Here is a 55,140-nt window from a genome sequence, read left to right as displayed (position 1 = left end):
CACCTACCGCGATGCCGTGGTCCATATCGACGGACAGCCGGCCGGGGTGGCGACGCTTTATCCGTGGTTGAACACCAATCTGAATCTGCGTTTCCCGCACAGTGTCGATGTCCCGGTTCCTACGGTGCAATCGATCAATCTGATGCCTTTCCGGGTGGATCTCACGCCGTTCGCTGCTCTGCTGAGTGATGGCAATCCGCACGTGATCTCTACCTCCTATGAACACCCGGATGAGTTTGAAGCCGGAGGGGCTTATGAAGTAGGTCAGTTGCTTTTTTATCTGGATCATGGCTCGCAACAGGTCACCGGAGCGGTAACCGTTAACACGTTGGCCACCGGAGTTCCCTGGACTGCGGCGGCGATTCAGGCGACTGAAGTCCGCAATGACTGGCGCCAGGAAGGCGACGTGCTGCACGGCGACGTGGAAAACCATTACCGGCGTCAGTACGAGATCGCCGGCTATATCAACACATCGCGGGGACGCATCGATAGCCGCGTCAAGCATGAGCACGTCCTGACCAATGTGCAGCTGGTGCGGGTGGAGGACATGTCCAATTTCGAGCATCACACCTATGCGCAGAACCTGGACTTCGTCAGCACGACAACGCGTAGCAGCTTGCGTCAGCAAGGTACCAAGGTATTGAGTCTGGACAAGGAGCGTTACCACTATCCGCTGAAGATCGATTACCAGGCTACTGGCGGGGCCACGGGTCTGAACAGCGATTCGTACATAGAGCGCGCCCGAGCCTCGGTAATACAAGGCCACCATCAGCAACGAGCGTTCTATCGTCCGGAGGGTACGTATGCCAACCGGTTGTATGCCAACTTCGCAGGCAGCCGTTCGTACAACGCGCTGACCGACACCAGCAGCAACTGGTATGGCGCGCGCAGCCATTATTTCAACGACAGTGCCGGCAGCTGCTTCCGCGAGCGCGTCACCTGGCTGAGCGCCACCCTCACCTCGCATACGCAAGGCGAAAGCTGTCCGAATGGCTATAACTATGTGCGCGGCTTCGCGCATCCGGATGGGTCGCCAGAGAGCCTCGGCTGGTTGCGCTGAAGTGCGCAAGTGCGATATCGGAGTGACTGAAATTTTGTAGCGGCGGTGCCGGCGTGTTGACATGCCGGCACCAGAGCGTCGCGATGTTGATGTGTCTGCTCGCGACTCGCTCCGGCCAATAAGTTGCAGTCCAAACAGAACAACAGCAGGAGATGCCGAGCTCTTCGGTATCTGGTTTACCCCGTGCGGCGCGGAGCGGTGAAGCCGGAAAACGGATGGGTTGGAAGCACTTAGTCGGAAGCGCCATTCTCGTACAGCGTTCCGATGCCGAGGCCCCAGGTCGGACCCAGCGACTGTGTGGTTGGGACAGTTCTTCGGCCATGGCCGGCGCGGAACAGGACATAGCGAACAATGCGCAGATCAAGCACGCTTTCTTCATGACGGACTACCTGTGGGGGAGAAGTGCACACAGTCTGTCCAGGCCTGACTTACATCCGGCTTACATCTCGAAAGCCGTTGCCCTCACGGAGAAGGCGCGGCGCTAAAGAAAGCGCGAGTCCTACCGCTAACCCGTGGGTGACTGCAGTGAATTGGTTCCCGCAACCACCATCTCGACCGACGTTTTGCCGATCAACCGGGTAAAACCCCGCTCTTGGCAGGCCAAGCCTGGCGAACGCGCTACCATTGCGGCGTACGTGAGTGTTGGAGGGGAGGGTAGGACGCTGACCCGTAATCGACATCCATCTGGAGTGGCGGCGCTTGCCACCGCCCCAATGTCCGCAGGGGGAGCGGCATGAATCCTATCTTGTACTGGGCAGCGATTGTTACCGTGGCAGCCGCCGTGCTGGTCAGCATTGTCTGGCTGCTGTCGTTGCCTGCCAGCAAGCGCCGCAAACAAGCCGCGATCGACCTCGAGAAGATCGACCCGCCGGCCCGCGCCGAAATCCTGTCCTTGATCGACCAGCACGCCCGGACCGGTGATTCCAGGGTGCTTTACCTACGCAGCGCCATCGCCACCACCCCTGTCCCGTTGGCGCATATCGGCGGCCAGCCATTGGCTCGGCCCGGCGAACCCTGGCCCATGGGCGATGACGGCGAGCCTGGAATGTTCCTGCTGCAATTGCCACTTCCAGCCGTGGCCGGCAAGCCCTGGGAAGGGCGTCTGATCGTGGTGCACTTGGTCCAGCAAGAACTGCTGGTCAGAAGCTATAGCGGCGCGCACCTTGATGAACTGGTCCCGCAAAACAGCCCCACAGCCATGATGCCGGAACCCATAGGCCTGCAAGCCATAGCGGTACCCGCCGCCGCCGATGACGGGCACGGCGCGGATCTCGGCCTGGCCGAGCAACTCATCAAGGTGGTCCCCGGTCTTGGATCCAGGTTGGCCGGACTGACCGCCTATCCAGCGCCGGTACTACTGCAACTGCTGGCTGGCCATGCCGAGGCCGAATATCCCCGTTTGGAAGATGTCGTCCTCATCGGCGACGCACCGGCACTCATCCAAGCCACCCATGACCCGATGTGCCTGATCTGCCAGCAACCCATGCGGTTCCTGTTCCAGCTCGCCGATGTCGCCAAGAGTTTTGGGCTGGGCGATTGCGGTGTGGGTTATGTCTACGGATGCGACGCGCATCCTGAGTTTTGCCAGGGGTTTGTTGATTGCGTTTGATGATGGCTGCGGGGACCGGCCGGTCATAGTCGACCCAGAGGGCTGGTTACGCAGTGCGATTAGCATCAGAGGAGCAATTGGCACTTAGGGTTCCCACCCATCGAACGGCCTTCTGGCTCACCTGGACCGACGGGTGATACGTTGCGTCCCAGCAGCTCGTTCAAACCGATCCACTTCGCGGCTCGCCTGGATTCACGCGGTTAGACTTCCCGGATAAGCCTATGTCCTGCTTGGGTGTTCATTTTGCACTGACAGATGACGACGTCAGGGAACTGCTGACGAGATCGAGCGATGCGGAGCGCTTGAAATTTCTACAAGAGGAGCTTGAGGTCCGCTATTTCGAGGAGCCACAAACCTTCATCGCCGAGAGCGACAAGGCTTGGGATGCGATGCATCGCGCATTGACCGACGGCCTGCTCAATTACGACGGTGGGGAATACCCCTTAAGCCATGTTGTTCTTGGCGGCCAATCCATCTATGGCGGCGACGACTACATCCTGAGTTTGAAGACTCCCGCGCAGGTGAAGGATATCGCTGCGGCAATATTGCAATACACGCAGGAACAGTTCCGCGCACGCTACGACTCCATCGACCCCGACCGCTACGGCCTTGCCTTGTCCGGCGAAGATTTTTCTTATACGTGGGAGTGGTTCCAAGGGGTCTGCCAGCTATATCAAATAGCGGCATCGGAAGGTCGCCATGTGCTCTTCAGCGCGGATCAGTAAGAGGTCCGGCAACTCATCCAAATCGAAGCCGCTCACGGCTTGTCTTCATTCCGGCGAATATCCCTATGGAGGAATACGATGATTACCTGTTACCTGCGATACATCATCGACCCGTTCAAGCTTGATGAGTTTGAGCGCTACGGCAGGATATGGATTCCGCTCGTCGAGAAGTTTGGCGGGAAGCACCACGGCTACTTCTTGCCGTCCGAGGGAGCAAACAATGTCGCGCTCGCAATGTTCACGTTCCCCAGCCTGGCGCTCTATGAGGAGTACCGCACCCAATCGCTTCAGGACCCAGAATGCCAAGCTGCCTTGAAGTATGCGGAAGAAACCCGCTGCATCGTCAGCTATGAGCGCAGCTTCTTCCGCCCAGTCTTTGAGTAAGATGGCTGGCCTTGCGTTCAAGCCGAAGCCAAGTTGCGGCTGGGTTTGACGGGTGTACCAACCTTCGCCGGCATTCTTTCGCGTGAACTTCAGGGGAATATCAACTCATGCTGCAGATTCTGTCTCATACCCCCGCTTGGGTTTTCGTTCTGTTCGCCGTGTTGCTGGGATTCGGGCTCATCCAGACTAGAAACCGTAGTGTGAAAAAGCAGGTGGCCTATGTGCTGCCCGCTGCTATGGTGGCGCTCTCTTTGTCCGGAGTTCAATCGAGCTTCGGGTTCAAGCTCTGGCCCGTCGCCGCCTGGGCCGCAGGTCTTCTGGTTGTCGCGTTCGTTTGCTACAAGGTTTTTCCGAACCGCGGCATGTCCTTTGATTCGGAGAGGAACGCGTTCTACATCCCGGGTAGCTGGGCCCCCCTTGCGGTGATCATGGCTATTTTCTTTACCAAGTACGCGCTCGCCGTGGTGCAAGGAAGAATGGGAGCCTCCGTCGGTCAAGGCGCCGCAGCAGCGATCAGCCTGGCGTACGGCTGCTTTAGCGGCTACTTCTGTGCGCGTGCAGCTAGCCTCATTGCGGCCGCAAGAAGGGCCAACGACTCGTCCAAGCCGATGCCGCTTCGCGACGCGACATAATCAGGCCATCAGGCCACTTAGGAGAAAGCCTTGATAGCCACGGTTCTGATGGTCATAAGTGCAGCCGTAATCTTTGCGCTTGGCGCGGCACATCTCATCTTCACGTTCGTCGGGCCCAAGCTCACACCGCGTGATCCTGCGTTGAAAATCCGCATGAGCGAGGTTTCTCCCGTCATTACGAAAGAAGCAACGATGTGGAGCTTCTGGATTGGCTTCAATATCAGCCACAGCATGGCTGCCATGCTTTTCGGCCTGATTTATGGCTTCCTGGCGATTGCCCATGGCGGGTTGCTGTTTTCCTCGCCATACCTGCTTATCGTTGGCTTGCTGACAGTTGGCGGGCTCTTCGTAGTGGGCAAGGTCTATTGGTTCAGTGGGCCCTTCATCGGCATCAGCATTTCGTTGGCGTGCTATATAGCCAGCGTCATCGTGGCAGTGGTTTAACGGGGCATTGCCGAGCCCACTTCGCAGGTCAGCTTAATTCAGCCCTAAATCCCCATGACACAAATTGTCGAAGACATGAACAACGAGGAGATCGCACGGGTCGAAGCTCAGCGATCATGGGTGCGCGGTCATTACGAACCACACGCTCAAGCCATGTACGAAACGCTTGATGGCAAACTTGCGTTGATCGACGCGATCTTGACCAACGGGTGGGTGCAGGCGTCTGAGATCGCCAAGCTTCAATCTCTCGGGATAACCTTTGGCGACGCGCTGGCGCAAAGGCTGGGTCTCTGCTGGGTTTCCGTAGAGGATGAGTATGGCCGTGATCCCGCGCTCAAACTTGAGGGCACCAGCGTCCTAACCTTTCCGCTGACCGCTATCTCAAAGCGGGTAGTACGTGGCGATCAGGTTGACGTGTACGCACTGTTTGAATCGGCATGCGCGGCCATACAACAAACCACGCAGGACAGCGCCTGACGAATGGAAGGGGCGCGCATACGGGGCTCTCGGCCACCCCCTTGGAGAACCCCAGGACATGACGCATTACACCGCTATGGACGATCTGCACATTGCCGAGATTGAATATCCATCGGGCGCCATTCGCTTTCGGTACTCGCGCTATCTGGCCGCAGATGGTTCGGGCTGGATACGGCATGGCCTGTTCCGGGCGTATCACGAGAATGGTTCTTTGGCGTCTGAAGGCAACTACGAGCATGGCCAGGAGCAGGGGCTATGGCGGGACTATCATCCCAATGGCCAGCTGGCCGCAGAGGGTGGTTACGCGCGCGGCACCGAGATCGGCACCTGGCAATATTGGTCAGCCGATGGCTCTGTTGAATAGTTTGGTGCGGCTTACTAGTTCTCCAGGCCGAGCCCGCTTTGGGATAGGTTCAAATCAGCATCACGACATGATCCGCACGATCGGTGAAGACGAGAGCGAACAGAAAGTCATCGACGACATCGCAGAGTATGGTTGTATGGTTGGCATCGCATCCATGTCATGGCCGAGGCTAGCGCATGATATTGAATGCTCGCTCGTATTGCCCTCAGTCACTTGATTGTGAAAGTGATTGATAAGACTTCAGGTGTGAGCTCTGGCTCGAAGCTGCATGCGGTTACTTTCAAGCAGGACATGACGGAGGCTCCCAATGAACGCTGACGATTCCGTAACCAATCCATAAGGTAGGCAATATGAAAAGAGCATTCATCGCCGTGTTCGCCGTCGCCGTCCTCCAAATTGCGTCCGCATTCGCTGCGCCACCGACCAGATCACCCTTGGTAGGTCATTGGACCCTGGACGTGGACACCTTGCCGATGCCGTCAGAAATGCGCCCCAAGCGCGTCGATCTTGAGTTCCGCGAGGAATCGGATGGGAGGTGGACCACCCGCGTCGAGATCATAGATAAGAATGATGGCAGGATGTTCACCGAGTCAACGCTGTCCCTTGACGGCACGCCCGGGCAAGCATCTGGGAACTATTGGGTCGATGTCCTGGCCGCCAAGATGCCCGCTCCCAACGTCCTGGTAATGCAGATTGTTTACGAGGGCATCCCCAGGTCTACCCGGGTTTTCTCGGTGGGCGAGGACAGCAAGGTCATGACCGAAACCGAAACCTACTTCAAGGAAGATGCAACGCCCATGCAGCGCACAGCTTTCTTCTCACGTGTGCCTGATGCGCGCTGACTCAACTCCAGTAACGCCGCATTGCAGCGTGATACGACTTAGACGTTGGAACCCATGAGACCTATTCGAACACGGCGAGAAATGATCGTGGACTGGACACCTGAGCTGTCCGCCAAGCTGGGGCGACCCGTGGATGCGATCCTGGACAAGGGACTGAGCGCTCTGGATTTTGGCGCAAGCTCATCCGTGGAGATCAGAGATCCCAGCGGCATGAGGACCCGCATCGAGTTCGCTTTCGCAGTGATACGCCCAGAGCAGAATCTCGCGGCCGTGTTCTCGGAGCATTGCGGGTACCTGGAATTCGATCTTAGGGAGGATTCGGTGGTGGCGGAGATCCATGAGCAGATCTATGTTCACCAGGGAGAGGGCTAGGCGCGGATGGCGAGCTCCTAGTCACGGACCAGCAGTCCGCCAGCCGGCCCGCTTGCGCTGACGCCGGATCGATTCCACGGCGGTTGGGCCAATCCACCCGACTCGTTGTATAAACCCGCTCCAGGAGCGCCACATGACCGCTGCAACTGCCCGTCTCATCCTGCGCCTGAATCCCACAGACCAGGCCCGTATTGCCCGTGCTGCCGACTTGCAAGGGGTGTCGCTGGCTGCTTTCGCGCGCGGTGCGGTGCTGCCGAACTGACGGTAAGTCTGTCCGACGTGATGCTCTGCGTCGGGAGGGCGGCTAATAGAAGACCCGAAAGGGGAATACGCCCGCCGGCTTTACGCGGTTTCGAGCCTCCCAACACCCCGTCTGCGCGCCGCAGGCGGGCGTACCCACGGACCGGAGTGCCGTCATGCTCGACGATGCCAATCATTCTTCCTCCCTCGGCTATTTGCTCCCGAAGAGGGCTACCAGCGCCTGCAACTGGCCCGCGATCATTTGTTGCTACTGTCGCGCCTGGCCGAGCCTCGCAGCTTTCATGAAGTCGCCGCAGATGCCACGCCTATTCCGCTGGGCGTCTGGTCGGTGTGTCTGGGTGAGTTGACCGAACTGATCACGCAGTCGCTGGACGATGCGCATTGGTGCCGAGGCAATTGATCGCCGTTCGCATGTGATCGGCCGGGCGAAAGAGACCCCGCGGGGGCGGGGACTCCTTATCGCGCTTGGGTCAACCGCCAAGAGCTATTCTTTCACCGGTGTTGAGTCGTTCGCTGATTTGACCAAGTCGATGCCGGCTTCACAGTCGGCTTTGTTGTTGTAGCCTTCGCCGCAGTCGGCGATCTTCTTGTGGTTGACGGCGTGCAGTGTCCAACGCCATTGATTATCTTTGTCCTTATAAAGCTTGAAGTACATGAGTCCACTCCCTTGCTAGGCGCCATATCCCTGACGCAGGTGTTGTTGGTGTCCCGTTACATCCAGGGGGACATAGGGGTATACCGGGAATGAAAGCGAAAACCGGCCATGGATCTTGATTCGAATGCGAGTCGATCGGATTTTTCTAGTAAATGCATTTACTAGGTTGCGACGTATTAGTCGCTGTGCGGGGCCATTGAAGTGTCGGGAGTCCTGCTGTTCTGGCTCGAAGTCCGTTGGGTCGTATGTAGTAGAGCAGCGCAGCAAGCTACGCTCTACGAGTAGCGGTGTGCCGGGGCCACCTATGTGATGTGGTCGCCAAGTCATACGTCATTGATTACGCTACGCGCCCAAGAGCGGACGGGATGTCGATTTCCGGTCCGCTCGTTCGACGTATGGGTAAGTCCGCTTGTGGACGCTAAAGGAGACGGCTATGGAAAAGATCACCATTGAGACGGTTGTAAACGCGGCGCTGGGCAAGGTCTGGGATGTTTGGAACAACCCGGAAGACATCAAGCAGTGGAACTCTCCGCACGAGTCCTGGCATACGACGCGCAGCGAGGTCGATTTGCGCGAGGGCGGCAAGTTCCTGTCGCGTATGGAGGCCAAAGACGGCAGTGCGGGTTTCGATTTCGAAGGCGTCTTCACCCGTGTCGAGCCGCAGAAGGCGATCGGGTACCGGATGGGCGATGGCCGGGAGGTCGAGGTGGAGTTCACTGAGCGCGCCGATGGTGTGCTGGTGAAGGAAACGTTCGATGCGGAGTCGGAGAATCCGGTCGAGTATCAGCGTGAGGGCTGGCAGTCGATCCTGGATAACTTCGCTCGGTATGTGGAAGCGAAGGGTTGATTAGTAGATAGCAGCGGCCCGGTAGCCGCTCGGCGTCCGCGATGAAGAACGCGCCGCAGCGTGGCTAGATGGCGAACAACCGCAGCGAGTAGATGCCACTATTCGGACGGGAAACGTCGAGTTTCCGTGTGGAGAGCCCTGGGTGCGCTTCGCTTACCCAGGCTACGGGCTCGGTATGTGGAAGCGAAGGATTGATTAGTAGCCCGGGTAAGGCCGCAGGCCGCACCCGGGGAACGCCCCAACGTTCGCCGTCTGGTCGCGCTGCGTTCTTGATCGCGGAACGCTGAGGGGCTATCGGGGCGCGGACTACGGATGTTTGGCGAGGATGATGAGCGGCGCGGAAATTATTTCGAAGCTTGAGGCGGTGATCCGGGCCAAGGGGGTCTTGTGGATCAATGGCGAATACCTGCGAGACGGCGAGGTGGTCCGCTGGGAGTGTTTCGTCAGATGGCGGGAAGCCGTGGTGCGCGTCGGGTTCGATGAGTACCTGGAAAAGTATGAGGATGCGGCCGATCTTTACGACGCGTATGTGCGGGAGGAATTTCCGGATATCCCATCGGCGTTGGTGTTTGTTTTGAAGTCATTTCCTCGGGTGGCTGAGGAAATGAGAAAGTAGCCAATAGCCCAGATAAGGCCGCAGGCCGCACTCGGGAAAGCATAGAGTTTCCGTGTAAGGCGTCCCGGGTGCGCTTCGCTTACCCGGGCTACGGCTGAGGAAATGAGCCGGGAAAAGCCAGGAAGCCGGAACTCGTCATGACCCGCCATTCGGCTGTTGACCAGCGTGAAAAACGCGCCGCAGCGCGAGCGGATGGCGAACAACCATAGCGAACAGATACCGTTATTCGCTCGGGTAACGTCGAGCTTCCGTGCAAAGAGCCCCGGATGCGCTGCGCTTATCCGGGCTACGGCTCGGTCCGCATCCGCAACGCATGCAGCCGCTCGTAATGCGGCCGGCATTCTTCCGCTACCTCGGCCGCGGCACCTGACAAGGTGATCTCCTTTTCCACCAGGGGTTCGAAGCCGGTCGATTCCCATACGTGCGCGTACCAGTGCGGCGCCCAGATGCCGTCGCTGTCGCGCGGGCCTTGCGGCCAGTGCAGCATGCGGCCGGTGTATGGGATGCCCAGCCAATCGCAGAGGACGCGCAGGTGTGCTTCGGGCGCGCGCAGGAAATCGCCGGCGTCGATGATAGGCGGCGATGCACCCGCTTGGCTGAGTTCCTCGTACAGCGCGACCTGTTGCGGCAGGCCGATATCGTCGGCGGTGACGGTGGCACGCGATTTGACGTAGGACGCCACCACCTGGCGCGGGTCGCGGATCAGCAGCACGTTGCGCAATTGCGCGATCCAGCCGTGATCGATATGCGGCAACAGGTGATGGGTCATGTGCTTCTGGTACCACACGGCCGCGCCATCTGGCACCGGTCCCAACAGTGACGCGACTACGCGCTGCCAGTCGGTTTCGCCGCTGGCGATAACTTCCTCGCGTGCGGGATGGTCCAGGCCAGTGTGATCCAGGTAGTGCGCGTACAGCGGTTCGTCGCTGACGGTGCAATCGCCGCGGTTTTCCCACGCGCGCATCATTGCAGTGGAAATATTGCGCGGCCCTGACCACATGGCCACGCGCAGCGGAGCAGGGTGCTGGTTCATGTCGGTCTCCGTCATGCCGGGCGCGTGCGATGGGCGACGTCGGCCGCCACCAGTTCGCGATACAGCGACTGCAGCCGTTGCACCATCGGTCCGCGCACATCGCCGCTACCGCTGGCATGCGCATCGTCACCCATGCGGCGGCTGTCGATGGTATGTACCGGCACGACACCACCGAAGGTGCCGGTGACGAAGGCTTCGTCGGCGCCATACACATCGGTCAGGCTGAAGGACTTTTCGAATACGGGGATGTCATTGTCGCGGCATAGTTTGATGACGTTGGCGCGGGTGATTCCGCCCAGGCAGTACTGGCCGGTGGACGTCCACACTTCGCCCTTGCGCACGATGAAGAAGTGGGTGGAATTGCAGGTGGCGACGAAACCATGCGGGTCCAGCATCAATGCCTCGTCGGCGCCGGCGCCGTAGGCCTGGATACAGGCGGTGATGCAGTTGAGCTTGCTATGCGAATTGAGCTTGGGGTCCTGCACATCAGGAAAGCCGCGACGCACGTGCACGGTGTACAGCGATACGCCACGCGCGGCGGTTTCAGGCGAGGCGGTCTTGTATTCGGGAATGATGACGATGGTCGCTGGGCCGACAGTGACGCGTGGGTCCTGATAGGGCGTGCGCTTGACGCCGCGGGTGACCATCAGCCGGATATGCACCCCGTCGCCGCGCATGCCGTTGGCTTCCAGCGTGGCGTATAGCGCACGCGTCAGCTGTTCGCGGCTCAGGCCGATGTCCAGCATGATGGCCTTGGCGCCTTCGTACAGGCGGTCAAGATGCGCCTCCAGGAATACGGGATGGCCCTGCGCCACGCGGAAGCCTTCCCACACGCCGTCGCCCAGCACGAAGCCGCTGTCGAACACCGACACCACCGCCTCGCTGCGATGCTTGAGCGCACCATTGATGGAAATCAGGATGTCGGCGTTGCGTGGATCTTCTGCCGAATGCTGGGTGCCCTGGGTCATGCGATGTCTCCTGGTGGAATGCGGCGTTCGGCCGATGTTAGCCGCCGCGCGCCGCTCCGTGAACCTTTTGCCCGGTTCCGCGACTACCTTAGCGACAAGCACTGGAGAGCCTGTGTGGAGCGAAACGAAGCCGACCATGGACATGCTGATCGAAAGCCGGCCGATCAGCTGCTGATCGACCAATTGCTGGTAGTGCGCTGTCAGCTGGGCGAACGCGCGGCGTTCGATGACCTGATACGGCGCTGGTCTGCTCCATTGCATCGGTACGCACTGAAGTTGACGAACGATCCGGCGCTGGCACTCGATCTGACCCAGGATATCTGGCTGCGTGTCATCCAGGGCTTCGGAAAGCTGCGCGATGCCGGCCAGTTCCGTGCTTGGCTGTTCGCCATTGCGCATCGCACGTTCATGGACCGCCTGCGGGTCCACTACGCCACGCCCATGGATACTGGCGTGGAGTTCGACGATTTTGCGGCGGAAGAAGACACGGCGCCTGATCCCCTGATGGAGCGGGCGCTAGCCACCGGCATGGGATCTTTGCCGATGATCGAGCGCGAAGTCTTGACGCTGTTCTATCTGGAAGAACTTTCGCTGGCCGAGATCGCGCAGGTGCTCCGCATTCCAACGGGCACTGTCAAGTCGCGGCTGTTTCGTGCAAGAACCCTTTTACGCAAATACATCCTGGAAGGAATACCGACATGAATCCCGCTATGAACTCATCGTCTTCATCACGTTCCCTTGATGCGGAGCTGCAGCATCTCACTGCACGCCTGCTTTCTCCATCTTCTCGCTACGGCCATGTGGCGCTGCTGCTGGCGGCGCTGATGATGTGTGTGTTGGTGGGTGCTTTGCTGGTTACCGAACCTGCATTGCCTGGCCGCACGCAAGTCGCGTTCGCCGTCATGCTGGGTATCGGTGCAAGTTGGATCGCTTATGCGGTTTGGGTGTTGCGGCAGCGCAGGCCGCTGCTGGGTCGTCACCGGATCGTAGCCGGCCGTATGGCAGTGATATTCACCGCGCTGTTTCTTGCGGGTACGGTGGCCGTAGCTGCCGTCACCACCACCGTCGCCTTCCAGGCGGCGGCCGTGCTTGGTACCGGAATGCTGATTGTCGCCGTGTCCGTGCTTGTCCAGGCGCATTGCCATGTCGCCCGTTTGCAGGTTCAGCGGCAGGAACTCGAACGGCGATTGGCCGAGCGGGAATAAGCGGAAGTGGACACCCTATCTTCGTCAAGACCCGCCCTACTGGGCGAGTGTTTTTTTTGGCATAGGACGGCCCTGGGCCCGCCATCGGACCATTGGCGATCCTTGGATTCGTAAGCCTGATTCCTACGAGCCGACGGATGCCTTCCCACGAGCTAGAGGCCATGTGACAGCCTCGTCATGCCGGTCTGCGCCGGAAGCGCTGGTCAACAGCCGAATGGCTGGTCATGACGGGCTGATCACTAGTTGATCTTGTAGGGCGCGCACTTGTCCAGCTCGCGTCCACCATCCCATCTTCACCCTCTTTTGCTCCGCAATTAACGCCCGCCGCGCCAAGGTCTATGCATCTCTCAGGAGCGCGTGATGAAGTACAAGCATCTCCCGTTCGGCGCAGGATTCCGTATGGCGTTCAACGTGCGGCAGGCGCAAGCCGCCGAAATGGTCATCGCGCCCGGCGACAGCGAAGGCGGCCCGGGCAACCGCCACCGGGGCGCGGACCAGTGGCTGTACGTAGTGTCGGGAACCGGTTTGGCGATCGTGAATGGTGCCGAGCAGAAACTACGCGCCGGCAGCCTGTTGGTCATCGAGAATGGCGAGACCCACGAAATTCGCAACACCGGCCGCGTTCTGTTGAAGACGCTGAATTTCTACTACCCGCCAGCGTTTGACGATGAAGGTGAGCCGTTGCCGGCTGGGGAGTCGTAGCGCCATGTTGGCGGTGTAGGCAAGAGATACCCAACGACTGGCACGGGTGCCGCGCGCGAGCCTGGGCTAACGTGCGCTGCCGGCGCCTGCCTGGCTTACTGGGATCGCGAATGAACGTATACCGTCGGGCTCTTGGAAAGTGCTGGACCCTGGCGGCCGCATGGCTGCTGGCGATCTCTCCGCTGCCGACGCTGGCCGCCACGCCATTGCATTCCTCATTCGACATGCAAGTGCCGGTTGCGCCCAGCTTGATCAACGTGGGTGGACAGCCTCAGTGGATCTATGAGGTGTATGTGACCAACACCAGCGACTACGTAATGGAGCTGTCGCGCGTACAGGTGTTGGACGGGCAAGGTGGTCCCATCGCCGACTTGCATGGCACCAGCCTGGAGCAGCGTCTGGGTGGCGCAGGCCGTACCGAGGAAGGCGCGCAACGGCGTACTTTGGCAGCCGGTGCGCAAGCGGTGCTTTACCTGGAGATCGAAGCGGGCAAGCACGCGTCGACGCAGGTGCTGAGCCATCGCATCGACTACCGCATCATGCGCAAACAGGGGCCGGTGGAAGCCACCGTCGATGGCGCGCGTACTGCAGTGAACACCGCGCCGCTGCCGGTATTGTCGCCGCCGCTACGGGGTGGTCCCTGGATAGCGATCCACGAGCCATCGTGGACACGCGGGCATCGCCGCATGGTGTATGCCGTCGCGGGCCGCGCCCATATTCCCGGCCGCTACGCCATCGATTGGGTCAAGCTGGATACAAAAGGTCGGATCACGGCGGGTGACGAAGATCGCCCTGCCGATCACTACGGTTACGGTGAAGACGTGCTGGCGGTGGCGGACGGCGTAGTCGTGGCAGCGCGCGACGATATGACCGAAAGCCCAAGCGTCGCCGCACATCCGCGGCATGCGCTGGTCGATGCCACCGGCAACTATGTGGCGCTGGAAATCGGCGACGGTCGCTACGCGTTCTACGAACACCTCAAGCCCGGCAGCCTGCGGGTAAAGGCCGGGCAGCGCGTGCGGCGGGGCGACGTGATCGGGTCGTTGGGGTTTACCGGCGATTCCTCCGGCCCGCACCTGCATTTCCATCTGGCAGACGCCAATTCGCCATTGAATGCCGACGGCATGCCATTTGTGTTGGCAGGCTTCACGGTGCTGGGTTCCTATCCGTCGCTGGATAACCTGGGCAAGCAACCGTGGCAACCGCTGGCGGCGCGCGAACAGGCAGGCCGCCAGCGTGAACGTCCGGCGCCTAATACGGTGGTGCAGCTCCCGTAACGCCGCGCCCTGCGATCGCGCAGGGTCAGTGGCGATGAGGCCGTCGCAACGGGCCAGTGAACGCGAATAGCCGCTGATGGTGGTTGTCGTAGAGCCGAGGCTTGCGTTGGAATTTGGTGGCGGAAAGTAGAACGTCCGTTCTCCACCTTCTCTTCGCACGGCCTGCGCTACAACACGCCATCACGGTGATGCGTCACCGGCTGGCTGCGACCGGCAGCGTCATGGGAAGGAAAAACATGAATCAGCGCGCACCACACGACCCACGCGAGAATCGCGAAAACACTTATCGGCACCGGCCCGGAGGCGAACCGCAGGGACGGCATGACACCGCGCTGCGGGGCATGGGGGGTAGTGGCTACAACTACCCCGATGCACGCCAACACGGCGGCTCCGGGCCTTCACGTCAAGGCGAACGAAACGACGATCCATCCGAAGGCAGAGGCGAATACTACGGCGATGCCCGATACGGCGGCACCCGCGACCCGCTCAGTACATCGTCAGTCGGTTGGGGAGGCGAAGGCGGCGGCTTTGCCGGATACACACCCAGCCGCGACCGCGACGCCACGCCGTTGGGGGGTGGCGTGCTGAGCGGCGACAGAATGCCGCGCGGCATACCGGATGAAGCCCGCACCGATGTTCGCAACGAAACTCGTGCGGATTATCGCGGACTGGGCCCGCGGAGTTACCGGCGTTCGGATGCGCGAATCTACGAAGACGTGAACGAACGTTTGGCAGCGGACCCCGAATTGGACGCCGATGACATCACCGTAGAAGTGAGCGATGGCTTGGTTACCTTGAGCGGCACCGTCCAGGAGCGGTGGATGAAACACCGCACCGAAGACTTGGTCGATAGCTGCCGCCATGTGCAGGACATCCGGAACGATATCCGCGTGGCACGCAGCGGGGCCGCCGCAACGGGAGGCGATAACGAATAGCCGCTTTGAATACCCGCAAGGTTGAGCCGGGCCGCATAGAGCAGCCGAGCAGGTTGCTTGGGCAGGTTCTGGTTTCCTCCAAAAGCCAAGCAAAGGCAGCGGAGCAAGCTCCGCTCTACGCAAGCAGGTAGCTTCACCGTTTACTAACGCACATTGCGGTTCGCTCAGCTATCGCCGCTGCCAGGAGGGTAGATGCATCTGTCTGATGCGGGTCGGGGACCGGGAACTCAGCAACGCATTCGGCGTGGGTATGCCGCGTGTGGCGAAAAAATGGGAATGCGCCTCATCACTGTGCACGCTGATTTTTTGGCGTTTGAATCCGGTGTTTACTCACTGCTAGATTGCGGACATCCGAACCAAGGCGCCTGTGATGGATATCAGCGCTCAGTCTGAAGGGAAAAGCGGCGCGCTGGGCTCGACCCGAATGATCGGCCTGCTGGGCTCGCTATTGGCGCTTGTACTGGCGGTGGGGCTGGTGCTTGTCATCGTCAACGATTACCGCAGCCGAATGGCGGCCGCGGAACGGCAAAGCCTTGCGTTGGTGACGGGCGCTGAACGCCTGGTCGAATTTGAGCTGCGCAATATCGACGGGGCGCTGGCGGGCTTCGCCGGTTACGCTGACCGCAGCAGTGGCCCTACGTCGGAAGATGTCGAGGCGCTGCGCCTGGCGCACGCCGGCGGCGTGATGGCAGGACATGCCGAACTGGAAAGTATCGCCTTGCTGTCGGCCGACGGCACGCCGATTTTCGGCACCCGCAGCGGTGCCTCCGGTATCGCTGAGTGGGGCAGGTCGCGCGACGCAAGCAAGCCCCAGGCGTTGCGCATGGGGCCACTGCGAAAGCTGGTCAACGGACAATGGGCCGTGCCTTTGGCAATGCCGCTGAAGGATGGAGGCTATGTACTGGCGCGCTTGAACGTGTCCGAACTCCAGACCATCGTTGGCAACCTGGATACCGGGCGGGAGGGCGTGGTCACGTTGTTCGATACCACCGGAACAATCCTGGCCCGTAGCCGCGATGCTTCAAAGCTGATCGGCACGCGCTGGCCACAAGCAGTGATAGAAAAAAATCGCGCAGGAGAAGAAGCCAGTGCCGTCGATGGCGTGGTCCGCGTGGGGGCATGGCGGATATTGTCGAATTATCCGCTGGTGCTGCATGCAGGACTTTCCAAGCAGGAGATTCTGCGGCCGTGGCGCTGGCTGGTGGCTGTGGGAAGCGGCCTGTATCTGCTTTACCTGGCGGGCTTCGCTTATTTGTTGCGCATGGTGACAAAATCAAACCGCCTGCAGCGCGCGTTGATTGGCCGGATACGCGAGAGCACGGAGAATCTGCGCTTGGCGCAGAAAGTGGGCGGCACCGGGTCATGGACGATCATCGCCGGCGAAGAAGAGCTCCAGTGGTCTGACAACGTCAGCAATATCTTCGGACTGCCGGAATCGCGGGTGTCCGCCAGCCGCGCGGAGTTCTACAGGATGGTGCATCCGGAAGACCGGGAACGGCTGTTTGCATTGTTCCGGGGAGCGTGGGAAAAGCGGGAATCATTCGCCGCCGAGTACCGCATCCAACGTCCGGATGGCGTCACGCGTTGGCTGTCCACGCAGGGCGCGGTGGTGCCGGGACGGGACAAACGACTGCGCATGACCGGCACGTTGGTCGACGTAACGGAGCGGATGGAAGCGCAGGCGCGCATCGCTGATGCCGAGCGACAGTTCCGCCTGATGTTCGAGCAGAACCCATTGCCGTTCTGGGTGTTCGACATCAAGACGTTGCGTTTCCTGGAGGTGAATCGCGCCGCTCTCAAGCAGTACGGGTATACGCGCGAAGAGTTCCTGGCAATGACCATTCTGGATATACGCCCGCCGGAGACCATCGAAGACGTATTGCTGGATGTCAGCGCGCCGCGTGAAAATTTCGGTCTTGCGAGGAGTTGGATTCATCAGCGTAAGGATGGCAGCCGCTTCGAGGTGAAGGTGTACGCGGCGAACATCGAGTTCATGGAAATGGAGGCGCGCTTGATACTGGCTGAGGACGTCAGCGAACGTGCCGCTTACGAGCGCCAACTCGCTTATCGCGCTTCGCACGACGCTACTACCGGGCTGTTGACCCTCGACGAGTTCTCGCAGCGTTTGAGCGACAGCGCTTCGGCGGATGAGATTTACCGCGTCGCCTACCTGGAGTTGCGCGGTCTGGATCTGATTACCGACACGCTCGGACGAGAAGCCAGCGAGGGAGTGCTGCGCATCATCGCCGCCCGTTTGCGCCTGCTGTGCGGCGACCACGGCATGGCCGCCCACGTCCCCTCCAACGCTTTCGCGCTGGCGCTGCCCGCGGCCGACACGACTGCCCACAGCAGACTGCATTCGTTGACGTCCGAGCCGGTGGAGTCGGCGGACGCATCGCATCATCTGGAAAGCTGGATAGGTTTCGCGGATTATCCCGGCGACGGCAGCAGCGCATCGGAGGTGGTGCGTAATGCCGCGCTGGCGGCGCATGAGGCACGTGCGACAAGCCTGCCATTCGCGCATTACCAGGCATCGCTCGCTGCGAAGGCGCGCGATCAACTGACGTTGGCCGGACGCGTTCGTCATGCGATCCGGGACAATGAGTTCGAGCTGCATTTCCAGATCATCCGCCATGCGGCCGATGGCGAACCCGCCTCGTTGGAAGCGCTGATCCGCTGGCCACAGCTCACGGGCGGTTTCATCCCGCCCGCGCAGTTCATCCCGCTGTGCGAGGACTCAGGCCTCATCGTTCCGCTGGGTCAATGGGTATTGCGCCGCGCCGCAGAGTCCCATCGCCTGTTGAGTGCAGCCGATTGGGGTAGTCTGCCCATTGCGGTGAACGTTTCCACCAATCAGTTCGTGGCTTCGGACCTGGTCAGCGACATCGCGGCGGTTGCAGACGAGTTTTCCTTGCGCAAAGGCGCGCTGCATATCGAGCTCACCGAGAGCGTGGTGATGAATCGCCCGGAACAGGCACTCGCCACCATGCACCGTTTGCAGAAGCAAGGGGTATGCATCTCCATCGATGATTTCGGCACCGGGTTCTCCAACATGTCCTACCTGCGCCATCTGCCACTGGACTCGCTGAAGATCGACCGCTCCTTCGTCACGGATGTTGATCATGATGCTCGGAATGCTTCCATCTGCCGTGCACTGCTGTCGCTGGGCCACAGCTTGGGATTGGAAGTGATCGCCGAAGGCGTGGAGCGTGTCGGCCAGTACGAATGGCTAAAAGAACACGGCTGCGATCAGGTGCAAGGATACTTGTTCGGAATGCCGATGCCGTTGGATAAAGTCATCGAAACCTTGAACGGTGCCGATCAGCGTTCGTGGCTGGGAACAGGGACGGTTGCTGGGCAACGGTCTGGTTACTGAGCTGATACTCGCTTCGGATTCTCGTAGAGCGGAGCTTGCCTCCGCTTTTTTTGGCACGCCCGGATCGAAGAGCAGCCGAGCAAGCTCGGCTCTACGAGAAGCGCCTCGCCTCATTCCTGCAAAAGTTGGTCACAGATTCTCCGCTTTGAACTGGCTACGACGGCTGAGCCGCCGGCCCGACACCATGAACTCACCATTGCCGCGATAGTGCAGTGTTTGCGGCAATCTTGGCGAAGAGGCGACGTGCGCCTTGACGACTTCCCAGATGAAAAGTCCATGCCGTGAAATCTGGCGCGCATCGGCCAGGCGGCATTCGAAGTTCGCGTAGCATTCGCCGATCAGTGGTGCGTCCACTTTCTCGCCGGGCACCGCGGTCAGTCCGAATTGCGCGAACTTATCGGTATCGGCACCGCTGCAGTTGCCGATGCCGACCACGGTGTTCACCAGATCGGTAGTAGGCAGGTTGATCACGCACTGCTTGCTTTTTCGGATCATCCCGAAGCTGTGGTTGCCTTCCCAGATATAGCAAGCGAACAAGGCGGGAGTGAAGCCCATCATCATGTGCCAGCCCATCGTCATGATGTTGGTTTCTTCTTTCCAGGCCGAGCTCACCAGCACGATGGGGCCGGGCTCCAGGAAGCGACGGATTTCGCCGAGTGGAAAATCGCGTTTGCGAAAGGACTTCATTGCGGCTCCTTGTTGCCATGAGGCTTCAACGGTGGGGCAACCTTAGCGACGCCGAGGATAAGAGCGTGTTGATATATGGTAATGATGGGCATCGCGAAAGCTGCCTCTCGTAGAGCGGAGCTTGCTCCGCTGCTCTTCAATCCGTGCTCGTCAACAAAGGCGGCGAAACAGGAGAAAAAAACAGCGGAGCAAGCTCCGCTCTACGATGGGCAAAAGAAAAAAGCCCCGCAGAGCGGGGCTTTTTTGATCCGCACAACCGTCGATCACATCACATTCGGTTCGCTGAACGCCTCGATCTCACCGGCGAACGCTTCGATCGGTACGCAGCTGCAGAACACGTTCTTGTCGCCGTAGACGTTATCCACACGTGCGACCGGCGGCCAGTATTTCTGCAGTTTCAGGCTGGGCAACGGGAAGGCGGCCAGTTCACGTGGATAAGCGTGAGCCCACTCGCTGCCAGCCACCATCGTTGCGGTGTGCGGTGCATTCTTCAGCGGGTTGTCTTCGGGATCGAGCTTGCCTTCCTCCACGGCACGGATCTCGTCGCGGATCTGGATCATCGCGTCGATGAAGCGGTCCAGTTCGTGCAGTGATTCGCTTTCGGTCGGTTCCACCATCAGCGTGCCGGCCACCGGGAAGCTCAAGGTGGGTGCGTGGAAGCCGAAATCGATCAGGCGCTTGGCGACGTCTTCGGCGCTGATGCCGGTGGCGTCCTTCAGCGGACGCAGGTCCAGGATGCACTCGTGCGCCACCAGCCCGTTACGGCCGGTGTATAGCGTCTCGTAGTGCGGTGCCAGGCGCTTGGCGATGTAGTTGGCGTTAAGCAGCGCCACCTGCGTGGCCTTGCGCAGGCCGCTGGTGCCCATCATGGTGATGTACATCCAGCTGATCGGCAGGATGCTGGCGCTGCCGAAGCTGGCGGCGCTGACCATGCCTACCGCGTTGCTTCCTTCGGTGCGGTCCTTGGCGGAAAACTTGCTGGGCAGGAACGGCGCCAGATGCGACTTCACCGCGCAGGGACCCACGCCAGGACCGCCGCCGCCGTGCGGTATGCAGAAGGTCTTGTGCAGGTTGAGGTGGGATACGTCCGAGCCCCACTTGCCCGGCCTGGCAACGCCCACCAACGCATTCATGTTGGCGCCGTCGGTATACACCTGGCCACCATGCGCATGCACGATGTCGCAGATGGCGACGACGTCTTCTTCGAACACGCCGTGCGTGGACGGGTAGGTCATCATGATGGCGGCCAGGCGGTCGCTGTATTTCTCGGCGGCGCGGCGGATGTCTTCCACGTCCACGTTGCCGTTGCTGTCGCACTTGGTGACCACTACCTGCATGCCGCACATCTGCGCCGAGGCGGGATTGGTGCCGTGCGCGGATTCCGGAATCAGGCAGATATCACGCTGAGTTTCACCACGCGAGCGGTGATAGGCACGGATTGCCAGCAGGCCGGCGTATTCGCCCTGTGCGCCGGAGTTGGGCTGCAGGCTGACCGCATCGTAGCCGGTGCATTCCACCAGCATGGCTTCCAGCTCATCGATCAGCTGTTGATAGCCAAGCGTCTGATCCGCCGGCGCCAGTGGATGCATGTTGGCGAATTCCGGCCACGTCACCGGGATCATCTCCGCGGTGGCGTTGAGCTTCATGGTGCATGAGCCGAGCGGAATCATGGTGCGATCCATGGCCAGGTCTTTATCCGCCAACGAACGCATGTAGCGCAGCAGTTCGTGTTCGCTGTGATGGGTGTTGAACACCGGATGGGCCAGGAATGCGCTGGTGCGGCGCAGTGTCTCCGGAATCAGCGAGGGCGCGCCGGCGTCGAGCGTGTCGATCGAAGGCAGGACGGCGCCGTCGCCGGCGAACACGCGCCATAGGTTTTCCACATCGGTGCGTGTGGTGGTTTCGTCCAGCGAAATACAGATGGAACCGTTGTTGCGCACGCGCAGGTTGATGCGTGCTTGCTTGGCGCGGGCGAGGATAGCGTCACCAGCGTCGCCCGGTTCCACACACAGCGTGTCGAAGGCGGTGGCGTGCAGTGCCGGATAACCCAGGCTGCGCAAGCCTTCGGCCAGGATGGCGGTGAGGCGAGCGACGCGGCTGGCGATACGCTCAAGGCCATCCGGACCGTGGTAGACCGCGTACATCGAAGCCATCACCGCCAACAGCACCTGCGCGGTGCAGATGTTGGACGTGGCCTTCTCGCGACGGATGTGCTGCTCGCGGGTCTGCAGGGTCAGACGGTAGGCCGGCTTGCCTTCGGCATCCACCGACACGCCGATCAGACGGCCGGGCATGGAACGCTTGAAGGCGTCGCGGCAGGCCATGAAGGCCGCATGCGGACCGCCGAAGCCGAACGGCACGCCAAAGCGCTGCGTGTTGCCGATCACGATATCCGCGCCCATTTCGCCTGGCGGCTTGAGCAGGGTCAGGGCAAGCAGATCGGTGGCAACGACAAACAGCGCCTGGTGGCCGTGGATGACCTCCGCGTCACGGCCCCATTCCTCGATCCACCCGCTGGAAGCGGGGTACTGCACCATCACGCCGAAGTAATCGCCCGCGGCCACCTTTTCGTGGAAGGCGCCGGTGGAACCGACCACATCGACGGTGATGCCCAGTGGCTCGGCGCGGGTGCGCAGGACTTCCAAAGTCTGCGGGTGGGTGTCTCCGGCTACCAGGAACACGGTGGACTTGGACTTCGCAGAACGCTTGGCCAAGGTCATGGCTTCGGCGGCAGCGGTGGCTTCGTCCAGCAGCGAGGCGTTGGCGATCTCCATGCCGGTCAGGTCCGCGACCATGGTCTGGAAGTTGATCAGCGCTTCCATGCGGCCCTGCGAGATTTCCGCCTGGTACGGCGTATAGGCGGTGTACCACGCCGGGTTCTCCAGGATGTTGCGCAGGATCACCTTGGGCGTGTGGGTGCCGTAATAACCTTGGCCAATGAAGTTTCTGTAGACCTGATTCCTGGTGGCGATGGCGCGCACCTTGGCCAGCGCTTCTTCTTCGGTGATCGCGTCGGGCAGGGACAGCGGCGCGGTGGACTTGATGGAGCCGGGCACGATGGCATCGGTCATGGCTTCCAGCGAGTCGTAACCGACTGCCTGCAGCATGTGCGCGATTTCGCTGTCGTTGGGGCCGATGTGGCGCTCGATGAAAGCGCTGTGATGCTCGAGGTCGCGCAGGGAAGGCGAAGGATTCTTGGGCATGGCAAGGGGCGTCCGTAATGGCGATGAAGCCTGACGTGCGAAGCCGCACGCGGGGCGCCCCTCTGTCCTTTTGCCTGAGAGTTTAAAAGCGCGGTTTGTGCCGCGCTTCGTGCCCCTTCGGCGCCGGTTTCGACCGGTCTCTCCAGAGTTGTCGAGCGTATCTACCCATCCCGGACAGGCCGCGTCTGGCGACCCTTCGGGACGGTACTGTCGGTCTGCATCGCTGCGTCATCGCTCGGTCGCGTATCGACATACGCTCCTTCGCTCTTCCTTGCGCTGCAAACCGGCAGTACCGTCGCAACCTATCTGGGACAGGTAGATACGCTCGCACATGTAGCGGTCTGGGGCCTGAGCGATTACGGGCGTTGCGCCTTCGGCAGCGGGGCATCCTGAGTCAGGCTGGCCCGCTTCTCCCACCACATGTTGCAGGCGGCATTATAGCCCACGTGCTGGTCCTTTCCGGGACATCGCCGTCATTTCCCACGCCCGGGATTCGCCCAAAATCCGGACAGCCTCTAACATGGGCATCCCCCGACGTCCCCGAGCGTGAACAAGCCGATGAACGCACCTCCGTTCCAGCTGCAGCGCATCGACCACGTGGTGTTGCGCGTACGCGACAGCGCCGCCATGGAAGCCTTCTATTGCAACGTCCTGGGCTGCCAAGTGGAACGCCGCCAGGAGAGTATCGGCCTGGTCCAGCTGCGGGCTGGCGCGTCGCTGATCGATCTGGTGGCGGTGAACGGCAAACTGGGCAGGATGGGGGGCGCGGCACCCTCGGCGGAAGGCCACAACATGGATCATCTGTGTCTTCGGGTGGAGCCGTTTGATCGCCAGGCCATCGTCGATCACCTGAGCGCGAACGGCGCGACCATCACCGACTTCGGTGATCGTTACGGCGCCGATGGCCTGGGGCCTTCGCAATACCTGCTGGACCCGGAAGGAAACACCGTCGAGTTGAAAGGGCCACCGGAGCCGCAAGGCGCTGAAGGGCAGGGAAGCTAGAGAGCCATGCAGCAGACTTCATCGATTTCATTCCCATCCACGGATTGGCGGCCTTACGTTCCCGGTGCGTCACGGCAAGGATTGCCCGGATGACCGTATCCACGGTGTCCAACCGCCGGCTGGCGATATTGCTGGGTGGCCTGGCGATGTTCGGGCCGTTTTCCATCGACACCATCTTCCCGGCATTTCCGCAGATGGGCGCGCAGCTGTCCGCCGACAAAGTGGCCATGCAGCAGACCATCAGCGTGTACCTGCTGACGTATGCGTTGATGAGCCTGGTGCATGGACCGCTGTCGGATGCGTTCGGGCGCAAGCGGGTGATCCTGGGAGGACTGGCGGTCTTCCTGCTGGCGTCCATCGGCTGCGCGCTTTCGCAGGACATGTCCACGCTGCTGATGTTCCGTGCATTGCAGGGTCTATCCGCCGGCGTGGGTTTCATCGTGGGGCGCGCGGTGATTCGCGACGTACATCAGGGCGACGATGCACAGCGCTTGATGAGTCAGGTGTCGATGATCTTCGGTATCGCGCCAGCCATCGCACCGATCATCGGCGGCTGGATACTGGGCTGGAGTGCCTGGCCGATGATCTTCTGGTTCCTGGCAGGTTTTTCGCTGCTGTTGCTGGTGACGACTAGCGCCTGGCTGCCGGAAACGCATCCCAGGGAAGTGCGGTTGCGGGTATCGCCGCGTCATCTGCTGCGGAATTATTTTGCCATCGTCGCCAACACGCGCTTCCAGCGATTGGCACTGGCAGGTTCGTTGAGCTTCGGTGGTTTGTTCCTGTACATCGCGTCGGCGCCCGCTTTCGTGATGGACTTGCTGCATCTGAGCGAGCAGCAGTTCGCCTGGTTGTTCCTGCCCACCATCGGCGGCATGACGCTGGGTGCTTTTCTCTCTGGCCGTGCTGCCGGACGCATGGGCGGTACTCGCTTGAGCGCCATCGGTTTCGGTTGCATGGGCGTGGCGGCGCTTTGCAATGTGTCCTACAACGCGGTGGTAGGGGACGCGATCACCGTGCCGTGGGCGGTGCTGCCAATGGCCCTGGCGGCGTTGGGCGTGGCATTGATCTTCCCCATATTGACCTTGTCCATCCTGGACATGTACCCGCGTCAGCGTGGCGCTGCATCGTCGTTGCAGGCGTTCAGCAATCTGATCGTCAATGCGATCATCGCCGGCGTGCTGTCGCCGCTGCTCAGCCAACATGGCCTGCACCTTGCCTTGGGCGGTGCGGCCTTCACGTTACTCGGCTGGATATTCTGGCGTTGGGAAATGCATGTCAGCCGCCGCGCGCCACGATGCCCCAGTGAAGGTGCTGGGATGGAACCCACCGAGCATTTGTAGCGCTTTCCATCTTCCACCCGAGATTCTTATGTCCATCAACTCAAAAGCCCGCCGTGAAGCCAAGAAACGCAAAGCGCTGAAGACCCGGCGCTTGTCAGGCGCAAGCAGCGGCATTGAACCTCATGCGGAGCTGCGCAACCCGCAAGGCGAATTGCTGGCCGGCATCGTGCGCCGCTCGGGCGTGTGGGTATTGGGCATGCATGGGCAGATTGCCGGAAGCTCCGACAGCGCGGCGGAAGTACTGGCCATGATCAAGCGCACCGCGGCACTGCATGAAGCACAGGGACAGCCGGTACGGCTGGTCTATTCGGACGAACTGAGGAACACCGCTGAGTTGGAAGCCGCGGCTCAGGGCATGAGCCTGGAAGCGTTCGAGAAGAAGTTGGAAGAAGAGATGCGGGCGAACAGTGCTGAAAGCGCAGAGGATGGCGACGGTGATAAGGACGACGATAGTTCGCTCCTGTAGGAGCGGCCTCCGGCTGCGAGCTCTCCCGTCAGGTCGCGATAGAGAGCAAAGAGCTCGCGCCGAGACGGCGCTCCTACGTCGTCATTCGTCTTGCAGGAGCGAGGTAAGTCGCGGTGAAGCTTTACCGGTGAAGCCCCATCGCGACTTACCTCGCTCCCACACGGTTAGCCGGCGCGAACGTCGCTCATGAGTCGCCGTATTCCCCTCAATATCACGCCACCGGCAAACGCGGGAGGAATGGTCTTGCTTCCCAGTCCGAGACCTAAGGCAATCGGAACGATGGCGTGGGTGAGTATCGTAGGCATGCAAACATGCTTGCAACACACTGTGAGGCAAAGATGAAGTCCAAGAAGATCCCGTAGGAGGGCCGTCCCGGCGCGAGCTCTTCTTGTCAGATCGTCGCCAGGCAGAAGCGAAGAGCTCACGCCTGGACCGCGCTCCTACATAAGTGCACTGCATGGAAAAAGCCGGCTTGCGCCGGCTTTTCCTTTTGTGAATATCGAATCGGAAAGATCCTGGCTCGCTATCAATCAACCCTGTTTCTCGGCGGATTCCACTGGTACCGATGCCGCGGTACTTGCCGGTGTCTGCCAGCCGCAGGTCTGGCCTTCGTTCTGCTGCTTCAACCAGTCCTGCAATGGTGCGAAGTACTCCAGTACCGGGCCGGCGTCCATCTTCTCGGTTCCCGTCAGTTCTTTAAGTGTGGCCTGCCAAGGCTGGCTTGAGCCTTTCTCCAACATTGCCCAGAACTTCTGCCCGGCCACCTTGTTGCCATAGAAAGTGCAGTTGTACAGCGGACCCTTGTAACCCGCGGCATCGCAAAGGCCTTTGTAGAACTGGAACTGCAGGACGTGCGACAGGAAGTAGCGCGTGTACGGCGTGTTGCCCGGCACGTGATATTTCGCGCCCGGGTCGAAGAACTCCTCGCCGCGCGCGGAGACCGGCGCCACGCCCTGGTACTTGGCCTTCAACTCCCACCATGCCTTGTTGTAGTCCGTCGGCTTGATGGAGCCGTCGAACACACCCCAACGCCAGCGATCGATCATCAGGCCGAACGGCATGAACGACACTTTCGCCAATGCCATGCGCATTTGCGCATTGATCAGCGACTCGTTGCTTTGTTGTTGCTCGCCTACCATGCCGATCGACTTCAGGTAGTCCGGCGTCATCGCCAGCACCATGGTGTCGCCGATGGCCTCGTGGAAGCCGTCGTGCGCGCCGGTCTGGAACAGCGGTGGCAGCTTGTTGTAAGCCAGGTAGTAATACACGTGGCCCAGCTCGTGGTAGATGGTGGTGAAGTCTTCCTCGTTGGGCTTGATGCACATCTTGGTGCGCACGTCGCCGGCCATGTTCATGTCCCAGGCACTGGCGTGGCAGACCACGTCGCGGTCCAGCGGCTTGATGAACTGGGTCTTGCCCCAATAGCTTTCCGGCAGCTTGGGCATGCCCAGCGAGGTATAGAAATCCTGCGCGCGTTCGGTCATCTGCTTGGCGACATCCAACTGCGCTGCCCGCTCGGCCTGGAACAGCTTTTCCGTCGTGGGATTGGCGCCGGCCTTGCTCAGCTGGCGGGCGTAGTCATCCTGGTACTGCTTTTCCAGTGCGCTGGTGATATCCAGACCGCCAACGCCTTTGTACGGCTCCAGCATGTCCCACAAGTTGCCCCAGTCCTGTTGCCACATATTGCCCATCAGATGCGCGGGCAGCAGGCCGTTGACCTGGCCTTTCTCAACGCCGTAAGTAGCTTGCAGTTTGGTGCGGGTGTAGCAGTGCAGCTGCTCATACAGCGGCTTGACCTGGCCCCACAGGCGGTCGGTTTCCGCGGCGATTTCCGCAGGCGTCATGTCGTAGCCGCTGCGCCACATCTCGCCGGTGTCGGCGAAGCCCATTTCCTTGGCGCCTTCGTTGACCAGCTCGGCGAAACGCGTGTAGTCCTTCCGCATCGGCTGGGCGACGGTGTGCCAGCCCTGCCAGGCATCGAGTTGCTGGTCGTAGTCGCGGCTGCTGCGCAACACGTCTTCCAGTTCGCCCAATTGGCGGCACTGCTTCGCGTCGCCTTCTCCAGTGCAGTAGGTGCCGGCCCCGTACATGCCTTCCATCTTGGTGGCGATCTGGGTCAGTTCGGCCAACTTGGCCGGATCCTTCGGCGCCGGCATGGCAGTGGCCAGCTTCAGCAGCTGGATGGCACGCGCGGTCTCCGGCGACATCTCCTGGCCTTCGAATTTCTTCGCCTGTTCGATCCAGGTGTTCAGCTGCGTCAGATAACGTTCGTTGGACTTGGCGGCCAGCAGTTGGCTGTCGTCGCCAATGTAGGTGCTGGACAGCCACTGCGCCGCGGTGAGCTCCGGATACATCGCGCGCATTTCCTTGTTCACCCGCGCAACGAAGTCGTCGGCCTTTTCGCCCTCGGGTGCGGCAGGGACGGTAGCGGTGTCGGCTGCTTCGTCCTTTTTACAGGCGGAAAGGGAAACCACGCAGGCGCCGATGGCGAGTGCGAGCAGGAGGTGGCGTTGCTTCACGGTCAATCCTTCACAAAGCGCAGCTGGCGCAGGAACCGGAAGGCTAGTGTGCGGGCGGGGGCGCTGCAAGTGGGGATGCGGTGGGAGAGGGCCATGGCCATATGGCGGTAGCGTGCCGTTCTTGACGGTAGGAGCGCCGTCTCGGCGCGAGCTCTCCGCTTTATCGCGACCTGACCGTAAGAGCTCACGGCGGGACGCCGCTCCTACAAGACTTACGGCGCGGGCAACAGACCGCGCTGCAGCAGCCAGCTGCGCGCATCTTCCGCATCCTGCTCGAACCACGCCTTGGTCGAGCCCAGACGGAATGAATAGCCCCAGGCATCCATGTCGGCCATCAGGCGATCGCGGCCGACACCGGGAATGGCATCAGCCAGCAGAATCTGCAAATAGCAGGTGGCGTCTTCCTCGGCATCCGAATCGGTAGCATCGGTATGCACCTCGGCGCGGCGTTCCGGCGGCAGTACGATCAGATGGCAGGCTTCATGCAGCATCGAATGAATAGGCGTGTCGCCGCGCACGTACACGTTGTGCGCAATCACGCCGGCTTCTGGTTCTCCCCAGAAACTGCCGGGGATCTTTTCCCCGTCGGCTACGTGATGCAGTTGCAGGTCATGCTGCGTGAGCAGGCCAGCCAAAACAGCGAACGGAAGATCGCGGACGCAAACGACATTCGCAACGGATTCGATGGAGGTGGCGGCGAGCATGTTCATGGCGACGTGCGGTGGGAGCTCAATCGCGGCGGTAGGAGAATCATCATGTCGTAGGAGCGCCGTCCTCGGCGCGAGCTCTTCGCTTCTGTCGCGATCTGACAGAAAAAGCTCGCGGCGGGACGCCGCTCCTACAAGGGCAGATTAGGTATTGCCTTCCGGCAACGCCACCGAGATATCCAGCACGTCGTGGTTGCCGTCCTTGATCAGGTCCACCTTGACCGCATCCACGTCCACGTTGACGTATTTCTTGATGACTTCCAGCAGTTCACGGCGCAACAAGGGCAGGTAGTCCGGTGCGCCGCGCGAGGTGCGTTCCTGCGCGATGATGATCTGCAGCCGGCTCTTGGCGGTCTCGGCGGTGTTCTTCTTCGCCTTGAGAAAATCGAATAGGCCCATGTTCAACCTCCGAACAACTTGCTGAAGAATCCTTTCTTCTCGAATGTCGTGAAGCGCAGGGGCCGATCTTCGCCCAGCAAACGGCCGACGGTGTCGTCGTAGGCTTGGCCGGCGGGCGATTCCAGGTCGAGGATGACCGGTTCGCCTTTGTTCGATGCATTGAGCACATCGCCCGATTCGGGGATCACGCCCAAGGTCTTGAGGCCCAGCACTTCTTCGACGTCGTTGATGCTGAGCATTTCGCCGCCTTGCACCCGTTCCGGGTTGTAGCGGGTCAGCAGCAGGTTGGCCTTCAGCGTCTCGCCGTTTTCGGCCTTGCGGGTCTTGGAATCCAGCAGGCCCAGGATGCGGTCGGAATCGCGCACGCTGGAAACTTCCGGATTGACCACCACGATGGCCTGGTCGGCGAAGTACATCGCCAGGAACGCGCCTTTCTCGATGCCGGCCGGGGAGTCGCAGACGACGTAGTCGAAACCGTCGTCGGACAGATCCTTCAACACTTTCTCCACGCCTTCCTTGGTCAGTGCGTCTTTGTCGCGGGTCTGCGAAGCGGCCAGGATATGCAGGCTGTCGAAGCGCTTATCCTTGATCAGTGCCTGCTTGAGCGTTGCCTCGCCCTGGGTGACATTGACGAAGTCGTACACCACGCGGCGCTCGCAGCCCATGATGAGGTCCAGGTTGCGCAGGCCGACGTCGAAGTCGATGACGGCGACTTTCTTGCCGCGGCGGGCCAAGCCGCAGGCGATGCTGGCGCTGGTGGTGGTCTTGCCGACCCCGCCCTTGCCGGACGTGACTACGATGATTTCAGCCAATGGTGTTCTCCTGGGTCATTCTTACTTATAAGGGAAGGCCGCCTCAGCTTTGGGCGGCGATCTTCAGTTGATCTTTGTCCAGCCATATCTGCACGGGCTTGCCGCGCAGTTCCTTGGGTACTTCTTCCATCACTTTGTAGTGGCCGGCGATGGCCACCAGTTCGGCATGGAATTCGCGGCAGAAAATCCGCGTATCGGTATCGCCCTGTGCGCCCGCCAGTGCGCGGCCGCGCAATGCACCGTAAATGTGGATGGAGCCGTCGGCGATCACCTCCGCGCCGGCACTGACGGTGCTCAGCACGGTGAGGTCGCGATTTTCCGCATATAACTGTTGCCCCGAACGTACCGGCGTTTTCTGCAGCATGCCGGATTTAGCGGGCGCTGCCCGCGCGGGGGCAGCCGCAGGCGTTGGTGCCGCGGCCCGGGCAGGAGCGGCTTCGGCCACGGTTTTTCCCCGTTGTGGGGCCGGAACCGAACCGCCGCCCACAGGTTCATATTGCGCGCGGAACTTGGCCAGCAGCGGCAAACCGAGTTGTTCGGCCAACTGCTCGATTTCGCGGGTGCCGTAGGCCAGCGCCACCGGAATCACCCCGGCCTCGCGCAATCCATCCAGCAGCGCTTGCGCGGTGGCGGTGTCGGGAGTCTTTGCCAATCCACCGAAGTCGATGATGACCGCGGCGCGGCCGAACAGCTTGGGTGCGCGTTCGACGCGCTCGCGCATTTCGCGCACCAGCTGCGGCACATTCAAGGTGCGGATGCGCAGGTTGGCAATGCCCACCTGGCCGATTTTCAGTTCGCCGGCTTGTTCGTAATCGATGTTCGCTGAGGTCACGCTCATGTTCCCGTCGGGCGCTCGGTGCGCGGCATGGCCTGTACGCGGGTACGCGCCCAAGGCAGGTCGGGCAGGGTGTCGCCGTAGGTTTCATGCACCCAGGGGTAGCTGCAAAGCTCTTTCATCAGCATGCTGGCGCGGACTTCCAGGCCGGGCATGATGTTCTGCCCCACTTCGCGAAAACCGAAGCTGCCATGGAACAGCAGCGCCGGGTCAGCGCCATGGTCCAGGAATACTTCGCAGGCCAGTTGCGGATACCGCAGTTCGGCATAGCTCTGCACGTCGGCGTAGAACGCACGGCCCACGCCACCGCCGCGGCGGCGGCTGGCCACCACGATGCGGTCGATGTAGAAGAACTGCGGATAACGCTCGCGGAACCAGGCGAAGTTGCTGCTGTCGTGATCGGAATCGGAGCCGAAGCCGACCAGGAAGCCAGCCAGGTTGCCGTCGCGTTCGGCGACGCGGAAGTATTCGGCCTGCTCGTAGAAGCGGTGCACCTTCGCGGTATCCAGCGGCAGGATCGCCAGTCCGGCGTTGTTGTTGAGGGCTAGGACGGAATCCAGCTCGTGCTCACGCACGTCGCGGATGACAATCGACATTACCTGACTCCGTACGGGGTCTTTGCGGGACGAGCTTGTTTTTTTGGGCCAGCGCGAAGCGGCCGACGGCGGATTATCGCATGGCGGCGAGGAGGGGAGTAAGCGGTTCGTGAACCGTGGCGGCCTGGCAACATGACTTTAGATGGGCGGCAGCGACTTGGTTTACGCCTAAGATGCGGGCATGTTGGGAAGACTCAGCCACACTCGCTTGCTGCGCGCCGCGGGCCTCTATACGTGGGGACTGGTCGGCATTCCCATTATTTTGAATGTGTGGTTCCTGCCGCCCTCCAGCGGCGCGGACGGGCAGGGCGTGAACCTGCCGATGACGGCGCTGGCCTATTTCACCTTCGGCGCCTGCTACTGGTTGGCGACGCGTTCGCTGGGCGGGCGGGGCGGGGTGGCTGCAACCGGCTGGAATATCCCATTGCTGCTGGCGCTGACCGCCACCGCGATCGGCGTCGGGTTCTACACCCAGACCGGCCTGGGCGCGGTGTTGCTGCTGATCATGGCCGGCGTGCTGCCGTGGCTGCTTGAGCTGCGGTTCGCGGTGGCCTGGCTGCTGGCGGCGCATTTCGCGCTGGTGCCATCGTTCATGGCGCGCGACGACTTCAACTTCTGGGAAGCGCTGTTCCAGTCGATGTTTTATGTGGGTTTCGCCGCCTTCATGCTGATCACCACCTTCGTGGCGCGTCAGCAAGCCCAGGCGCGCGAAGAGCAGCGCCGGTTGAATGCCGAGCTTCGCGCCACCCGCGTGCTGCTGGCGGAAAGCGCCCGGGTCAACGAACGCACCCGTATTTCCCGGGAATTGCATGATCTGTTGGGGCACCACCTGACCGCCCTGAGCCTGAACCTGGAAGTGGCGGGCCACATCACCGAAGGCCGCGCCCAGGAGCATGTCAAACAGGCCCACACCTTGGCGCGCCTGCTATTGACCGATGTGCGTGAAGCGGTCAGCCAGCTGCGCGATAGCGGCGCCATCGACTTGGGCGCGGCGCTGCTTCCGCTGGCGGAAAAGGTGCCAGCCTTGTCCATCCATATGGATATCGAGGAACCGCTGACCTTGGACGACCCGCACCGGGCCCACGTGCTGCTGCGTTGCGCTCAGGAAATCATCACCAACGCGGTACGCCACGCAGGCGCCCGCAACCTGTGGATCCACTGCCGGCGCGACGGCGGCCGTATCCTTATCGACGCCCGCGACGATGGCGCTGGCGCCGATCGCGTTGTCGCCGGTAACGGCCTGCGCGGCATGCGCGAGCGGTTGGCCCAGCACCGTGGCGAACTGACCATAGAAACCAGGCCTGGCAAGGGTTTCCAGCTGTATATCGATTTGCCCGTTTCGGACGCTGCGGTACCACCCGCGGATGCCGAATCCCTTTCCGAACCCTTATCCGAGCTCAATTCCGGAGGCTCCGCATGATCCGCGTCTGTCTGGTCGACGACCAAACCCTGGTACGCCAGGGCATCCGTTCCCTGCTGGCGCTGGACGAAGGCATCGAGGTGGTCGCCGAGGCCGCCGATGGCAAGCAAGCCGTCGATCTGATCCCACAGGTCAAGCCCGATGTGGTCCTGATGGATATGCGCATGCCCGTCATGTCCGGCCTGGAAGCCCTGCAGGCCCTGGCGAAAATGGGCGCCCTGCCGCCGGCCATCATCCTGACCACCTTCGACGACGATCAGCTGGTGCTGGCGGGCCTGAAGGCCGGTGCCAAGGGATATCTGCTGAAGGACGTCTCGCTGGAACAATTGGTGGGCGCCATCCGGACCGTGGCCGTCGGGGGATCGCTGGTGCAGCCCGCGGTGACCCAGCGGCTGCTGTCGGGGCTGGAGCACATGCGCAACGACTTCGTCAGTCTGGACCGCCCGGACCCGCTGACGGACCGGGAAACCGAAATCCTGCGATTGATGGCCAGTGGCTTTTCCAACAAGGAAATCGCCAATTCGCTGGGTGTGGCCGAAGGCACCATCAAAAACCATGTTTCCAACATTCTCTCCAAGCTGGGCGTGCGCGACCGTACCCGGGCGGTGCTGAAAGCGTTCGAGCTGCAATTGGTCTAGTCGGGAGTCGGGAAACGCCGCTGCTTTTACCTCCCCCTTTTTAAAGGGGGAGTGAGGGGATTTGCTTTAGCTTCTCTCCCCCGAAGAAAAACACCCGCTGGCCCGAGCGGCGGTGATGTTGTCGCCACGTGATGACGCCATTGCGGGCCAAATTGGCAACATCAACCGATGTCAGATGGGCTGACCGGACCCGGGTAAGCCTGTTAGGATGCGCGGTGCGTATTTTTCAACGGCCGAGGCACCGGCCCCCGGAGACTCCTGAATGACCCGTTTGATCGAGTTCGTGATTGCATTGGCGCTAGTCCTGGCGCTGTTTCTGGTGATCGGGCTGGTACTGCCGTCCAAGCGTCACCTGGAAGAAAGCGTCGAGACCAATCGCCGCATGACCATCGTGTTCGACACCTTGAACAACGTGCGTCGTTTGAAGGACTGGAACCCATTGATTCCCCACGCTGCGAACGAACTTTCGTACTCCGGCGGCAGCGAAAACAATTCTGGCGTCGGCGCGCGCGTCGACTACAACTCCGCCACCTACGGCAAGGGCAGCTGGGAACTCGTGGAAAGCGAACAGCCAGCCTCCACTGGCGGTGGCGGCAAAGTGAGCTACGCCATCACCGATCCCCGTTTCGGTACCGACAAGAAGAGCACCTTCGTGTTGGAGCCGACCGGCAAGAACAACCGCAACGTCAAGATCACCCAGACCTATGACGTCGCCTACGGCTGGAACCTGATCGGCCGCTACGCGGGCATGTACGTCAGTCGCCATGTCGGCGACCAGGTCAAGTCGGGTTTGTCCAAGCTGACCAACATGCTGGCCACGGTGCCGAACTTCGACTATCGCCAGGAAGGCACTCGCCTGACCGGGCTGAAGGTCGTGGAATTGCCCGTCGAAGATCTGCTGGTCGTCAACGCCGGCAACATCGATCGCAACAACGACACCATCAAGGCCTCCATCAAATCCAACCAGGAATGGATCAAGCGCGTGATGGACGCCAATGGTCTGGAAGCCGCGGGTCCGCTGCGCATCGTCACCACCGACTTCGGTTCCGAGAAGTACGCCTTCGACGTGGCGCAACCGGTCCGCAAGGCGGGCAGCGGTCCGAAGATTCCGAGCGCCGACGCCAAGGACAAGGATGGCAATCCATTGCCGGTCCTGCCGCCGACCACCCCGACCGCCGCTCCCGCGGAGGAACTGAAGGTCACCATCCCGTCCGGCGCACCTGTCGAGTACGTTCGTTTGCAGCCGCGCAAGGCCGCTACCGCCAGCTACTCCGGTTATATGGCCGAGTTGGACGCAGTCCGCAATTCGCTGCGCGCCTGGGCGGTCACCAACGGACATGAAGTGGTCGATCGTCCTTACGAGTCCTGGAAAAAGGGCGTGGACGATTCGTTCACCGAAAACGGCCAGTTCGAAGTGTTCTGGGCCGTCAAACAGTAAGCATGCCGGCGCACCGCCCGTCATGAGTAACACCAACGCGCCGCTGATAGCGGCGCGTTGCGTTTCTGGACTATCCTTCCTGGACTATTCTTTCCGCACCGCTTTTGATAGCACGCCACTCTGTTCCGCGAGGCCCCTGTGTTGAACTACGACCGTCGTCAACGCAAACCGTCTTTCCTCGCGCTGTGCGGAGGGTTGCTTGCCTCGACAGCGATCGCCTTGTCCGCCTATGCCGCGCACGGCATGACCGACGCGCATGCGCAATCCAATCTGCAAACCGCTGCGCTTTACGCCTTCGGCCACGGTCTCGCGCTGGCGGCGCTGACCGCCGGTACCGTGCGGACGATGGGGCGGATAGCGCTGGCTTTGCTGCTCTTGGGTACCTTGCTGTTCGCCGGTAGCCTGATGTTGAACGCACTGGTCGGCTTTTCCACGCAGGCTGCGCCCGCGGGTGGCGTGATGCTCATCCTGGGCTGGGCGATCTGGGCTGTTGACGCAGTACGGCGTTAGAGCAGTAGAGCTTATGCCTCGTCATTCTCGTGGTTTCGACACCGAACACGCCTTCGACCACCTGAGCCGGCGCGACCGCAAGCTGGGCGCTTGGATGAAGCGCATTGGCTATATCGAGCCGCAACCCACCTGGCGGAAATCATTCGATCCCGTCGATGCGCTGGCACGTGCCATCCTGTACCAGCAACTCAGCGGCAAGGCCGCGGCCACCATTGTCGGACGAGTCGAAACCGCGATCGGTAGCACACGCCTCCATTTCGACACCTTGGGCCGAATTGATGATGCGGCGCTGCGCGCTTGCGGCGTATCGGGCAACAAGACGCTGGCGTTGCGGGACCTCGCCGCAAGGGAACAGCGTGGTGAAATCCCCAACCTGCGGCAGATGTCGCTGATGCACGAAGACGAGATCGTGGCGGCGCTGGTGCCGGTCCGTGGCATCGGTCGATGGACCGTCGAGATGATGCTGATGTTCCGCCTGGGCCGTCCGGACGTGTTGCCGATCGACGACCTTGGCGTGCGCAAGGGCGCGCAACTGGTCGACAAACTGGACGTCATGCCCACGCCCAAGGAGCTGCTGGCGCGCGGCGAAAAATGGGGACCCTACCGCACCTACGCCAGCCAGTATCTATGGCGCATTGCCGATTTCGGCGCCGAGGCGAAGACGCCGACCAAGCGTTCGCAGGATTAGCCGTCTTACCGAATGCTGTTCACGACCTTTCGTCTGTGTCAGCGTGACGTATGCTCAATTCGGCCGGAAGGCCATTGCGGTGTCGTTCCGTCTTCTCAGCCTGTCAGTGTCTCTTCCCGGAGAAGCCGCTGCTGCCATTGCATCCGGAATACATGATTGACGATCAGCAGGAACACCAGGCATAGCGGGATGTTGATGGCGTCCGCCGTGATCGATGCAAGCGCGGCGTTGATCTCTTCCGAAATGGTATCCGCCCTCCATGACGTCCGGGTAGCGTAATTGCTGACGATATTGTTGGCGAGCCACAGCAGCCACCACAGGGGTAGCCACCAGGAGACGCCAGTACGGTCCATCTGCGACGGATTGGCGCTAGCTCTCCATACCTCCTTCATCGCCTGGTAGGGCTTCCACAAATTGGCGAATGGCACGAAGTACCAGCCGACAGACCATCCTGGCGTGAAATCCATATTGCGCGCTCCGGCGAAAACACGCGCATTCCACGCGACGCGATAGACCCACATGGCGATGAACACGATCGACGCCACCGCCACGATCAGCTGCGGCAACCCGACCAGTCCTAACTGGATCAACGTCTGGTCGTAGACGTCATCCAATGACATTTGCCCCGTCTCGGCGGATTTCAACAGCGCATACTGCTGCATCGTGACCGCAATGGTGGCGCCGGATATCACCGCGCTGGCGATGAGGCAGACACGCGTTACCCAGGTCAGCCAGGTGGGGTCTTTGAATTGCGAAGCCGTTGGCACGTCGCTGGCGACCACAGCCGTGGGTGTTTGGTATGGATTTTCCATCGTGCGGCAGTTTCCCCTGAGTAAGCGATCGGCGTGAATTCCGTTAGATGATCCGGTAGCACCAATGCCACGGCTCATAGACGATGCCGTGCGGGTTGTCGCGCGGATAACTCATCACAAAACCGAAATCGCCGGCATGCCGGGTCAGCCATGAAAATGCGCGCGTGGCTTCGAAACATTCCTCGGCGGGCGGTTCCCCCGGCGTGCTGATGTCCAGTGCGTTCCCACTGTGGTGTTCGCTGTAGCCGGGCGCGGCGTTGACGGTGAGGATTTGATTCACCGTCTGTCCCCGGGCCAGTTTTCGTTCGAAGATGCCCAGCTGGTAGTCATGGCTGCGGTAACCGGAAATGGCTTCCAGCACGACATCGTCGATGTAGGCGGCACGTCGCATCGCTTCCCAGGCGCGTGCGGCGCCCGCGGTCAGCCATAGCGGACGGCGATAGCGATCCAGCCCGGCGAAAGCCAGTGCCGCGGGTTCGGGTACTAGCGGCAGTCCGGTGCGTTCGCCGTATTCCTCTTGCAAACCCAATACATGCAGGCGCTCCTGCAACCGATCCAGCGGCATCAGTCCCGCCTCATCGATTGCGAAGTTGCGAGAAGCGTCCAAGCGGTCCAAGGCGTCCCAAGCCGCTTCGATGCCAGGTTCATGCGCCAGCCGCTGCACCAGCGGCAATACGCCTTCAGGCAGCAATGCGGCGAGATAACGGCCGTCGCGCTTGCGCCGAAGTACGCGCCCTGCGCGCGCCAGCGTGCGAGCGTCGGTGTTGGCGCGTGCGCGCAGCAGGCCGGCGGGCCAGAGTTCGATATCTGGCGTGTTGAGCAGGAAGCTTTTGCGGGGCAGGGGAGGCAGGCGGCGCATCGCCGCAGCTTAGCGGTGGCGGGGAAAGTCCGCCAGTTCACGCAAACGGTCCAATAGGTTGTGCGGCTTCTCGGGGCTAAGCAAAATCAAGCCGCCGTCGCGTAGCGGCAGCGACAGCACCCGAGTCCGGTCGGTGATCAGGCAGAAAGCCTTGCTCAGGTTGCGCAGACGGAAGTGCCCGGCCTGGAAGCCGGGCACGCTGAATCCATTAGTCTTGAAGCGTGGTTTGAATTCCGTATGTTCGTCCAGACTCATCACGCGTGCGCGCGCAAGATCGATCGCTTCCACCGCCACCTTGCGCGTGTAAAGCGTCGCGGTGACCTGCAGCTCGCGGTTGTCCAACCGGATATGCCGGCGGCGGACCATCCAGCTCAGACCCGCACCCACGAGGACCATGGAGGGAATGGCCAGCAGGAACAGGTAGGGATTGTTGCCTCGATACCCAGTCAGGGCACCGCCGATCACCACAGTGCCGCCGATCAGCAGCGGGATCCACAGCCATAGCCAGATTGACCGGCTCGTTGGCGAGAGCGGAAAGTCTTCGGGTTTGCGCATGAGGGATTCCCGTTATTGTCGAAGCCGAACCGATGGCGACAACATCGGCAGCAGCACGGTGAACTTCAGCCTGAACTTCAGGCGATCGCGGACGCGCGCATCAGCCCTCGCGCTTGAAGAACAGCCGCACCGAATAATCGTGGCCACTCGTGGCTGAAACCAGTTCCCAGCCTTGCGAACCCATTTTGTCCAGTTCCTCTTGCACGCGGTCGTTCAACTTGCCCCCGAACAGCTTGTACGACACTTCGATGACTTTATGGCTCCAACGCTTGCTCATGGTTTGGGTTCCTTCGCGTTATCGTCTCCCGCCTTCGGCAGGCGGCCTGCCTTGCGCAACGCATCGCGCAGCACGTACTCGATCTGTGCATTGAGCGAACGCAGTTCGTCGTCGGCCCAGCGCTGCGCCGCGGCGAGCACCGCGGCGTTGATACGTAGCGGGTAGGCCTTTTTTTCGGTCACGTGCTTGTCCGCTCAGCCGGTCAGTAGATCGAGCCGGTGTTGACGATGGGCTGGGTACCGCGTTCGCCGCACAGCACCACCAGCAGGTTGCTGACCATCTGCGCTTTGCGCTCCTCGTCCAACTGCACCACGCCGTTCTTCTGCAACTCGGACAAGGCCATCTCCACCATGCCGACCGCACCGGCGACGATGCGCGTACGCGCTGCGATCACCGCGTTGGCCTGTTGCCGCTGCAGCATGGCGTGGGCAATTTCCGGCGCGTAGGCCAGGTGACTGATGCGTGCTTCCAACACGTCCACGCCAGCGGTGCTCAGGCGCTCGTCCAGCTGTTCCTTCAAGTGCAGGCTGACTTCGCTGGCATGGCTACGCAGTGAAATCTGGCCTTCTTCATGCTGGTCGTACGGATAACTGGTGGCCATCGCACGCAACGCGGCTTCTGATTGGATGTGGACGAAGCCTTCGTAGTCGTCCACGTTGAAGACGGCTTCCGCCGAATCCACCACTCTCCAGACGATCACCGCGGCAATCTCGATAGGACTGCCGTCCAGTTCGTTGACTTTCAGCCTGCCGCTCTCGAAGTTTCGCACGCGCAGAGAAATCTTCTTCGCGCTGAAGAACGGGTTGTTCCAACGCAAGCCGTTGTCCTTCACGGTGCCGATATATCGGCCGAACAGGCTGAGCACAGCCGATTGGTTGGGCTCCACTTTGTACAGTCCGGCTACCACCAAGATCAGCAGCGCTGCCGCCGGCAGGGCGACAAACAGAAGCGCGGGCGGGCCCGCCACCATCGCCCGCAGGAGCGCCGAGGCGGCGATCAGGGCCAGCACCAGCGCCCCCAGCAGAAATGGGATTCCAGGTAGCGAATGGGTCGGATTCTCTTTCATGGCACTTCCCTTTGGTTGAGGCTAAAAGATATCAAAGTGATATCAGATGTCAACGTGCCGCGCCCGCCGTTCGTCGGGCAGCCGGTAAACTGGCGCGCCCCCTCATTGGATCTCCGCCGTATGACGACGCTCGGCACGCCTTTGTCTTCCTCCGCCATCCGGGTCCTGCTGTTGGGGTCTGGCGAACTGGGCAAGGAGGTCGCGCTGGAGCTGCAGCGGCTGGGCGTCGAAGTGATCGCTGCCGACCGCTACGCGAACGCTCCGGCCATGCAGGTAGCGCACCGCTCGCAGGTATTGGACATGCTCGACCCGGTGGCGATCCGCGCGCTGATCGCACAAGAGCGGCCGCACTTGGTGGTGCCAGAAATCGAGGCGATCCACACCGAGACCTTGATCTCGCTGGAAGCCGAGGGCGTCGCGCGGGTGATTCCCACCGCGCGTGCGGCCCGTTTGACCATGGACCGCGAAGGTATCCGCCGATTGGCTGCGGAAACATTGAGCCTGCCGACTTCGCCCTATCGCTTCGTCGATACCGCTGAGGAATACCGCGCTGCAGTCGCCGATATCGGCCTGCCCTGCGTGGTCAAGCCGGTAATGTCCTCATCCGGCAAAGGCCAGAGCACGCTGCGCGCCGAAGCCGATATCGGCCCGGCTTGGGATTACGCACAAACCGGCGGCCGTGCCGGTGCGGGCCGCTGCATCGTGGAAGGTTTCATCGATTTCGATTACGAAATCACCCTGCTGACGGTGCGCCATGTCGGCGGCACTTCCTTCTGCGACCCGATCGGACACTGGCAGAAAGATGGCGACTATCGGGAAAGCTGGCAACCGCAGCCGATGTCGTCGTTGGCGCTGCAGCGTGCGCAGCAGATCGCCCAGGCGGTAACCGACGACCTGGGCGGGTGGGGTTTGTTTGGTGTGGAGCTGTTCGTGAAAGGCGACGAAGTGTGGTTCAGCGAGGTCTCGCCGCGTCCGCACGATACCGGCCTGGTCACGCTGGCGTCGCAGGACCTCAGCGAATTCGCGCTGCACGCGCGCGCGATTCTTGGATTGCCGATTCCGATGATTCGCCATAAAGGCCCTTCGGCGTCATGTGCGATGCTGGCGCAAGGTTATGGCGTTCCGGTCTTCGCCAACGTGGAAGGCGCGCTGCAAACCCCGGATACGGAACTGCGCTTGTTCGGCAAGCCGCGCGTGGAAGGATACCGCCGCGTCGGCGTAACCCTGGCCCGTGCCGAAAATATCGATACTGCACGCACGATGGCGCGCGAGGCGGCGGCAGCCATCACCATCACTTTCGAATCATTCGGAGAACGCTGATGAATGGAAGTCAGGGCTACGCGATTTTCTTCTTCCCGCAGGCACTGGAAGCGCTGGGCGATGCCATCAAGCCTTATCTGACCGACCAGGCTGATGGCCCACATTTATTCTGCAAGGAGATCGACACCGGCGGTGCGTTCACCGAGATGATGCTGGTGGGCAAGAACCCTGAAGGCCACGAGGTGCAGGTGGAACTGATGGTGCCCGGCAGCATGATCCGCATGATCGTGTCCGCGCAGAGCGAAGCGGTTTTCGGCTTCGGTCCGCGCGTCGCGGCGACGCCGTAAATAGCCGTTGTAGGGGCGATGTCCCCGCGGTAGGAGCGGCGTTCCGCCGCGAGCTCTTTCTGTCAGACGGCACAAAGCGAAGAGCAATCAAAGCCTGCTGTTCGGCGTCCGGACGCGCTGCGGCGCGTTCTTGATCGTGTTCGCTCAGCGGCTATCGGAGCGCGGCGCGGGCTTGAGATCAACCCACACCAGGTGATGATCGCTGCCATCGGCGATCGCGGCGTCGGGGTCGTTTTTAGCTGGCCAGAAAACGCCATTTCCGATGAATGCGAAACCGGTGGATGGCAACACGTAATCCAGCCGCATCGCGCCTGTCTTCGGGCCGAAGTCGCCTGTGACATGCATCGGAGAGCCGCGATGAGCGATGCCCTGCGCGGCGTAGCGTTCCGCGGTTTCCGCGCCACCGACACTGCGCGGCGTGGCATGGCGCATGACCCGCGGATGTTCCAGCAGTTCGAGGATGGCGTCGTGGCGACCGTCGCCATCGATCGGATCATTGTTGAGGTCGCCGGCAATGACGAAGCGCGAGTCCTGTTCCAATCCACCGCAGCGGCCTTGGTCGTCGCATAGCCATGGCTTGTCGTCGGGCGAAAGATATTCGCGCCACAGGCGGATCTCGTCATGGTTGCGCGCGCCATTGCGGTCTTCCGGGCCATCGAACACCGGTGGAGTGGGGTGCGACACCAGGAAATGCACCACGCCATGCGGCGTATTCACCGGTACATCCCAGTGCGACTTGGAAGACAGCCGCAACTGCGACCACACCTCATCGCGGTACCAAGGCCGATTCGTTGTCGGATCGATGGGCTTGGCCGCTTCTGGCATCGTGCTCCAGCGCAGCAACTGGAAAGTCCGCGCCCGCTTGCTGTCGATGGGATAGCGCGACAGCACCAGCATGCCGTACTGACCAGGATGTAACCCATATCCCCACGCGTCGTTGCCGCGATCACGACCTTCGCCGCCGGCAACGCCGTTGTTGTCCAGGTCCAGGCCGCTGGGAACACCTGTGTTCACCGGCGCCAAATACCGGTAGGGATAGCGCAGGGCATCCCCGCCACCCGCTTGCGGTACTTCCAGGTAACGCTGCTGGAATAGATCCGCGGCGCGGTGTGCTTCGTCGTAGTCGAACTCGTTCAACAACACCAGATCCGGTCGGACTTTTTGCAGCACCGCCGCAATCTTGCGCGCCTGCGCGTTGTCGCCTTCCAGTGAACGGATCAGCCCACCGCTTTCGTTCGAGTACAGCGACGTGTTGTACGTGGCGACGCGTATATCGCTATCGGTCGCATAAGCGGCGGGGTCGCCGTGCACATTGACGCCGACGCAGGCGGAGAGGGACAGGAACATGGATAGCGCAATGAGGAGTTTAGGCATCCGGCGATTCTGCCATGCTCTTGTGACGGTAGTTGAAGAGCAGGAGCCGGTAGCAGTGAGCACAAGGCCTTTGCTTTGCCTCCCCCTTTACCAAAGGGGGACTGAGGGGGATTTGCCCTTGCTCTTAAAACAAAACAACGGCAAATCCACCTCAGTCCTCTTTTAAAAGAGGCAAAAGCAAGCTGCCTTCACCCTTCACCCTTCACCCTTCACCCTTCACCCCTCCAGTCTTCCGACCAACATCGCGCCGCCAGCTTCGCCCATCGAATTCTTCCAACGGCTGGAAGCGGCGTTTGTAGTCCATCTTGCGGTGGCCTTCGATCCAATAGCCCAGGTACAGGTGCTGGCGCGATTCCCGCCGCGCCCATTCCAACTGGCGCATGATCGCCAGCGTGCCCAGGCCGCGGTCTTCCATGTCGGGATCGTAGAAGGTGTAGACGGCGGACAACGCATTGGGAACCAGATCAGTCACCGCTACCGCCAGCAGACGCCCGTGTTCGCGCAACTCCAGGAAACGTCCTTGCGACCAGCTGCCGATCAGGAACTGGTCGAACTCGATGGCGCCATGATCGTCCATGCCGCCCTGTGGATGACGCGCGGCCAGGTAGCGGCGGTACAGCGCCAGGTGTTCCTCCGTGCGCAATGTCGCCACGATGCGAGTATCCACCTGTGCATTACGTGCGGCGCAACGGCGCTGGCTCCGGTCAGGCTTGAAATCATTCGCGGGTATGCGCACCGGCACGCAGGCGCGGCAATGCGCGCAATGCGGACGGTAGACGATGTCGCCGGAACGACGGAAGCCCCAGCTCAACGCATTGGGATAGAACATTGGCAAACGCGGATCGCGCGGATCGAGTACCAGATCGCGCGCTACCCGTTCCGGCCAATAGCCGCAAGGATGCTCGCCCGTATGAAACAGGCGAAGCTCGTCTACCGATGGAAACGAATCGGCACCCATATCGTCAACCTCCACTCTGTGCCGCCGTGAGCCAGAATGCCAACCCCGCCAGTGCGCCCGCCGCCGTCCCTGCCAGCAGATCGCCCCGCGTATGCCGCTGCAACGCCAAGCGCGACCACGCGACAGCGGCAGCAAAAATGATACCCGCCACGCCGTATTCCCAACCCAGGCGCGACAGCAACAGTGCCGCGAAGACGGCGAACGCCATGTGCAGCGACAACTTGCACCAACGCGATGTCAGCATGGCAATGACGATCAATCCAGCCGAAAGACCCAGTCCCAGCGCCAGATCGTTTTGCGGAAACAAGATGACGGCCAGCAGCGAGGCAGTGGCCAGCGCAATCAGCAGGAAGCGGTTGAGCGAACCTCGCTCATGCTTCGCACTGGCGTCCACGTGTCCCCAGCGGCCACGACGCACTTGCCACCACGAATAGCCCATGACCGTGACAGCAAACAAACCGAAGCCAAGCCCCAGCCACCACACATCGCCGCCATTCCCGCGCGTACGCGTCAGCGCGAGCACCGCCAGCGGCAACACCAGCATGGGGTGGCCGACGATGGACAGGGCGCGGGCGAGGGCGTTCGTCATGAGGCCAGCATACTGCGGCGCCGGTATCGCGGGTGTTGCGACTATCCACAATCTGAACGCGCTGGTCTGCGCGTCAACCATCCCCACGCAGACGCGTTGACTACCGCAGTGGCGCGCATCGGCGCCGCACTTTCAGGAGACATCCATGAACCGTAATACCTTGCTCGTCGTCGCCGTGCTGGCCGCCCTCGGCGCCGGCACCGCCCTGGCGGCGACTCAGGCCGACAACGCCACCCAGCCGGCCGCCCGCATCAATCCCGACAAGAACAACGACGGCGTGATCGATCGTACAGAAGCCGCCGCCCTCCCGCGCCTGGCCGAGAAGTTCGATGCTTTGGACAAGAACAAGGACGGCAAACTGACCGCCGATGAGCGACCGCATCGCGGTGGCATGCATGGCGGGCGGCACGGTGGCAAGGATGGTGCGCGCGCCGCTTTCGCCAAACTGGATACCAACCAGGACGGCAAGCTCAGCCGGGCGGAAGCCGCGGCCGATCCGAAGTTCGCCGAACGCTTCGACAAGATGGACGCCAACAAGGATGGCGTCATCGACCGTGCCGATCGCGAAGTACGTGCCAAGCAGCACAGGGAAGAACGATTCGCCGCTGCCGACACCGACAAGGACGGCAAGCTGAGCCGGGCTGAGTTCGAAGCCGCGGACAACAAGCGCCGCGAGCATGGCCATGAACGCTTCCAGGCGCACGCCGCGGAACGCTTCGCGGCCGCCGATGCGAACAAGGACGGTAAGCTCAGCCGCGACGAAGCCAAAGGCAACCCGCGCATGACGGAAAACTTCGATCGCCTGGACGCGAACAAAGATGGCTTTCTGAGCAAGGACGAACTGCCGTCGCGCAAAGGCACGATGCGCTGAGGCGCGCCGGTAGCAACGATGTCCCGACGGTAGGAGCGGCGTCCCCGCCGCGAGCTCTTGCTTCCATCATGATCAGGCAGGAAAAGCTCGCGCCGGGACGGCGCTCCTACAGGATTAATTCATAGCAGGAGCGGCCGTACCCACTTATGCTCCCATCCGGCAGTGACTCACGCTCACCGCAGGTAAAAAGTCCAGCCGATCGCCGCCGCGGCAATCGCAATGCCGATGAACACGCCCAAGCGGCCATACAGGCTTTCATACAGCCAGTTCTTCTTGCCGCCCAAGCCGCGTCGGGCCGCATCGCGCGCCAGTAGCGGCGTCATGACCCGTTGCAGCGGCACCAGGCATTGGTAGCTGATGGCCGCCATTCCCGCCACCGAATACAGCAGCATCGTCGGCTTGGAAGCGGCAAAGACGACCAGCAGCAGTACGCCGATACAGAACAATGCCACCGTGCCGGTATTGATGAATATGAAACGCCGTATCTGGCGCCGTTCTTCCGCCGTGTCGGCGAACCGCAGCAAATACAGGCCGCCCAGGTAGGAACCCAGCATGCCGCCGAACAGTGCGGAGAAGACGACATACAGATTCATGGCGCCAAACGCGGTTCCCAACGCACCAAGTGCAATGCCGCCGTTGAACGCGGATGCGCCAAGTCCTCCCGCCCCCAGCTTGCCGGCGCCGGAACCGATCGTCCCGGCACTGATCAGGGCCGCGGCACTGGCAGCCGGCGCTGTCACCATCAATGCGGTACAGACCGTCGTCGCGAATACCGCACTCGGTGCGCTGGCACGAGCGAACTCGCCAAAACGTTTCAGCATCTCCTCGCGCACGCAGCCGCGCGCGCGCGAAAGCCGCTTCCGCACCGCGGCGTCGCTCAATCCCAAAAGATCGGCAACCTGCTGCGATCGTTGGCCTTCCCGGTAGTACAGCAGCAAGGTTTCGCGGCTCTCTTCCGGCAGGGCGGAGATGATGTCGGCCGCGACGATTTCCTGTTCGGTCAGCAATAGCTGTTCGGAGGGGGTAGGAGAAGGATCAGCCGCCATGCCGATGGCGATTTCCGCCCCTTCGCCGGTCAGCGGCCGATGACTATTGGCGCGCAAGTGGTCGCGGGCCAGGTTGCGGGTGATCTGCCGCAGCCAGGGCAGGAAACTGGTGGAGTTCTTCAGCTTGTCCAATTGCTGCCAGGCTTTGATGAAGGCCTCTTGGGCGATGTCCTCGCTGGCCTGCACATCACGGGTAATCGCCAACGCGATGGCGGTGACGGTGTTCTGGCACGCCCTCACGATCCGGCCGTACGCCGCCTGATTGCCGCGGGCGGCGGCAGGCAGTTCCTGTTCCAGCATCAATTCCAGTGTTTGGGCATTCATGGCAATCGTCCGCGAAGGGGAATCCTGCCATCCCAGACGGGGTGGTGTGCGGAATGTGACCAGGCGGGCAGAACTTCTTGCATCCAACAGTTAACCGGACCAACAACGCCGTCATCCCGGCGTTCGCCGGGATGACGGCACCTAATTGCTAGGTGCTCGGTGCCCTAACCCGAACTCGGCTGGATACGCACGCGGACCGGCTCTTCCTCTTCTTCCGCAGGGGCGGGTTTCGCAGGGGCAGGCGTGGCTTGATCAGCGGGCACCGCCGGTTGGGTCTGGGGCGAAGGAGCGACCGGCAGCGCCGTCTTGGCCTGCCGGTGACGCATCACCGTAATGACCACGGCCAAGGCGATGATCGCCAGCAGGATAAGCCGGATGCGCCAGGCCCAACGGCCGCGTTGCGGAGTTTCGTCTGCGGCGTCGGTGAAGATCAGGCTGGGCCGACCGCCGGGGCGAGTGGTTTCCAGCAGGCCGGCTTCGCGCAGGATTTCGCGTGCGCGTGGCTGGTCTTCGGCGTGGCGGATCCAGACCGCGGCCTGCTCGCTGGCTGACATCGGTTCGCTATAGCTGAACTGGCCGCCGCGCCGCGACCGATAGGAACGTGCGTTGCTGACATGGACTTCGATACCCGCATCGGAGAGCAGCTTGGCGACTCCCTCGACGGTTTCGAGACGTTGGCTGCTGAAGACCTGGCGCATGGTTCAGCCGTGTGTCGCTTGCGTGTGGAGGTACATCTGGTGCGGGCGCGGGGCAGATGAAATCGTCATCGCGCCATATTACTTCAGCCGGCTTCGGATCATTCCTTGGCTGGCACCATCGAGGCCGTCTGTGCATCGGGTACGACCCGGATCAGGCCTTCCTGCGCGGTACTGGCCACCAGGTGCCCTTGGCGGTCGAATATCTGTCCGCGCGCCAGTCCGCGCGAACTTTGCGCGCTGGGGCTGTCGATCGAATAGAGCAGCCAATCGTCGGCGCGGAACGGGCGGTGAAACCACAAGGCATGATCCAGCGATGCCATCTGCACGTTGGGTTGGTAATAGCTGATGCCGTGTGGATAAGTCGCGGTGCCCAACAGTTGGAAGTCGGAGGCATAGGCCAGCAACGCGCGGTGCAGTTCCGGCGAATCGCCGACTTTTTCGGTGAGCCGAAACCACACCTGCTGGTAGGGCGGCCGCTTGGGCGGATTCAATTCGTCGCGAGGGTACACGTGGCGGAACTCGAACGGCCCGCGCCGCGACAACCAGCGTTGTACCTTGATCGACAGCTTCGCCATGACGTCGGCCGGAATCGCAGCGGCGGGCTCGATATCCTCCGGTTGCGGCACTTCCGGCATCGAGAGCTGATGTTCGGCACCGGGCTCTTCGGCCTGGAACGAAGCCGCGCAAAAGAAAATGACCCGGCCATGCTGGATAGCGGTGACCCGGCGCACCGAGAAGCTGCCACCGTCGCGGGTGCGATCCACGTCGTAGACGATGGGGTGATCGATATCGCCGGCGCGCAGGAAATAGGCGTGCAGCGAATGCGCGCGGCGCGGGCCTTCCACCGTGGCCTGGGCGGCCGACAATGCCTGGCCCAGCACCTGGCCACCGAACACGTATTTGGTACCGATGTCGCGGCTCTGGCCCCGGAACAGGTTGTCTTCCAAACGTTCCAGCGAAAGCAGTTCGATCAGTTCGCTGACGACGGGTTCGGGAGTGGAGGGCACGGGCGCTCGCCTGGCAGAAGAATGGGCGGATTATAAAGGCGGGAGATGAAAAGGCCTTGGGCGCCTGTAGGGCAACCTTGTGGAAGCGACGTGAGTCGCGACCGGAAACATCAACGTCGCGACTCACGTCGCTCCCACAAGGAAGCTCCCACGAGAAAGCTTTACGGCTTCAACCGCTCCAGCTTCACCGCCTCCATCACCCGCTCCCAAGGAAACAGCGGCCCAGGGTCCAGCTTGCGATGCACCTGCGTACCCGGATCATTGCTGGACGCCTCCAGCGTGGTGTCCAGTTCTTCGTGCCCGGCGATGTACTTCAGTGACGGTAGTTCTTTCTGCAGCATCAGCAGCAAACTGATCACCGCGACGATCTGCGCTTCGGTATAGGGTTCGTCCATCTTCTGGTTGCGCGAATCCAGCCAATCTGGATAGCGGCCGGTGTTGACCAGTTCGATGCCCACGGCGCGCGGGTTGTAGCCGCGCACGTGATGAGCGATGCGCTCGGGACGCACGTAGACATGCACGCTGCCGTCGCGATCGATGTAGTAGTGGCCGCTGTTGCCGGTGCCGGAGGCGTAGAGGATCTGTTCGCCGGCCCTGCGCGCATCGGTCAGGTCCGGCAGCTCGGTGCAGTGAATCACCACCAGGTCGATCTGGGAACGGGGACGTTCTTCCAGCCGCACTTCGTAAGGTAGCGGCGAGACGGTCATGGGCGGAGATGGCGGCAGGTCGGGGAGCATGGCCGAATCTTAGAGCGTGTCATGGCCTTTGGGGTGAGTGCGAAGTGTCCTTTCCTGCGGGTCGTCCGCCTAATGTCGTCGCAGCTGGGTGGTCCGGGGATGCCTTGCTATGACAGAACAGGCGGCAACGACTCTCATCCGCGAGGCCGCGACACGCTCGAATACCGCCGTTTTGCCAGGGCGATAGCGGAGCCGGTCCAGTAAACTACGCGTCTTTGTGGGCCGCGACGCCTGAAGGAACTTGTCGATGCCGCTTTCTCCCGATTCGCCCCTCGCCAAACTGATGGCCAACCTGCCGCATGCCGGAAGGGTGGAATGGATCGGCCTGCGTCCGGACCGTACCGAGACGATGACGCCCGTGGAGGCCGTAGACGCGACGGAAGGTGGCGGATTGGCCGGCGATCGCTACGCGGGTGGCAGCGGCAGCCGCGGCGTGACCCTGATCCAGGCCGAACACCTGCCGGTGATCGCTGCATTGGCGCGCTACCACGGCTTGGAGCCGGCGCTGCTGCGACGGAATGTGGTGGTCTCCGGCGTGCCATTGATCGCGCTGAAAGAGCGCCGGTTTCGCATCGGCGAAGTGGTGCTGGAAGGTACGGAATCCTGTGATCCGTGTTCGCGCATGGAAGATGCGTTGGGGCCGGGCGGCTATAACGCCATGCGAGGCCACGGCGGCCTATGTGCACGGATCATCGTCGGCGGGCGCTTCCGCATGGGCGACGCAGTGGAGCCGTTGTGATGCGCGGCCATTGCATTCTTTCGCACGGATTCGAAAGCGGTCCCGATGCCACCAAGGTCACCGCGCTGGCCGAAGCCGCCGAGCGGATGGGCTGGACCCATGAGCGTCCGGATTACACTGACCTGGATGCACGGCGGGACATCAGTTCGCTGGGCGATGTGCCGTCGAGATTGGTGCGGCTCCACGACATTGCCACGGCCGCGGCGGCACGCGGTCCGGTGGTGCTGGCGGGTTCCAGCCTGGGCGCCTATATCGCAGGCCGCATCTCCTTGCAGGTGCCTACGGAAGGGCTGTTCCTGATGGCGCCGCCGATCAACATGGGCCCTCTGCCGGACTTGGATGCGGCAGCCGTGCCGGTATCGATCATTCACGGCTGGGACGACGAATTGATTCCCGCCCAGCAGGTCGTCGACTGGGCGCATATGCGCCGCGCGCGCCTGTTGCTGGTGAATGATTCACACCGGTTGTCCGATCATGTCGCCGCGTCGGCGGAAGCGTTCGCGCAACTGCTGTCGGAGCTTTGAGTATCTCCTCTCTTGGAGAGGTCCGGCGCGTAGCGCTGGTAGGGCGAAGAGCCGTTGCCGTCGCACAACTTTTCATCTGATACACCGTTCCCTCATCCGCCCTTCGGGCACCTTCTCCCGGGGGGAGAAGGGAAAAAGGCACTTCAAATCATGAAATTCTTCATCTCCTGCGCCAAAGGCCTGGAATATCTGCTTGCCGACGAGCTGCTGGCGCTCGGCATGACCAAGGCCACCGCGACCATCGCCGGCGTCAACGCGGAAGGTGAGCCAGTAGACGCGCAGCGTGCGGTGTTGTGGTCGCGATTGGCCAGCCGTGTGTTGTGGCCGATCGCCGAGTTCGATTGCCCGGATGAGCAAGCGCTATACGATGGCGTCGCCGCGGTGCCCTGGACAGAGCACCTGCGTTCGGAACACACCTTGGCCGTCGACGCGCATGTATCCGGCGAAGCCATCACGCACGCGCGCTTTGCCGCGCAGCGGGTCAAGGATGCAGTGGTTGATACGCTGCGCGCGCAGGGCCTGGAACGGCCTTCAGTGGATGTCGATCAGCCGGATGTACGCATCAATCTTTCTCTGCGCAAAGGACGTGCCACGCTGTCCATCGATCTGGGCGGCGGACCGATGCATCGGCGCGGCTGGCGCCAGGTGCAAAACGATGCGCCGCTGAAAGAGAATCTGGCCGCGGCCGTGCTGATGCGCGGCGGCTGGCCCAAGGCCTATCACGATGGCGGCGCGCTGCTGGATCCGATGTGCGGCAGCGGCACTCTGTTGATCGAGGGCGCGTTGATGGCCGCCGACGTGGCGCCCGGTTTGCAACGTCATGGCAACGTGCTGCCCAGCCGCTGGCTCGGCTTTGACGCCAATCTTTGGCGTGAACTGTATGCCGATGCCATCGAACGCGAGAGCAAGGGACGCACGACGCTGAAGCCGGTGTTCTTCGGCAGCGATATCGACCCGCATGCGATTCGTGCCGCGCGCGAGAACGCCACGCTCGCCGGTCTGGCCGGCGTCATCCAGTTCGAAACGCGCGATATCGCACAGCTGGCGTCGCTACCGTTCGAACGCGGTGTTGCGGTCTGCAATCCCCCTTATGACGAACGATTGGCCGCCGACGCGGCGCTGTATCGCCAACTTGGTGATGCACTGAAGCGTGCTGTGCCGCAATGGCGCGCCAGCCTGCTGTGCGGCAATGCCGAACTGGCGTATGCCACCGGACTTCGCGCCAGCAAGAAATACCAGATGTTCAACGGCGCCATCGAGTGCGCGTTGATCGTCTGCGATCCGATCGCCACGCCGGTGCGGGAGCCTTCGGAGCCGCGTGTGTTGTCCGAGGGCGCGCAGATGGTCGCCAACCGATTGCGCAAGAACCTGAAGAAGTTCAAGAGCTGGCGCGAACGCGATGGCGTGACGTGCTACCGCGTCTACGATGCGGACCTGCCGGAATACGCGGCCGCCATCGACGTTTATCGCGAAGAGAGCGGGGAAGAGCGCACCTTCCTGCACGTGCAGGAATACGCAGCGCCGGCAACCATTCCGGAGGCGGACACGCGTCGCCGTTTCGGCGACCTGCTGGCGGCCGCGCGCGAGGCATTCGCCGTGCCGGCTGAGCGCGTCGCCATCAAGTCGCGCACGCGCGGTAAGGGCGGTAGTAAATACGGACGCTTCCAGGAACGCGGCGAGTTCATCATCGTGCGCGAAAGCGGTGCACGGTTGCGGGTCAATCTGTTCGATTATCTGGATACGGGATTATTCCTGGATCACCGGCCGTTGCGCCGGCATATGGCGCAGGAATCGCGCGGCAAGCGCTTCCTGAATCTCTTCAGCTATACCGGCGTGGCTTCGGTGCAAGCGGGAGCCGGTGCCGATTCCACCGTGAGTGTCGACTTGTCCGCTACTTATCTGGAATGGTGCGCAGCCAACCTGGCGCTCAATGGCCTGGGCGGCGCACAGCATCGTCTGGTGCAAGCCGACGCGTTGACCTGGCTGGAAGCGGAAAAGAACCGGTACGACGTGATCTTCTGCGACCCGCCGACGTTCTCCAATTCCGCTCGCGCCGAAGACTTCGATGTGCAGAAGGAACACGTCCGTCTGTTGCACGCAGCGGTAGCGCGCCTGATGCCCGAGGGTGTGTTGTATTTCTCCAACAACTTCCGCCGCTTCAAGTTGGACGAAGAGGCAGTAGCGGAATTCGCCCATTGCGAAGACATCAGTGCCCAGACCATCCCGCCGGATTTCGAACGTAATCCGCGGATACACCGGTGCTGGCGACTGACGCGGAAGTGAGTGTGTCTACCTCATGGAGTGGGCCTTGGCCCACCAACGCCGTCTCGACGCTCGCACCGGCGACTATCGGAAGCACCCGCGGCTGCTTTAAACCGACATGATGATTGCCATCGCGAACGCCGGCATCGCAATGGTGGGCCAAGGCCCACGCTACGAGAACGGACGCGAGATTGTAGGAATGCGGTAGCCCGCGTAAGCGAAGCGCGCCCGGGGCGCTTTACACGGAAGCTATACACTTATTGCGCGCTTCTATCGACCATCGCGACAATCGTTTCGAACAGTTCATCCTTGGCTTCATCGGGTGTGATCTCTCCTGTTGCAGCAGCATGCGACAACGCCTCGGCCGCGCCGAGCATCGCCCGAAGACCGGGTGACGCGATAACGCCTGTCTTGGAAAAAGGGGCAAGGGCGGCTCGGCATTTTTCCATGAAGATCGCCTCGTATTCGCGCTTGATCTTCTCCAGTTCCGGCGAACTGGCGAGCGCCGAAATCACACCGGGTATCTCGCGGCCTTGCAGGAGCACGCAGTCCACATAGGACGATGCGATGACCGTTGCCCGGCCGATCAGCGTGGCTTCGCTGGCCTGAATTGCGGCGTCCATGATCACGGTCTGCCGGGTATCGAAATCCTGATAGAGCGCCGTCAACAACCCGGCCCGCGTGCCGAAGTGGTCGTAGACGATCGGCTTGGTGACCCCGGCTTGCTCGGCCAACCGCCCTAGCGTCAAGGCGTCGGTGCCTTCTGCCCGAATCAACTGCCACGCAACCTCCAGTAACTGGCGGTTGCGGTCGCCCTTCGCCATTCGTCGGCGGTGTTGCGGATCGGAATTTTGTGGTCTGTTTCTGGGTCTTGACACATCAACCTACCAAAAGTAACTTACTAAAAGTAACTTATGGCCAGAATACAGGGCCTTGCCTCTCATCCGCAAACCCGCATCAGGAGCCTTCGACATGCACGCGCTCATCGTTACCGCCCATCCCGAACCCACCTCGCTCACCCACAGCATTGCCGCCCGGATTGCCGAGGGCATATCGCAAGCGGGTTCGGAAAACTCCTTCGAGATCGCGGACCTCGCCGCGGAAGGATTCGACCCTCGGTTCACCGAAGCAGATCTCGCCGTCCATCGTAAGCACGCACCGCCTCCGGTCGACGTTGCCACCGAGCAAGCCAGGATCGATCATGCCGACGCCCTGGTGCTGGTCTATCCCATCTATTGGTGGTCGATGCCAGGACTGCTCAAGGGTTGGATCGATCGCGTGTTCGTCAACGGCTGGGCGTATGACGAAGGCGCTGACGGCAAAGTGGCGAAGAAACTTCAGCGCCTGAAGGTTCATCTCGTTGGAATCGGTGGCGCGGACGCAGGAACCTTCACTCGCCATGGCTACTTCACCGCAATGAAGACGCAGATCGACCATGGCATCTTCGACTACTGCGGCGCATGCGTGGTGACGTCCGAGTTTTTGCTCAATTCGCAAGCGCCAAACCATATAGCTCACCTGGAAACCGCGCGCGCCATCGGCCGCGACCTGTTCGATGCGGCCGAGCGATGCAAGGCGGCCGAAGCGGCATAAGTGGTTGACGCCTGTGGCGCACCGCGTCCTGCGATCTTGATCGAGGACGCCGTTTCAAGCGCGGGATTGAGCCGACTTATTCAACCCGCCTTCCAAAGTAGGATGCGGTGAGCAAAGCGAACCGCATCGATCGCGAATCGTTCAATTGCCGAACCTCCTGACTGATGCGCGAAAGATGCGGCGCGCCTGCGGCTTACCGCATCCTTCGCCGATCAACTGATCAGCTTTGAGGAAGTTCGACCACAACGCGATCACGGGCCGGATAGTCGGTGTATCCGCGCTCTTCGCCCTGGTAGAAAGTCGACGGATCAGGTTCGTTCAAAGGATCGCCATGCGCGAATCTGTCGACAAGATCCGGATTGGCCAGGAAGGGAACACCGAACGCCACCAGGTCGGCTTTGCCTGAGCTAATAGCCGCCGCCGCTCGCGATGCGTCATAGCCGCCGTTGGCGATATAGGTACCGCCGAAACGGCGCTTCAGTTCGAGGAAGTCGAACGGATCTTCACCTACTTCTATGACATGTAGATAAGCCAGTCCATATTGGCCAAGCATCTGCGCCGCATATCCGAAAATCGCCTGCGGGTTGCTGTCGCTTATGGAGAAACCGGAGAGGGGCGACAAGCGGACACCAACGCGGTCGGCTCCGAAAACTGGGGTGACTGCTTCCACCACTTCCTTGAGGAAGCGCGCACAATTTTCGAATGAGCCGCCATAGGCGTCGGTGCGGTGGTTGCTGCCGTCGCGCAGGAACTGGTCAATCAGGTAGCCGTTGGCGCCATGGATTTCCACACCGTCGAATCCGGCCAGCTTGGCGTTCTCAGCGCCTCTGCGAAAGTCCGCCACGACGCCCGGTATTTCATCGAGATTCAATGCGCGAGGCGTTTCGTAGGCCTTTAGTCCTTCCGAAGTATAGAGCTGGCCTTCTGGCTTGATCGCCGATGGCGCTACCGGTAGCTCGCCATTGGCCTGTACCAAAGGATGCGACAAACGACCCACATGCCAGAGCTGCAGGAAGATGCGCCCGCCTTGTGCATGAACCGCATCGGTCACCAGCTTCCAGCCGGCGATCTGTTCCGCGGTGAAAATGCCTGGCGTTCTTGGATAGCCTTTTCCCTGTGCGGAAACCTGCGAACCTTCCGAGATGATGAGACCGGCTTTTGCGCGCTGCGAATAGTATTCGGCGGCTAGAGATGTTGC

General features: G+C 61.5%; 61 protein-coding genes, 1 pseudogene and 2 riboswitches (2 of these 64 running past the window's edge). Of the genes and pseudogenes, 36 read left to right on the top strand and 26 right to left on the bottom strand.

The window, feature by feature from the left end; genetic code table 11:
- The 12 genes from AADW18_RS08495 to AADW18_RS08440 form a co-directional block, all read left to right on the top strand.
- Positions 1-1,060 carry the 3' portion of a peptide-N4-asparagine amidase gene (locus tag AADW18_RS08495; RefSeq protein WP_337342939.1) on the top strand. It extends 716 nt beyond the left edge of the window, so 1,060 of the gene's 1,776 nt are visible here — the last part of the coding sequence; its start codon lies off the left edge, out of view; the stop codon is at positions 1,058-1,060.
- A gap of 733 nt (positions 1,061-1,793) precedes the next feature.
- Positions 1,794-2,669 (top strand): hypothetical protein, encoded by an 876-nt coding sequence (locus AADW18_RS08490; protein WP_337342938.1) that lies wholly within the window; start codon positions 1,794-1,796, stop codon positions 2,667-2,669.
- 221 nt (positions 2,670-2,890) lie between these two features.
- Positions 2,891-3,394 (top strand): YfbM family protein, encoded by a 504-nt coding sequence (locus tag AADW18_RS08485; protein WP_337342937.1) that lies wholly within the window; start codon positions 2,891-2,893, stop codon positions 3,392-3,394.
- Positions 3,395-3,472: 78 nt separating this feature from the next.
- Positions 3,473-3,778 (top strand): NIPSNAP family protein, encoded by a 306-nt coding sequence (locus tag AADW18_RS08480; protein WP_337342936.1) that lies wholly within the window; start codon positions 3,473-3,475, stop codon positions 3,776-3,778.
- Positions 3,779-3,885: 107 nt separating this feature from the next.
- A complete protein-coding gene (locus AADW18_RS08475; RefSeq protein WP_337342935.1) occupies positions 3,886-4,410 on the top strand; it encodes a DUF6622 family protein in 525 nt (174 codons plus the stop codon).
- A 30-nt stretch (positions 4,411-4,440) separates the two neighbouring features.
- Positions 4,441-4,854: a hypothetical protein gene (locus AADW18_RS08470; RefSeq protein WP_337342934.1), complete on the top strand. Its 414-nt coding sequence runs from the start codon at positions 4,441-4,443 to the stop codon at positions 4,852-4,854.
- Between the two features lie 54 nt (positions 4,855-4,908).
- Entirely contained in the window at positions 4,909-5,331 is a 423-nt protein-coding gene (locus AADW18_RS08465; RefSeq protein ID WP_337342933.1) for a DUF3806 domain-containing protein, read from the top strand.
- Between the two features lie 58 nt (positions 5,332-5,389).
- The gene (locus AADW18_RS08460; RefSeq protein WP_337342932.1) at positions 5,390-5,695 is read left to right on the top strand and encodes a hypothetical protein; all 306 of its coding nucleotides are present in this window, start codon (positions 5,390-5,392) and stop codon (positions 5,693-5,695) included.
- A 350-nt stretch (positions 5,696-6,045) separates the two neighbouring features.
- Positions 6,046-6,537 (top strand): LuxR family transcriptional regulator, encoded by a 492-nt coding sequence (locus tag AADW18_RS08455; protein ID WP_337342931.1) that lies wholly within the window; start codon positions 6,046-6,048, stop codon positions 6,535-6,537.
- A gap of 87 nt (positions 6,538-6,624) precedes the next feature.
- Positions 6,625-6,909 (top strand): hypothetical protein, encoded by a 285-nt coding sequence (locus AADW18_RS08450; RefSeq protein ID WP_337342930.1) that lies wholly within the window; start codon positions 6,625-6,627, stop codon positions 6,907-6,909.
- 133 nt (positions 6,910-7,042) lie between these two features.
- Complete coding sequence (locus AADW18_RS08445) at positions 7,043-7,171, top strand: toxin-antitoxin system HicB family antitoxin (RefSeq protein WP_337342929.1); 129 nt, start codon at positions 7,043-7,045, stop codon at positions 7,169-7,171.
- Between the two features lie 243 nt (positions 7,172-7,414).
- On the top strand, positions 7,415-7,570 hold the full coding sequence (locus AADW18_RS08440; protein ID WP_337342928.1) for a hypothetical protein: 156 nt from the start codon (positions 7,415-7,417) through the stop codon (positions 7,568-7,570).
- Positions 7,571-7,654: 84 nt separating this feature from the next.
- Here AADW18_RS08440 and AADW18_RS08435 read toward each other — a convergent pair whose 3' ends face one another.
- On the bottom strand, positions 7,655-7,825 hold the full coding sequence (locus tag AADW18_RS08435; protein WP_337342927.1) for a DUF1508 domain-containing protein: 171 nt from the start codon (positions 7,823-7,825) through the stop codon (positions 7,655-7,657).
- Between the two features lie 433 nt (positions 7,826-8,258).
- Here AADW18_RS08435 and AADW18_RS08430 point away from each other — a divergent pair, with 433 nt between their 5' ends.
- Together AADW18_RS08430 and AADW18_RS08425 are read left to right on the top strand one after the other, a co-directional pair.
- Positions 8,259-8,672, top strand: a complete 414-nt coding sequence (locus tag AADW18_RS08430; protein WP_337342926.1) for an SRPBCC family protein — start codon at positions 8,259-8,261, stop codon at positions 8,670-8,672.
- Positions 8,673-9,000: 328 nt separating this feature from the next.
- On the top strand, positions 9,001-9,288 hold the full coding sequence (locus AADW18_RS08425) for a hypothetical protein (RefSeq protein WP_337342925.1): 288 nt from the start codon (positions 9,001-9,003) through the stop codon (positions 9,286-9,288).
- A gap of 286 nt (positions 9,289-9,574) precedes the next feature.
- On the opposite strand, the gene AADW18_RS08420 is transcribed toward AADW18_RS08425, so the two are convergent.
- Complete coding sequence (locus AADW18_RS08420; protein ID WP_337342924.1) at positions 9,575-10,321, bottom strand: hypothetical protein; 747 nt, start codon at positions 10,319-10,321, stop codon at positions 9,575-9,577.
- A gap of 11 nt (positions 10,322-10,332) precedes the next feature.
- A complete protein-coding gene (locus tag AADW18_RS08415; RefSeq protein WP_337342923.1) occupies positions 10,333-11,289 on the bottom strand; it encodes an aminotransferase class IV in 957 nt (318 codons plus the stop codon).
- A gap of 114 nt (positions 11,290-11,403) precedes the next feature.
- Here AADW18_RS08415 and AADW18_RS08410 point away from each other — a divergent pair, with 114 nt between their 5' ends.
- The 6 genes from AADW18_RS08410 to AADW18_RS08385 all read left to right on the top strand — a co-directional run bounded on the left by AADW18_RS08410 (position 11,404) and on the right by AADW18_RS08385 (position 18,784).
- Positions 11,404-11,991, top strand: coding sequence for a sigma-70 family RNA polymerase sigma factor (locus tag AADW18_RS08410; protein WP_337342922.1), 588 nt, complete (start codon positions 11,404-11,406; stop codon positions 11,989-11,991).
- Positions 11,988-12,494 carry a hypothetical protein gene (locus tag AADW18_RS08405; protein ID WP_337342921.1) on the top strand — a complete coding sequence of 169 codons (507 nt, stop codon included), beginning with the start codon at positions 11,988-11,990 and terminating at the stop codon, positions 12,492-12,494. Before AADW18_RS08410 ends, AADW18_RS08405 begins: the two co-directional genes overlap by 4 nt.
- A 360-nt stretch (positions 12,495-12,854) precedes the next feature.
- Entirely contained in the window at positions 12,855-13,196 is a 342-nt protein-coding gene (locus AADW18_RS08400) for a cupin domain-containing protein (RefSeq protein WP_337342920.1), read from the top strand.
- A 110-nt stretch (positions 13,197-13,306) separates the two neighbouring features.
- The gene (locus AADW18_RS08395; protein ID WP_337342919.1) at positions 13,307-14,473 is read left to right on the top strand and encodes a M23 family metallopeptidase; all 1,167 of its coding nucleotides are present in this window, start codon (positions 13,307-13,309) and stop codon (positions 14,471-14,473) included.
- A gap of 236 nt (positions 14,474-14,709) precedes the next feature.
- A complete protein-coding gene (locus tag AADW18_RS08390) occupies positions 14,710-15,408 on the top strand; it encodes a BON domain-containing protein (protein ID WP_337342918.1) in 699 nt (232 codons plus the stop codon).
- 370 nt (positions 15,409-15,778) lie between these two features.
- The gene (locus AADW18_RS08385) at positions 15,779-18,784 is read left to right on the top strand and encodes an EAL domain-containing protein (RefSeq protein ID WP_337342917.1); all 3,006 of its coding nucleotides are present in this window, start codon (positions 15,779-15,781) and stop codon (positions 18,782-18,784) included.
- A gap of 129 nt (positions 18,785-18,913) precedes the next feature.
- On the opposite strand, the gene AADW18_RS08380 is transcribed toward AADW18_RS08385, so the two are convergent.
- Positions 18,914-19,471 carry a flavin reductase family protein gene (locus tag AADW18_RS08380; protein ID WP_337342916.1) on the bottom strand — a complete coding sequence of 186 codons (558 nt, stop codon included), beginning with the start codon at positions 19,469-19,471 and terminating at the stop codon, positions 18,914-18,916.
- Between the two features lie 263 nt (positions 19,472-19,734).
- Entirely contained in the window at positions 19,735-22,674 is a 2,940-nt protein-coding gene (gcvP, locus tag AADW18_RS08375) for an aminomethyl-transferring glycine dehydrogenase (RefSeq protein WP_337342915.1), read from the bottom strand.
- Between the two features lie 52 nt (positions 22,675-22,726).
- A riboswitch (glycine riboswitch) is annotated at positions 22,727-22,830 on the bottom strand.
- 171 nt (positions 22,831-23,001) lie between these two features.
- Positions 23,002-23,100, bottom strand: a riboswitch (glycine riboswitch).
- Between the two features lie 132 nt (positions 23,101-23,232).
- Between gcvP and AADW18_RS08370 the strand changes: the two genes are divergently transcribed.
- From AADW18_RS08370 to AADW18_RS08360, 3 genes are all read left to right on the top strand, one after another.
- Positions 23,233-23,676: a VOC family protein gene (locus AADW18_RS08370; RefSeq protein WP_337342914.1), complete on the top strand. Its 444-nt coding sequence runs from the start codon at positions 23,233-23,235 to the stop codon at positions 23,674-23,676.
- 89 nt (positions 23,677-23,765) lie between these two features.
- Entirely contained in the window at positions 23,766-25,016 is a 1,251-nt protein-coding gene (locus AADW18_RS08365; protein ID WP_337342913.1) for a multidrug effflux MFS transporter, read from the top strand.
- Between the two features lie 28 nt (positions 25,017-25,044).
- Positions 25,045-25,482 carry a hypothetical protein gene (locus tag AADW18_RS08360; protein WP_337342912.1) on the top strand — a complete coding sequence of 146 codons (438 nt, stop codon included), beginning with the start codon at positions 25,045-25,047 and terminating at the stop codon, positions 25,480-25,482.
- Between the two features lie 530 nt (positions 25,483-26,012).
- Here the strand turns inward: AADW18_RS08360 and AADW18_RS08355 are convergent.
- The 6 genes from AADW18_RS08355 to AADW18_RS08330 form a co-directional block, all read right to left on the bottom strand.
- A complete protein-coding gene (locus tag AADW18_RS08355; RefSeq protein ID WP_337342911.1) occupies positions 26,013-28,001 on the bottom strand; it encodes a M2 family metallopeptidase in 1,989 nt (662 codons plus the stop codon).
- 212 nt (positions 28,002-28,213) lie between these two features.
- Positions 28,214-28,711 (bottom strand): hypothetical protein, encoded by a 498-nt coding sequence (locus AADW18_RS08350; protein ID WP_337342910.1) that lies wholly within the window; start codon positions 28,709-28,711, stop codon positions 28,214-28,216.
- 141 nt (positions 28,712-28,852) lie between these two features.
- Positions 28,853-29,107 (bottom strand): cell division topological specificity factor MinE, encoded by a 255-nt coding sequence (minE, locus tag AADW18_RS08345; protein ID WP_337342909.1) that lies wholly within the window; start codon positions 29,105-29,107, stop codon positions 28,853-28,855.
- 2 nt (positions 29,108-29,109) lie between these two features.
- The gene (minD, locus tag AADW18_RS08340; RefSeq protein ID WP_337342908.1) at positions 29,110-29,919 is read right to left on the bottom strand and encodes a septum site-determining protein MinD; all 810 of its coding nucleotides are present in this window, start codon (positions 29,917-29,919) and stop codon (positions 29,110-29,112) included.
- 43 nt (positions 29,920-29,962) lie between these two features.
- Positions 29,963-30,751, bottom strand: coding sequence for a septum site-determining protein MinC (minC, locus tag AADW18_RS08335; RefSeq protein ID WP_337343298.1), 789 nt, complete (start codon positions 30,749-30,751; stop codon positions 29,963-29,965).
- A gap of 2 nt (positions 30,752-30,753) precedes the next feature.
- Entirely contained in the window at positions 30,754-31,350 is a 597-nt protein-coding gene (locus tag AADW18_RS08330) for a GNAT family N-acetyltransferase (RefSeq protein WP_337342907.1), read from the bottom strand.
- 181 nt (positions 31,351-31,531) lie between these two features.
- Between AADW18_RS08330 and AADW18_RS08325 the strand changes: the two genes are divergently transcribed.
- The 5 genes from AADW18_RS08325 to AADW18_RS08305 all read left to right on the top strand — a co-directional run bounded on the left by AADW18_RS08325 (position 31,532) and on the right by AADW18_RS08305 (position 36,044).
- Positions 31,532-32,770 carry a sensor histidine kinase gene (locus AADW18_RS08325; protein ID WP_337342906.1) on the top strand — a complete coding sequence of 413 codons (1,239 nt, stop codon included), beginning with the start codon at positions 31,532-31,534 and terminating at the stop codon, positions 32,768-32,770.
- Positions 32,767-33,408, top strand: coding sequence for a response regulator transcription factor (locus tag AADW18_RS08320; protein WP_337342905.1), 642 nt, complete (start codon positions 32,767-32,769; stop codon positions 33,406-33,408). Before AADW18_RS08325 ends, AADW18_RS08320 begins: the two co-directional genes overlap by 4 nt.
- 262 nt (positions 33,409-33,670) lie before the next feature.
- Positions 33,671-34,846 (top strand): polyketide cyclase, encoded by a 1,176-nt coding sequence (locus tag AADW18_RS08315; protein WP_337342904.1) that lies wholly within the window; start codon positions 33,671-33,673, stop codon positions 34,844-34,846.
- A gap of 138 nt (positions 34,847-34,984) precedes the next feature.
- Positions 34,985-35,356 carry a DUF423 domain-containing protein gene (locus AADW18_RS08310; protein WP_337342903.1) on the top strand — a complete coding sequence of 124 codons (372 nt, stop codon included), beginning with the start codon at positions 34,985-34,987 and terminating at the stop codon, positions 35,354-35,356.
- A 13-nt stretch (positions 35,357-35,369) separates the two neighbouring features.
- Complete coding sequence (locus AADW18_RS08305; protein ID WP_337342902.1) at positions 35,370-36,044, top strand: DNA-3-methyladenine glycosylase; 675 nt, start codon at positions 35,370-35,372, stop codon at positions 36,042-36,044.
- Between the two features lie 95 nt (positions 36,045-36,139).
- On the opposite strand, the gene AADW18_RS08300 is transcribed toward AADW18_RS08305, so the two are convergent.
- From AADW18_RS08300 to AADW18_RS08275, 6 genes are all read right to left on the bottom strand, one after another.
- Positions 36,140-36,856: a DUF4328 domain-containing protein gene (locus AADW18_RS08300; protein ID WP_337342901.1), complete on the bottom strand. Its 717-nt coding sequence runs from the start codon at positions 36,854-36,856 to the stop codon at positions 36,140-36,142.
- 43 nt (positions 36,857-36,899) lie between these two features.
- Entirely contained in the window at positions 36,900-37,715 is an 816-nt protein-coding gene (locus AADW18_RS08295) for a M15 family metallopeptidase (RefSeq protein ID WP_337342900.1), read from the bottom strand.
- Positions 37,716-37,724: 9 nt separating this feature from the next.
- Entirely contained in the window at positions 37,725-38,270 is a 546-nt protein-coding gene (locus AADW18_RS08290) for a PH domain-containing protein (protein WP_337342899.1), read from the bottom strand.
- Positions 38,271-38,370: 100 nt separating this feature from the next.
- The gene (locus tag AADW18_RS08285) at positions 38,371-38,547 is read right to left on the bottom strand and encodes a DUF4177 domain-containing protein (protein ID WP_337342898.1); all 177 of its coding nucleotides are present in this window, start codon (positions 38,545-38,547) and stop codon (positions 38,371-38,373) included.
- A complete protein-coding gene (locus AADW18_RS08280) occupies positions 38,544-38,729 on the bottom strand; it encodes an Arc family DNA binding domain-containing protein (RefSeq protein WP_337342897.1) in 186 nt (61 codons plus the stop codon). The genes AADW18_RS08285 and AADW18_RS08280 overlap by 4 nt, the downstream gene beginning before the upstream one ends.
- Before the next feature lie 20 nt (positions 38,730-38,749).
- On the bottom strand, positions 38,750-39,613 hold the full coding sequence (locus AADW18_RS08275) for an SPFH domain-containing protein (protein ID WP_337342896.1): 864 nt from the start codon (positions 39,611-39,613) through the stop codon (positions 38,750-38,752).
- Positions 39,614-39,733: 120 nt separating this feature from the next.
- On the opposite strand from AADW18_RS08275, the gene purT reads away from it, so the two are divergent.
- Positions 39,734-40,933 (top strand): formate-dependent phosphoribosylglycinamide formyltransferase, encoded by a 1,200-nt coding sequence (gene purT / locus AADW18_RS08270; protein ID WP_337342895.1) that lies wholly within the window; start codon positions 39,734-39,736, stop codon positions 40,931-40,933.
- Positions 40,933-41,220: a hypothetical protein gene (locus AADW18_RS08265; RefSeq protein ID WP_337342894.1), complete on the top strand. Its 288-nt coding sequence runs from the start codon at positions 40,933-40,935 to the stop codon at positions 41,218-41,220. Before purT ends, AADW18_RS08265 begins: the two co-directional genes overlap by 1 nt.
- Before the next feature lie 144 nt (positions 41,221-41,364).
- Here AADW18_RS08265 and AADW18_RS08260 read toward each other — a convergent pair whose 3' ends face one another.
- The 3 genes from AADW18_RS08260 to AADW18_RS08250 form a co-directional block, all read right to left on the bottom strand.
- Positions 41,365-42,594 carry an endonuclease/exonuclease/phosphatase family protein gene (locus AADW18_RS08260; protein ID WP_337342893.1) on the bottom strand — a complete coding sequence of 410 codons (1,230 nt, stop codon included), beginning with the start codon at positions 42,592-42,594 and terminating at the stop codon, positions 41,365-41,367.
- Between the two features lie 202 nt (positions 42,595-42,796).
- On the bottom strand, positions 42,797-43,552 hold the full coding sequence (locus AADW18_RS08255; RefSeq protein WP_337342892.1) for an arginyltransferase: 756 nt from the start codon (positions 43,550-43,552) through the stop codon (positions 42,797-42,799).
- Positions 43,553-43,556: 4 nt separating this feature from the next.
- Positions 43,557-44,141 carry a hypothetical protein gene (locus AADW18_RS08250; RefSeq protein ID WP_337342891.1) on the bottom strand — a complete coding sequence of 195 codons (585 nt, stop codon included), beginning with the start codon at positions 44,139-44,141 and terminating at the stop codon, positions 43,557-43,559.
- Between the two features lie 145 nt (positions 44,142-44,286).
- Here AADW18_RS08250 and AADW18_RS08245 point away from each other — a divergent pair.
- Together AADW18_RS08245 and AADW18_RS08240 are read left to right on the top strand one after the other, a co-directional pair.
- Positions 44,287-44,799, top strand: a pseudogene (locus AADW18_RS08245) (EF-hand domain-containing protein); the annotation flags it as partial.
- A complete protein-coding gene (locus tag AADW18_RS08240; RefSeq protein WP_337343297.1) occupies positions 44,773-45,012 on the top strand; it encodes a hypothetical protein in 240 nt (79 codons plus the stop codon). The pseudogene AADW18_RS08245 and the gene AADW18_RS08240, both read left to right, overlap by 27 nt.
- Before the next feature lie 173 nt (positions 45,013-45,185).
- On the opposite strand, the gene AADW18_RS08235 is transcribed toward AADW18_RS08240, so the two are convergent.
- From AADW18_RS08235 to AADW18_RS08220, 4 genes are all read right to left on the bottom strand, one after another.
- Positions 45,186-46,382 carry a sigma-70 family RNA polymerase sigma factor gene (locus AADW18_RS08235; RefSeq protein ID WP_337342890.1) on the bottom strand — a complete coding sequence of 399 codons (1,197 nt, stop codon included), beginning with the start codon at positions 46,380-46,382 and terminating at the stop codon, positions 45,186-45,188.
- 164 nt (positions 46,383-46,546) lie between these two features.
- Positions 46,547-47,080 (bottom strand): pathogenicity-like protein, encoded by a 534-nt coding sequence (locus AADW18_RS08230; protein WP_337342889.1) that lies wholly within the window; start codon positions 47,078-47,080, stop codon positions 46,547-46,549.
- Between the two features lie 98 nt (positions 47,081-47,178).
- A complete protein-coding gene (gene tesB / locus AADW18_RS08225) occupies positions 47,179-48,087 on the bottom strand; it encodes an acyl-CoA thioesterase II (protein WP_337342888.1) in 909 nt (302 codons plus the stop codon).
- A 161-nt stretch (positions 48,088-48,248) separates the two neighbouring features.
- Complete coding sequence (locus tag AADW18_RS08220; protein WP_337342887.1) at positions 48,249-48,824, bottom strand: N-acetylmuramoyl-L-alanine amidase; 576 nt, start codon at positions 48,822-48,824, stop codon at positions 48,249-48,251.
- Positions 48,825-49,071: 247 nt separating this feature from the next.
- Here AADW18_RS08220 and AADW18_RS08215 point away from each other — a divergent pair, with 247 nt between their 5' ends.
- The 3 genes from AADW18_RS08215 (at position 49,072) to rlmKL (ending at position 52,370) form a co-directional block, all read left to right on the top strand.
- Entirely contained in the window at positions 49,072-49,563 is a 492-nt protein-coding gene (locus tag AADW18_RS08215) for an MOSC domain-containing protein (protein WP_337342886.1), read from the top strand.
- On the top strand, positions 49,560-50,087 hold the full coding sequence (locus AADW18_RS08210; RefSeq protein WP_337342885.1) for a hypothetical protein: 528 nt from the start codon (positions 49,560-49,562) through the stop codon (positions 50,085-50,087). The genes AADW18_RS08215 and AADW18_RS08210 overlap by 4 nt, the downstream gene beginning before the upstream one ends.
- Positions 50,088-50,237: 150 nt before the next feature.
- A complete protein-coding gene (gene rlmKL, locus AADW18_RS08205) occupies positions 50,238-52,370 on the top strand; it encodes a bifunctional 23S rRNA (guanine(2069)-N(7))-methyltransferase RlmK/23S rRNA (guanine(2445)-N(2))-methyltransferase RlmL (protein WP_337342884.1) in 2,133 nt (710 codons plus the stop codon).
- 236 nt (positions 52,371-52,606) lie between these two features.
- Here the strand turns inward: rlmKL and AADW18_RS08200 are convergent, their stop codons facing one another.
- Entirely contained in the window at positions 52,607-53,173 is a 567-nt protein-coding gene (locus AADW18_RS08200) for a TetR/AcrR family transcriptional regulator (protein ID WP_337342883.1), read from the bottom strand.
- A 148-nt stretch (positions 53,174-53,321) separates the two neighbouring features.
- Between AADW18_RS08200 and AADW18_RS08195 the strand changes: the two genes are divergently transcribed.
- The gene (locus AADW18_RS08195; RefSeq protein ID WP_337342882.1) at positions 53,322-53,942 is read left to right on the top strand and encodes an NAD(P)H-dependent oxidoreductase; all 621 of its coding nucleotides are present in this window, start codon (positions 53,322-53,324) and stop codon (positions 53,940-53,942) included.
- A gap of 220 nt (positions 53,943-54,162) precedes the next feature.
- Here AADW18_RS08195 and AADW18_RS08190 read toward each other — a convergent pair whose 3' ends face one another.
- On the bottom strand, positions 54,163-55,140 hold the 3' portion of the coding sequence (locus tag AADW18_RS08190) for an alkene reductase (protein WP_337342881.1). 117 nt of this gene lie beyond the right edge of the window; the window shows 978 of its 1,095 coding nt (coding positions 118-1,095); the start codon falls outside the window, past its right edge; its stop codon occupies positions 54,163-54,165.

The sequence above is a fragment of the Pseudoxanthomonas sp. CCNWLY206-1 genome (assembly GCF_039710385.1).
In the GTDB taxonomy this organism is placed as follows: Bacteria; Pseudomonadota; Gammaproteobacteria; order Xanthomonadales; family Xanthomonadaceae; genus Pseudoxanthomonas_A.
Note: the sequence above shows the minus strand (reverse complement) of the source record. Positions and strands in the feature narration are given on the sequence as shown.

Bases quoted from the DNA above. Each gene is read 5' to 3' on its own strand.
- AADW18_RS08490 (WP_337342938.1), top strand. From the start codon at position 1,794: ATGAATCCTATCTTGTACTGGGCAGCGATTGTTACCGTGGCAGCCGCC.
- AADW18_RS08485 (WP_337342937.1), top strand. From the start codon at position 2,891: ATGTCCTGCTTGGGTGTTCATTTTGCACTGACAGATGACGACGTCAGG.
- AADW18_RS08480 (WP_337342936.1), top strand. From the start codon at position 3,473: ATGATTACCTGTTACCTGCGATACATCATCGACCCGTTCAAGCTTGAT.
- AADW18_RS08475 (WP_337342935.1), top strand. From the start codon at position 3,886: ATGCTGCAGATTCTGTCTCATACCCCCGCTTGGGTTTTCGTTCTGTTC.
- AADW18_RS08465 (WP_337342933.1), top strand. From the start codon at position 4,909: ATGACACAAATTGTCGAAGACATGAACAACGAGGAGATCGCACGGGTC.
- AADW18_RS08460 (WP_337342932.1), top strand. From the start codon at position 5,390: ATGACGCATTACACCGCTATGGACGATCTGCACATTGCCGAGATTGAA.
- AADW18_RS08455 (WP_337342931.1), top strand. From the start codon at position 6,046: ATGAAAAGAGCATTCATCGCCGTGTTCGCCGTCGCCGTCCTCCAAATT.
- AADW18_RS08445 (WP_337342929.1), top strand. From the start codon at position 7,043: ATGACCGCTGCAACTGCCCGTCTCATCCTGCGCCTGAATCCCACAGAC.
- AADW18_RS08435 (WP_337342927.1), bottom strand. From the start codon at position 7,825: ATGTACTTCAAGCTTTATAAGGACAAAGATAATCAATGGCGTTGGACA.
- AADW18_RS08430 (WP_337342926.1), top strand. From the start codon at position 8,259: ATGGAAAAGATCACCATTGAGACGGTTGTAAACGCGGCGCTGGGCAAG.
- AADW18_RS08425 (WP_337342925.1), top strand. From the start codon at position 9,001: ATGAGCGGCGCGGAAATTATTTCGAAGCTTGAGGCGGTGATCCGGGCC.
- AADW18_RS08420 (WP_337342924.1), bottom strand. From the start codon at position 10,321: ATGAACCAGCACCCTGCTCCGCTGCGCGTGGCCATGTGGTCAGGGCCG.
- AADW18_RS08415 (WP_337342923.1), bottom strand. From the start codon at position 11,289: ATGACCCAGGGCACCCAGCATTCGGCAGAAGATCCACGCAACGCCGAC.
- AADW18_RS08405 (WP_337342921.1), top strand. From the start codon at position 11,988: ATGAATCCCGCTATGAACTCATCGTCTTCATCACGTTCCCTTGATGCG.
- AADW18_RS08400 (WP_337342920.1), top strand. From the start codon at position 12,855: ATGAAGTACAAGCATCTCCCGTTCGGCGCAGGATTCCGTATGGCGTTC.
- AADW18_RS08395 (WP_337342919.1), top strand. From the start codon at position 13,307: ATGAACGTATACCGTCGGGCTCTTGGAAAGTGCTGGACCCTGGCGGCC.
- AADW18_RS08390 (WP_337342918.1), top strand. From the start codon at position 14,710: ATGAATCAGCGCGCACCACACGACCCACGCGAGAATCGCGAAAACACT.
- AADW18_RS08385 (WP_337342917.1), top strand. From the start codon at position 15,779: ATGGATATCAGCGCTCAGTCTGAAGGGAAAAGCGGCGCGCTGGGCTCG.
- AADW18_RS08380 (WP_337342916.1), bottom strand. From the start codon at position 19,471: ATGAAGTCCTTTCGCAAACGCGATTTTCCACTCGGCGAAATCCGTCGC.
- gcvP (WP_337342915.1), bottom strand. From the start codon at position 22,674: ATGCCCAAGAATCCTTCGCCTTCCCTGCGCGACCTCGAGCATCACAGC.
- AADW18_RS08370 (WP_337342914.1), top strand. From the start codon at position 23,233: ATGAACGCACCTCCGTTCCAGCTGCAGCGCATCGACCACGTGGTGTTG.
- AADW18_RS08365 (WP_337342913.1), top strand. From the start codon at position 23,766: ATGACCGTATCCACGGTGTCCAACCGCCGGCTGGCGATATTGCTGGGT.
- AADW18_RS08360 (WP_337342912.1), top strand. From the start codon at position 25,045: ATGTCCATCAACTCAAAAGCCCGCCGTGAAGCCAAGAAACGCAAAGCG.
- AADW18_RS08350 (WP_337342910.1), bottom strand. From the start codon at position 28,711: ATGAACATGCTCGCCGCCACCTCCATCGAATCCGTTGCGAATGTCGTT.
- minE (WP_337342909.1), bottom strand. From the start codon at position 29,107: ATGGGCCTATTCGATTTTCTCAAGGCGAAGAAGAACACCGCCGAGACC.
- AADW18_RS08330 (WP_337342907.1), bottom strand. From the start codon at position 31,350: ATGTCGATTGTCATCCGCGACGTGCGTGAGCACGAGCTGGATTCCGTC.
- AADW18_RS08325 (WP_337342906.1), top strand. From the start codon at position 31,532: ATGTTGGGAAGACTCAGCCACACTCGCTTGCTGCGCGCCGCGGGCCTC.
- AADW18_RS08320 (WP_337342905.1), top strand. From the start codon at position 32,767: ATGATCCGCGTCTGTCTGGTCGACGACCAAACCCTGGTACGCCAGGGC.
- AADW18_RS08315 (WP_337342904.1), top strand. From the start codon at position 33,671: ATGACCCGTTTGATCGAGTTCGTGATTGCATTGGCGCTAGTCCTGGCG.
- AADW18_RS08305 (WP_337342902.1), top strand. From the start codon at position 35,370: ATGCCTCGTCATTCTCGTGGTTTCGACACCGAACACGCCTTCGACCAC.
- AADW18_RS08300 (WP_337342901.1), bottom strand. From the start codon at position 36,856: ATGGAAAATCCATACCAAACACCCACGGCTGTGGTCGCCAGCGACGTG.
- AADW18_RS08295 (WP_337342900.1), bottom strand. From the start codon at position 37,715: ATGCGCCGCCTGCCTCCCCTGCCCCGCAAAAGCTTCCTGCTCAACACG.
- AADW18_RS08290 (WP_337342899.1), bottom strand. From the start codon at position 38,270: ATGCGCAAACCCGAAGACTTTCCGCTCTCGCCAACGAGCCGGTCAATC.
- AADW18_RS08285 (WP_337342898.1), bottom strand. From the start codon at position 38,547: ATGAGCAAGCGTTGGAGCCATAAAGTCATCGAAGTGTCGTACAAGCTG.
- AADW18_RS08275 (WP_337342896.1), bottom strand. From the start codon at position 39,613: ATGAAAGAGAATCCGACCCATTCGCTACCTGGAATCCCATTTCTGCTG.
- purT (WP_337342895.1), top strand. From the start codon at position 39,734: ATGACGACGCTCGGCACGCCTTTGTCTTCCTCCGCCATCCGGGTCCTG.
- AADW18_RS08265 (WP_337342894.1), top strand. From the start codon at position 40,933: ATGAATGGAAGTCAGGGCTACGCGATTTTCTTCTTCCCGCAGGCACTG.
- AADW18_RS08260 (WP_337342893.1), bottom strand. From the start codon at position 42,594: ATGCCTAAACTCCTCATTGCGCTATCCATGTTCCTGTCCCTCTCCGCC.
- AADW18_RS08255 (WP_337342892.1), bottom strand. From the start codon at position 43,552: ATGGGTGCCGATTCGTTTCCATCGGTAGACGAGCTTCGCCTGTTTCAT.
- AADW18_RS08250 (WP_337342891.1), bottom strand. From the start codon at position 44,141: ATGACGAACGCCCTCGCCCGCGCCCTGTCCATCGTCGGCCACCCCATG.
- AADW18_RS08235 (WP_337342890.1), bottom strand. From the start codon at position 46,382: ATGAATGCCCAAACACTGGAATTGATGCTGGAACAGGAACTGCCTGCC.
- AADW18_RS08230 (WP_337342889.1), bottom strand. From the start codon at position 47,080: ATGCGCCAGGTCTTCAGCAGCCAACGTCTCGAAACCGTCGAGGGAGTC.
- AADW18_RS08220 (WP_337342887.1), bottom strand. From the start codon at position 48,824: ATGCTCCCCGACCTGCCGCCATCTCCGCCCATGACCGTCTCGCCGCTA.
- AADW18_RS08215 (WP_337342886.1), top strand. From the start codon at position 49,072: ATGCCGCTTTCTCCCGATTCGCCCCTCGCCAAACTGATGGCCAACCTG.
- rlmKL (WP_337342884.1), top strand. From the start codon at position 50,238: ATGAAATTCTTCATCTCCTGCGCCAAAGGCCTGGAATATCTGCTTGCC.
- AADW18_RS08200 (WP_337342883.1), bottom strand. From the start codon at position 53,173: ATGGCGAAGGGCGACCGCAACCGCCAGTTACTGGAGGTTGCGTGGCAG.
- AADW18_RS08195 (WP_337342882.1), top strand. From the start codon at position 53,322: ATGCACGCGCTCATCGTTACCGCCCATCCCGAACCCACCTCGCTCACC.